The organism is Nonlabens sp. SCSIO 43208 (assembly GCF_050703575.1).
Taxonomy (GTDB): Bacteria; Bacteroidota; Bacteroidia; order Flavobacteriales; family Flavobacteriaceae; genus Nonlabens; species Nonlabens tegetincola.
Genome location: NZ_CP065365.1, coordinates 2,191,375 through 2,249,045, shown reverse-complemented (window position 1 = coordinate 2,249,045; position 57,671 = coordinate 2,191,375). Strand labels below are relative to the sequence as shown.

45 protein-coding genes (2 of these 45 only partly in view) are annotated in these 57,671 nt (G+C 35.4%); 28 read left to right on the top strand and 17 right to left on the bottom strand.

Annotated elements, in window-relative coordinates; translation table 11 throughout:
* Together I5168_RS10340 and clpB are read right to left on the bottom strand one after the other, a co-directional pair.
* Window positions 1-4,105 carry the 5' end (the start) of a hypothetical protein gene (locus I5168_RS10340; RefSeq protein WP_431471713.1) on the bottom strand. 5,582 nt of this gene lie to the left of the window's left edge, so 4,105 of the gene's 9,687 nt are visible here — the first part of the coding sequence; the start codon lies at window positions 4,103-4,105; the stop codon falls past the left edge of the window.
* A 244-nt stretch (window positions 4,106-4,349) separates the two neighbouring features.
* Window positions 4,350-6,956: an ATP-dependent chaperone ClpB gene (clpB, locus tag I5168_RS10335; protein WP_431472765.1), complete on the bottom strand. Its 2,607-nt coding sequence runs from the start codon at window positions 6,954-6,956 to the stop codon at window positions 4,350-4,352.
* Between the two features lie 168 nt (window positions 6,957-7,124).
* On the opposite strand from clpB, the gene ytxJ reads away from it, so the two are divergent.
* From ytxJ to I5168_RS10320, 3 genes are read left to right on the top strand one after another with little or no spacing between them, the layout of a single operon-like run.
* Complete coding sequence (gene ytxJ / locus I5168_RS10330) at window positions 7,125-7,532, top strand: bacillithiol system redox-active protein YtxJ (protein ID WP_105018969.1); 408 nt, start codon at window positions 7,125-7,127, stop codon at window positions 7,530-7,532.
* A gap of 8 nt (window positions 7,533-7,540) precedes the next feature.
* Window positions 7,541-8,365, top strand: coding sequence for a M48 family metallopeptidase (locus I5168_RS10325; protein ID WP_431471712.1), 825 nt, complete (start codon window positions 7,541-7,543; stop codon window positions 8,363-8,365).
* Between the two features lie 47 nt (window positions 8,366-8,412).
* Entirely contained in the window at window positions 8,413-9,741 is a 1,329-nt protein-coding gene (locus I5168_RS10320; protein WP_431471711.1) for an MFS transporter, read from the top strand.
* A 72-nt stretch (window positions 9,742-9,813) separates the two neighbouring features.
* On the opposite strand, the gene I5168_RS10315 is transcribed toward I5168_RS10320, so the two are convergent.
* The 4 genes from I5168_RS10315 to I5168_RS10300 are packed head-to-tail and all read right to left on the bottom strand — an operon-like array spanning window position 9,814 to window position 12,764.
* The gene (locus tag I5168_RS10315; RefSeq protein WP_431471710.1) at window positions 9,814-10,539 is read right to left on the bottom strand and encodes a head GIN domain-containing protein; all 726 of its coding nucleotides are present in this window, start codon (window positions 10,537-10,539) and stop codon (window positions 9,814-9,816) included.
* Between the two features lie 15 nt (window positions 10,540-10,554).
* Window positions 10,555-11,652 carry a hypothetical protein gene (locus I5168_RS10310; RefSeq protein WP_105018972.1) on the bottom strand — a complete coding sequence of 366 codons (1,098 nt, stop codon included), beginning with the start codon at window positions 11,650-11,652 and terminating at the stop codon, window positions 10,555-10,557.
* Window positions 11,636-12,217, bottom strand: a complete 582-nt coding sequence (locus I5168_RS10305; RefSeq protein ID WP_431471709.1) for a hypothetical protein — start codon at window positions 12,215-12,217, stop codon at window positions 11,636-11,638. The genes I5168_RS10310 and I5168_RS10305 overlap by 17 nt, the downstream gene beginning before the upstream one ends.
* Entirely contained in the window at window positions 12,207-12,764 is a 558-nt protein-coding gene (locus tag I5168_RS10300) for an RNA polymerase sigma factor (RefSeq protein ID WP_431471708.1), read from the bottom strand. Before I5168_RS10300 ends, I5168_RS10305 begins: the two co-directional genes overlap by 11 nt.
* Before the next feature lie 255 nt (window positions 12,765-13,019).
* On the opposite strand from I5168_RS10300, the gene lon reads away from it, so the two are divergent.
* The gene (gene lon / locus I5168_RS10295; protein WP_060522525.1) at window positions 13,020-15,473 is read left to right on the top strand and encodes an endopeptidase La; all 2,454 of its coding nucleotides are present in this window, start codon (window positions 13,020-13,022) and stop codon (window positions 15,471-15,473) included.
* 54 nt (window positions 15,474-15,527) lie between these two features.
* Here lon and I5168_RS10290 read toward each other — a convergent pair whose 3' ends face one another.
* Window positions 15,528-16,478 carry an isopenicillin N synthase family dioxygenase gene (locus tag I5168_RS10290; protein ID WP_431471707.1) on the bottom strand — a complete coding sequence of 317 codons (951 nt, stop codon included), beginning with the start codon at window positions 16,476-16,478 and terminating at the stop codon, window positions 15,528-15,530.
* A gap of 11 nt (window positions 16,479-16,489) precedes the next feature.
* A complete protein-coding gene (locus tag I5168_RS10285; RefSeq protein WP_431471706.1) occupies window positions 16,490-17,269 on the bottom strand; it encodes a phosphatase PAP2 family protein in 780 nt (259 codons plus the stop codon).
* A gap of 103 nt (window positions 17,270-17,372) precedes the next feature.
* Between I5168_RS10285 and I5168_RS10280 the strand changes: the two genes are divergently transcribed.
* The 7 genes from I5168_RS10280 to I5168_RS10250 all read left to right on the top strand — a co-directional run bounded on the left by I5168_RS10280 (window position 17,373) and on the right by I5168_RS10250 (window position 23,774).
* Window positions 17,373-19,379 (top strand): alpha-ketoacid dehydrogenase subunit alpha/beta, encoded by a 2,007-nt coding sequence (locus tag I5168_RS10280; protein WP_431471705.1) that lies wholly within the window; start codon window positions 17,373-17,375, stop codon window positions 19,377-19,379.
* A gap of 72 nt (window positions 19,380-19,451) precedes the next feature.
* Window positions 19,452-19,640, top strand: a complete 189-nt coding sequence (locus tag I5168_RS10275; RefSeq protein ID WP_146105004.1) for a hypothetical protein — start codon at window positions 19,452-19,454, stop codon at window positions 19,638-19,640.
* A gap of 62 nt (window positions 19,641-19,702) precedes the next feature.
* A complete protein-coding gene (locus I5168_RS10270) occupies window positions 19,703-20,824 on the top strand; it encodes an NAD(P)/FAD-dependent oxidoreductase (RefSeq protein WP_431471704.1) in 1,122 nt (373 codons plus the stop codon).
* On the top strand, window positions 20,796-21,518 hold the full coding sequence (locus tag I5168_RS10265; protein ID WP_105018978.1) for a methyltransferase domain-containing protein: 723 nt from the start codon (window positions 20,796-20,798) through the stop codon (window positions 21,516-21,518). The genes I5168_RS10270 and I5168_RS10265 overlap by 29 nt, the downstream gene beginning before the upstream one ends.
* Entirely contained in the window at window positions 21,515-22,567 is a 1,053-nt protein-coding gene (locus I5168_RS10260) for a type III polyketide synthase (protein ID WP_338350650.1), read from the top strand. Before I5168_RS10265 ends, I5168_RS10260 begins: the two co-directional genes overlap by 4 nt.
* Window positions 22,561-23,340, top strand: coding sequence for an SDR family oxidoreductase (locus I5168_RS10255; protein ID WP_431471703.1), 780 nt, complete (start codon window positions 22,561-22,563; stop codon window positions 23,338-23,340). The genes I5168_RS10260 and I5168_RS10255 overlap by 7 nt, the downstream gene beginning before the upstream one ends.
* Before the next feature lie 2 nt (window positions 23,341-23,342).
* On the top strand, window positions 23,343-23,774 hold the full coding sequence (locus I5168_RS10250) for a 3-hydroxyacyl-ACP dehydratase FabZ family protein (protein ID WP_431471702.1): 432 nt from the start codon (window positions 23,343-23,345) through the stop codon (window positions 23,772-23,774).
* On the opposite strand, the gene I5168_RS10245 is transcribed toward I5168_RS10250, so the two are convergent.
* Window positions 23,771-25,033, bottom strand: coding sequence for a POTRA domain-containing protein (locus tag I5168_RS10245; protein WP_431471701.1), 1,263 nt, complete (start codon window positions 25,031-25,033; stop codon window positions 23,771-23,773). The genes I5168_RS10250 and I5168_RS10245 overlap by 4 nt on opposite strands.
* Window positions 25,034-25,147: 114 nt before the next feature.
* Here I5168_RS10245 and I5168_RS10240 point away from each other — a divergent pair, with 114 nt between their 5' ends.
* The 8 genes from I5168_RS10240 to I5168_RS10205 all read left to right on the top strand — a co-directional run bounded on the left by I5168_RS10240 (window position 25,148) and on the right by I5168_RS10205 (window position 34,871).
* Complete coding sequence (locus I5168_RS10240) at window positions 25,148-26,425, top strand: beta-ketoacyl-[acyl-carrier-protein] synthase family protein (RefSeq protein WP_431471700.1); 1,278 nt, start codon at window positions 25,148-25,150, stop codon at window positions 26,423-26,425.
* A 9-nt stretch (window positions 26,426-26,434) separates the two neighbouring features.
* Window positions 26,435-26,680, top strand: coding sequence for an acyl carrier protein (locus I5168_RS10235; protein WP_105018984.1), 246 nt, complete (start codon window positions 26,435-26,437; stop codon window positions 26,678-26,680).
* Window positions 26,681-26,767: 87 nt separating this feature from the next.
* Complete coding sequence (locus I5168_RS10230; protein ID WP_105018985.1) at window positions 26,768-27,382, top strand: nitroreductase family protein; 615 nt, start codon at window positions 26,768-26,770, stop codon at window positions 27,380-27,382.
* Window positions 27,383-27,531: 149 nt separating this feature from the next.
* Window positions 27,532-30,978: a methylmalonyl-CoA mutase family protein gene (locus I5168_RS10225; RefSeq protein WP_431471699.1), complete on the top strand. Its 3,447-nt coding sequence runs from the start codon at window positions 27,532-27,534 to the stop codon at window positions 30,976-30,978.
* Window positions 30,979-31,244: 266 nt separating this feature from the next.
* Window positions 31,245-32,147, top strand: coding sequence for a DUF3078 domain-containing protein (locus tag I5168_RS10220; RefSeq protein WP_105019272.1), 903 nt, complete (start codon window positions 31,245-31,247; stop codon window positions 32,145-32,147).
* A 192-nt stretch (window positions 32,148-32,339) separates the two neighbouring features.
* Window positions 32,340-33,449, top strand: coding sequence for an endonuclease/exonuclease/phosphatase family protein (locus I5168_RS10215; protein ID WP_431471698.1), 1,110 nt, complete (start codon window positions 32,340-32,342; stop codon window positions 33,447-33,449).
* A gap of 65 nt (window positions 33,450-33,514) precedes the next feature.
* A complete protein-coding gene (locus tag I5168_RS10210) occupies window positions 33,515-34,057 on the top strand; it encodes a DUF805 domain-containing protein (protein WP_431471697.1) in 543 nt (180 codons plus the stop codon).
* 58 nt (window positions 34,058-34,115) lie between these two features.
* Entirely contained in the window at window positions 34,116-34,871 is a 756-nt protein-coding gene (locus tag I5168_RS10205) for a patatin-like phospholipase family protein (protein WP_431471696.1), read from the top strand.
* Here I5168_RS10205 and I5168_RS10200 read toward each other — a convergent pair.
* Window positions 34,868-35,650, bottom strand: a complete 783-nt coding sequence (locus tag I5168_RS10200; RefSeq protein ID WP_431471695.1) for a chorismate synthase — start codon at window positions 35,648-35,650, stop codon at window positions 34,868-34,870. The two genes, I5168_RS10205 and I5168_RS10200, sit on opposite strands and share 4 nt — an antisense overlap.
* A 1-nt stretch (window position 35,651) precedes the next feature.
* On the bottom strand, window positions 35,652-36,422 hold the full coding sequence (locus tag I5168_RS10195) for a tetratricopeptide repeat protein (protein ID WP_105018990.1): 771 nt from the start codon (window positions 36,420-36,422) through the stop codon (window positions 35,652-35,654).
* A gap of 91 nt (window positions 36,423-36,513) precedes the next feature.
* On the opposite strand from I5168_RS10195, the gene aroC reads away from it, so the two are divergent.
* From aroC to I5168_RS10160, 7 genes are all read left to right on the top strand, one after another.
* Window positions 36,514-37,578: a chorismate synthase gene (aroC, locus tag I5168_RS10190; protein WP_431471694.1), complete on the top strand. Its 1,065-nt coding sequence runs from the start codon at window positions 36,514-36,516 to the stop codon at window positions 37,576-37,578.
* 63 nt (window positions 37,579-37,641) lie between these two features.
* Window positions 37,642-38,970, top strand: a complete 1,329-nt coding sequence (locus I5168_RS10185; protein WP_431471693.1) for a dicarboxylate/amino acid:cation symporter — start codon at window positions 37,642-37,644, stop codon at window positions 38,968-38,970.
* Between the two features lie 103 nt (window positions 38,971-39,073).
* Window positions 39,074-40,606 carry a hypothetical protein gene (locus I5168_RS10180; protein WP_431471692.1) on the top strand — a complete coding sequence of 511 codons (1,533 nt, stop codon included), beginning with the start codon at window positions 39,074-39,076 and terminating at the stop codon, window positions 40,604-40,606.
* On the top strand, window positions 40,593-41,405 hold the full coding sequence (locus I5168_RS10175) for a lamin tail domain-containing protein (RefSeq protein ID WP_431471691.1): 813 nt from the start codon (window positions 40,593-40,595) through the stop codon (window positions 41,403-41,405). The genes I5168_RS10180 and I5168_RS10175 overlap by 14 nt, the downstream gene beginning before the upstream one ends.
* 101 nt (window positions 41,406-41,506) lie before the next feature.
* Window positions 41,507-42,538: a glutathione synthase gene (gshB, locus tag I5168_RS10170; RefSeq protein ID WP_082586866.1), complete on the top strand. Its 1,032-nt coding sequence runs from the start codon at window positions 41,507-41,509 to the stop codon at window positions 42,536-42,538.
* Window positions 42,531-43,364 (top strand): N-formylglutamate amidohydrolase, encoded by an 834-nt coding sequence (locus I5168_RS10165; RefSeq protein WP_431471690.1) that lies wholly within the window; start codon window positions 42,531-42,533, stop codon window positions 43,362-43,364. Before gshB ends, I5168_RS10165 begins: the two co-directional genes overlap by 8 nt.
* 6 nt (window positions 43,365-43,370) lie before the next feature.
* Complete coding sequence (locus tag I5168_RS10160) at window positions 43,371-44,522, top strand: flavohemoglobin expression-modulating QEGLA motif protein (RefSeq protein ID WP_167341976.1); 1,152 nt, start codon at window positions 43,371-43,373, stop codon at window positions 44,520-44,522.
* A gap of 33 nt (window positions 44,523-44,555) precedes the next feature.
* Here I5168_RS10160 and I5168_RS10155 read toward each other — a convergent pair whose 3' ends face one another.
* The 3 genes from I5168_RS10155 to I5168_RS10145 form a co-directional block, all read right to left on the bottom strand.
* On the bottom strand, window positions 44,556-45,029 hold the full coding sequence (locus I5168_RS10155; protein ID WP_431471689.1) for an ankyrin repeat domain-containing protein: 474 nt from the start codon (window positions 45,027-45,029) through the stop codon (window positions 44,556-44,558).
* A gap of 62 nt (window positions 45,030-45,091) precedes the next feature.
* Window positions 45,092-47,323 carry a catalase/peroxidase HPI gene (gene katG / locus I5168_RS10150; RefSeq protein WP_431471688.1) on the bottom strand — a complete coding sequence of 744 codons (2,232 nt, stop codon included), beginning with the start codon at window positions 47,321-47,323 and terminating at the stop codon, window positions 45,092-45,094.
* Window positions 47,324-47,549: 226 nt separating this feature from the next.
* The gene (locus I5168_RS10145) at window positions 47,550-51,305 is read right to left on the bottom strand and encodes a tetratricopeptide repeat protein (protein ID WP_431471687.1); all 3,756 of its coding nucleotides are present in this window, start codon (window positions 51,303-51,305) and stop codon (window positions 47,550-47,552) included.
* A gap of 143 nt (window positions 51,306-51,448) precedes the next feature.
* On the opposite strand from I5168_RS10145, the gene I5168_RS10140 reads away from it, so the two are divergent.
* Window positions 51,449-52,024 (top strand): PhnA domain-containing protein, encoded by a 576-nt coding sequence (locus I5168_RS10140; RefSeq protein ID WP_431471686.1) that lies wholly within the window; start codon window positions 51,449-51,451, stop codon window positions 52,022-52,024.
* Here I5168_RS10140 and I5168_RS10135 read toward each other — a convergent pair.
* The gene (locus I5168_RS10135; RefSeq protein WP_167341981.1) at window positions 52,017-52,556 is read right to left on the bottom strand and encodes a methylated-DNA--[protein]-cysteine S-methyltransferase; all 540 of its coding nucleotides are present in this window, start codon (window positions 52,554-52,556) and stop codon (window positions 52,017-52,019) included. The two genes, I5168_RS10140 and I5168_RS10135, sit on opposite strands and share 8 nt — an antisense overlap.
* Complete coding sequence (locus I5168_RS10130) at window positions 52,549-53,793, bottom strand: ABC transporter permease (protein ID WP_431471685.1); 1,245 nt, start codon at window positions 53,791-53,793, stop codon at window positions 52,549-52,551. Before I5168_RS10130 ends, I5168_RS10135 begins: the two co-directional genes overlap by 8 nt.
* 120 nt (window positions 53,794-53,913) lie before the next feature.
* On the opposite strand from I5168_RS10130, the gene hisS reads away from it, so the two are divergent.
* Window positions 53,914-55,284 (top strand): histidine--tRNA ligase, encoded by a 1,371-nt coding sequence (hisS, locus tag I5168_RS10125; RefSeq protein WP_431471684.1) that lies wholly within the window; start codon window positions 53,914-53,916, stop codon window positions 55,282-55,284.
* Window positions 55,285-55,357: 73 nt separating this feature from the next.
* On the opposite strand, the gene I5168_RS10120 is transcribed toward hisS, so the two are convergent.
* On the bottom strand, window positions 55,358-57,671 hold the 3' portion of the coding sequence (locus I5168_RS10120) for a LamG-like jellyroll fold domain-containing protein (protein ID WP_431471683.1). The gene runs 3,044 nt beyond the window's last position; only the last 2,314 of its 5,358 coding nucleotides appear in the window; its start codon lies off the right edge, out of view; it ends in the stop codon at window positions 55,358-55,360.

The window sequence follows — 57,671 nt, the reverse complement described above, 5'->3', positions numbered from 1 at the left end:
TAAGATCAAGCTGAGTAACCACACCATCCTCATCGGTGTAATCGATGTTGGTATTATCAGCATTTAACGCAATAGAGGTAAGCGTTTCCAGATTCGTTACATCAATAACGGTAGTACCACCATCTTCATCGGTGTAAGTAAAAGTACCGTCTGTGTTTTCAACGATAGTGGTTAAAGTTTCTAGGTTTTGTACTAAATCCGTAAGATCAAGCTGAGTAACCACACCATCCTCATCGGTGTAATCGATATTGGTATTATCAGCATTTAACGCAATAGAGGTAAGCGTTTCCAGATTCGTTACATCAATTACGGTAGTACCACCATCTTCATCGGTGTAAGTAAAAGTACCGTCTGTGTTTTCAACGATAGTGGTTAAAGTTTCTAGGTTTTGTACTAAAGCCGTAAGATCAAGCTGAGTAACCACACCATCCTCATCGGTGTAATCGATGTTGGTATTATCAGCATTTAACGCAATAGAGGTAAGTGTTTCCAGATTGGTAACATCGATAACGGTAGCGCCGCCATCTTCATCGGTATAGGTAAAAGTCCCATCAGTGTTTTCAACGATAGTGGTTAAAGTTTCTAAATTCTGTACTAAAGCTGTAAGATCAAGCTGTGTAACCACACCATCCTCATCGGTGTAATCGATGTTAGTATCATCAGCATTTAACGCAATAGAGGTAAGCGTTTCCAGATTAGTAACATCAATAACGGTAGTACCACCATCTTCATCGGTATACGTAAAAGTACCGTCTGCGTTTTCAACGATAGTGGTTAAAGTTTCTAGGTTTTGTACTAAAGCCGTAAGATCAAGCTGAGTAACCACACCATCCTCATCGGTGTAATCGATGTTGGTATCATCAGCATTTAACGCAATAGAGGTAAGCGTTTCCAGATTCGTTACATCAATAACGGTAGTACCACCATCTTCATCGGTGTAAGTAAAAGTACCGTCTGTGTTTTCAACGATAGTGGTTAAAGTTTCTAGGTTTTGTACTAAATCCGTAAGATCAAGCTGAGTAACCACACCATCCTCATCGGTGTAATCGATATTGGTATTATCAGCATTTAACGCAATAGAGGTAAGCGTTTCCAGATTCGTTACATCAATTACGGTAGTACCACCATCTTCATCGGTATAGGTAAAAGTACCGTCTGTGTTTTCAACGATAGTGGTTAAAGTTTCTAAGTTCTGTACTAAAGCTGTAAGATCAAGCTGAGTAACCACACCATCTTCATCGGTGTAGTCGATGTTAGTATCATCAGGATTCAGCGCGATAGAAGTCAGTGTTTCCAGATTCGTTACATCAATAACGGTAGTGCCACCATCTTCATCAGTATAGGTAAAGGTACCATCAGTGTTTTCAACGATAGTTGTTAAAGTTTCTAAGTTTTGTACTAAAGCCGTAAGATCAAGCTGAGTGACCACACCATCCTCATCGGTGTAATCGATGTTGGTATCATCAGCATTTAACGCGATAGAGGTAAGAGTTTCCAGATTGGTAACATCAATAACGGTAGTGCCACCATCTTCATCGGTATAGGTAAAAGTACCGTCTGTGTTTTCAACTAAAGTTGTTAAGGTCTCCAAGTTTTGTACTAAAGCTGTAAGATCAAGCTGAGTTACGACACCATCCTCATCGGTATAATCGATGTTAGTATCATCAGCATTCAACGCAATAGAGGTAAGCGTTTCCAGATTAGTAACATCAATAACAGTAGTACCACCATCTTCATCGGTGTAAGTAAAAGTACCATCGGTGTTTTCAACTAAAGTGGTTAAAGTCTCTAAGTTTTGTACTAAAGCTGTAAGATCAAGTTGAGTAACCACACCATCCTCATCGGTGTAATCGATGTTAGTATCATCAGCATTCAACGCGATAGAGGTAAGTGTTTCCAAATTGGTAACATCAATAACAGTAGTACCACCATCTTCATCGGTATAGGTAAAGGTGCCGTCTGTGTTTTCAACGATAGTGGTTAAAGTCTCTAAGTTTTGTACTAAAGCTGTAAGATCAAGTTGAGTAACCACACCATCCTCATCGGTGTAATCGATGTTAGTATCATCAGCATTCAACGCGATAGAAGTCAGTGTTTCCAGATTTGTGACATCAATAACAGTAGTACCACCATCTTCATCGGTGTAAGTAAAAGTACCATCAGTGTTTTCAACCAAAGTGGTTAAAGTCTCTAAGTTTTGTACTAAAGCTGTAAGATCAAGCTGAGTTACGACACCATCTTCATCGGTGTAATCGATGTTAGTATTATCAGCATTCAACGCGATAGAAGTCAGTGTTTCCAGATTGGTGACATCAATAACAGTAGTACCACCATCTTCATCGGTATAGGTAAACGTACCGTCTGTGTTTTCAACTAAAGTTGTTAAGGTCTCCAAGTTTTGTACTAAAGCTGTAAGATCAAGCTGAGTAACCACACCATCCTCATCGGTGTAGTCGATGTTAGTATCATCAGCATTCAACGCGATAGAAGTCAGTGTTTCCAGATTGGTGACATCAATAACAGTAGTACCACCATCTTCATCGGTATAGGTAAACGTACCGTCTGTGTTTTCAACTAAAGTTGTTAAGGTCTCCAAGTTTTGTACTAAAGCTGTAAGATCAAGCTGAGTAACCACTCCATCCTCATCGGTATAATCGATGTTAGTATCATCAGCATTCAACGCAATAGAGGTAAGAGTTTCCAGATTAGTAACATCAATAACAGTAGTACCACCATCTTCATCGGTGTAAGTAAAAGTACCATCGGTGTTTTCAACCAAAGTGGTTAAAGTCTCTAAGTTTTGTACTAAAGCTGTAAGATCAAGCTGAGTTACGACACCATCTTCATCGGTGTAATCGATGTTAGTATTATCAGCATTCAACGCGATAGAAGTCAGTGTTTCCAGATTGGTGACATCAATAACAGTAGTACCACCATCTTCATCGGTATAGGTAAACGTACCGTCTGTGTTTTCAACTAAAGTTGTTAAGGTCTCCAAGTTTTGTACTAAAGCTGTAAGATCAAGCTGAGTAACCACACCATCCTCATCCGTGAAGTCGATGTTAGTATCATCAGCATTCAACGCGATAGAAGTCAGTGTTTCCAGATTGGTGACATCAATAACAGTAGTACCACCATCTTCATCGGTATAGGTAAACGTACCGTCTGTGTTTTCAACTAAAGTGGTTAAGGTCTCTAAGTTTTGTACTAAAGCTGTAAGATCAAGCTGAGTAACCACACCATCCTCATCGGTATAATCGATGTTAGTATCATCAGCATTCAACGCAATAGAGGTAAGAGTTTCCAGATTGGTAACATCAATAACAGTAGTACCACCATCTTCATCAGTGTAGGTAAAAGTACCGTCTGTGTTTTCAACAATAGTGGTTAAAGTCTCTAAGTTTTGTACAACATTGGCTAAATTAATGGTAGTAATAACGCCGTCTTCATCACTATACTCCAAGGCTGTTTCACTTGCATTAAGGCCTAGCGAAGTGAGAGTTTCCAGGAAAGTAGTATCGATTATAGTTTGAGTGCCAGTTTCATCTGTATAGGTATAAGTGCCATTACCGTTGTCAGTAAGAGTAGAGATACTCGTATCTGCAATAGTGACAATATTTCCATTTGCATCACTGAAAGTGTAAGTACCATCTGCATTATCAATTAACCCAATACTTCTAGTTGCCGTATTCAATTCATCAATAGCATCTTGTACGTTCAATGCACTCAAACCTGATGTAACATTATTGTAAGGATCAGAGTTTGCACTGGTATCAATAACGACGGTTCCTCCGTTGATATTTGTAAAAGTATAACTACCGTCATTGTTATCTGTCAAAGTTCCTCCAATACAAAGACTTTCCCAGTTTCCAGACCTATATTGATACAAACAATTTTCGGTAGAATTGTATATGATAGCACCATTAAGCGGTGTAATCGCATTCATCTCGGCAGTTGTCACCCGTGTAACAACAAGTACATTGGATGTACTTTCCAATTCTAAAATCGAAAAAGGATCAATACTATTTGGATTGTCACCAATTTTTACTTGTGAAGTGGCGTAAAGTGAACCTAAAAAAATGAAAAAATAAACTAGGGATCTCATATCTTCTCTTTGAATTACATACGAAAATATCTAGCACAAAGTTTTTTCTAGAAATTAATTATCACAATTGTTTAACAATCGTTAAAAGGAAATTTTCTCTGGTTAAAAGTTCTTTTTGTAGAGTTTATTTTGTGAATTTGGTTGTTTGGGTTAACTGAAAGTTTTCCTATTTATGCTTTCGCGAAAGCGTAAAATCAAAAAACCCGAGTACAAACTCGGGTTAAATACTTTGTGATAATTTATATTAAACACTAATCTGATCTTCTTGATTACGGAAAATCAAGTAGTCATCAAATTGATCAATTAAAACAATACTTTCAGTACTAATTTCTCCAGAGAGTATTTTTTTAGACAATTCATTCATGATCTCTTTTTGAATTACTCTTTTTACTGGTCGTGCACCATATTGAGGATCAAATCCTTTAACAGCTAATAAGTTGATAGCTTGATCTGTGGCGTCAACTGTAATTCCTTGTTTTGCGAGCAATTTAGTTACACTCTTCAACTGTAATTTTACAATTTCTTTTATTTCAGCTTTTGTAAGTGGTGTAAACATGACGATATCATCAATCCTATTGATAAACTCAGGTCTTACTTGTTTTTTGAGAGCTTGAAGAACTTCATTTTTGGTTTGATCGATTAATTGTTCATCAATCACATTTGCGTTTTCAAATTTATCCTGTATAGCGTGGGCACCCATGTTTGATGTCATAATGATTATGGCGTTTTTAAAATCGGCTACTCTACCTTTATTATCAGTAAGTCTACCTTCATCTAGGACTTGCAATAGTATATTAAAAGTATCTGGATGAGCTTTTTCAATTTCATCTAAAAGAATTACTGAATAAGGTTTACGTCTTACTGCTTCAGTGAGCTGTCCTCCTTCATCATATCCCACATATCCAGGAGGAGCACCCACAAGTCTGCTTACGCTATGGCGTTCTTGATATTCACTCATATCGATTCGTGTCATGGCGTTTTCATCATTGAATAGAAACTCGGCCAAAGCTTTAGCAAGTTCAGTTTTTCCTACACCAGTTGTTCCTAAAAATAGAAAAGAACCTACTGGTTTACGTTGATCTTGTAAACCTGCTCGACTGCGACGCACTGCATCACTCACAGCTTCGACAGCTTCATTTTGTCCTACAACTCGTTTATTTAATTCAGTTTCTAGGTTGAGTAGTTTTTCTCTTTCACTTTGAAGCATCCTTGTCACCGGTATTCCTGTCCATCTAGCAACCACCTCTGCAATGTCATCATATGTTACTTCTTCTTGAATTAGGGCTTGAGAACTGTCTTGTAGCGCAGCTTGTTCTTGAAGTTTTACCAGTTGTTCTTGTGCTTCCTTGATTTTTCCATAACGTAATTCTGCTACTTTTCCATAGTTTCCTTCTCTTTCTGCACGTTCTGCTTCCAATTTATAATTCTCAATATCTGATTTAAGATTTTGTATAGCATCAATTACAGATTTTTCATTTTCCCATTGAGCATTGAGCTCATTTCTAGATTCTTTTAAAATGGACAATTCAGAGTTCAGTGACTTAAGTTTGACTTCATCATTTTCTCTTTTGATTGCCTCAATTTCTATTTCCAACTGCATAATTTTGCGATCGAGAACATCCAATTCTTCTGGTTTTGAATTGATTTCCATTCTTAATCTAGCTGCAGATTCATCTATCAGGTCTATAGCTTTATCTGGAAGAAACCTATTTGTAATATATCGTTGTGATAACTCTACAGCACCAATAATAGCATCATCTTTTATTTGTACTTTATGATGTGCTTCATACTTATCCTTGATACCTCTTAAGATCGAAATAGCACTTTCTGTGTCCGGTTCATCAACAGTAACTTTTTGAAAGCGACGTTCCAAAGCTTTATCCTTTTCAAAATATTTTTGATATTCATCAAGGGTTGTCGCTCCAATAGCTCTCAATTCTCCTCTGGCTAGTGCAGGTTTTAAAATATTGGCAGCATCCATTGCTCCATCGCCACCACCAGCACCTACCAGAGTATGTATTTCATCAATAAACAATACAATATCACCGCTACTTTGCGTAACCTCTTTCACAACTGCTTTTAAACGCTCTTCAAATTCACCTTTATACTTTGCACCAGCTATTAAGGCACCCATGTCTAAAGAAAATATTTGTTTTTCTTTGAGATTTTCAGGCACATCACCAGCCACTATACGATGAGCAAGTCCTTCTGCAATTGCAGTTTTACCTACTCCTGGTTCTCCGATTAACATCGGATTATTTTTGGTTCTTCTAGAAAGTATTTGAAGAATTCTTCTTATTTCTTCATCACGACCTATTACGGGATCTAATTTTCCTTTATCAGCGAGATCGTTCAAATTCTTGGCATATTTACTAAGACTTTGGTAGGTCTCCTCGGCACTGGATGAAGTCACTCGATTGCCGTTTCTTAACGACTCAATTGCAGCTTTTAAATCTTTTGCATTGATTCCTTGATCTTTCAGTATCCTTGATACCGTTCCTGAACCTTCAAATATGGCTAATAATAAATGTTCAATAGAAACATATTCATCATTCATTTTACCAGCGATAGATATAGCATTGTTTAGTGTACTTGCCGTATCTCTCGAAAATTGTAAGTTTCCTCCGGTTACCGTTGATAGAGATTCTAATTGCTTGTCTATTAATTGACTAATTATGGATAATTGAACACCTAATTTTTGAAAAATAAAAGGAAGGACATTCTCATCTACAAGTTGAATGCCCTTAAATAAATGTTCGTTTAATATACTTGGGTGTTGAGCCTCTTGCGCAATTTGTTGAGCTTGTTGTATTGCTTCTTGAGACTTTATAGTTAATTTATTTAAATTCATATTATTCATTTTTATTCCTACATTAGCAACTGCTGTACCTTGTTTAATTCTTGACAAAAAGACATTAATTACTGAGTTTAACAAGACATTTTGTCTGATTTAAGTTATTGATAATACGATCATTATTGAACAAGAACTATATTTGTAGCAGTTTAATAACCTATTTACATGGGAATTTTTGATAAATTTTTCAAATCACAAAGAGATATTGCCAAGGATGAAATTACTGGAATTCCTTGGGACTCTCTTGAATCAGTAGATCAATTAGATAATGTAATTCGCAATTCTAGATTAAAGCCTAAAGTTATTTTTAAACATAGTACGCGTTGTGGTATTTCAAGGATGGTTCTTAAGAATTTTGAAAATAATTATGTCAAAAATGATGTAGATGTAAGTTATTATTATCTTGATCTGCTCCAGTTTAGAGAAGTGAGTAATGCTATTGCTCAAAAACTTAATGTAGTACATCAAAGTCCTCAAGTAATCGTACTTTATCAAGAAGAGGTTTTACACAACGAATCTCATCATGGTATCGATATTAAAAAAGTACAAGAAATAGTTGCTAATAAAAAATAAACCTACCTATGAGTTGGAATAGAACAATAATACTGGCCGGTCTTTTTCTATTGTTATCTTGTAAAACAAATGTTTTTACAGGTAAAAAGACTTTAAATTTTATGTCAAACTCGCAATTGTTTCCAATGGCTTTTGCTCAATATGACGATTTTTTAAATCAAAATAATGTAGTTACAGGAACCTCTGAGGCAAAGATGATTGAAGATGTAGGTAATAAAATTAGAATTGCTGCACAACGATGGTTATCAGCTCTAGGAGAAGAAGCTTATTTAAAGGACTACAAATGGGAATATAATCTAGTTAAGGATGAAACCGTAAATGCCTGGTGTATGCCTGGTGGTAAAATTGTCTTTTATACTGGTATCTTACCAATCTGTCAAGGGGAAAGCGGTGTTGCAGTAGTAATGGGACATGAAGTAGCACATGCACTTGCAGATCACGGTGCGCAACGTATGAGTGCAGCTCAGGTACAAGCGCTTGGTGCAGTAGGTGTTGCTGTTGGGTCACAAGTTGCAGGAGCAAATCAACAAACTCAACAAATTTTGAATCAAGCCTATGGTTTAGGTTCTCAATTAGGAGGAATGTTACCGTTCTCAAGATCTCATGAAACTGAAGCTGATAAAATAGGTCTTTATCTTTCTTCTATAGCAGGATACGATCCATATGAGGCTCCAGAATTATGGAAACGCATGAAAGCGGCTAGTGGAGGACAAGCTCCACCAGAATTTCTAAGTACACATCCATCTAACGATAGTCGAATAGAATTTCTTAATCAACTTGCTCCTAAAGCAAAAGAAGAAGCAAAAAAATACGGAGTTACTTCATTCAAGTAATTTTGAATCTTTACTTTTAAGGCGCTCATAAAAGAGCGCCTTTTTTTATGAAACCAACTTTACCAAAGGGTCACAAAAAACTTATAAAGGCCTGGGCATTCTATGACTGGGCAAACTCAGTTTACTCACTTGTTATAGCGAGCGCTATTTTTCCAATTTTCTACAGCTATATAAGTACTAAAGCTTATGAACAAGGCAACGTTCCTGATTTATTAAAATCAGTAACCAATGAAAATATCATTATTATAACAACGGCAATTGCCTTTTTAATAGTTTCGATAATATCACCTATACTTTCAGGAATAGCCGATTATTCTGGAAAAAAGAAAAGGTTTTTACAGTTTTTCTGTTATTTAGGAGCTCTAAGTTGTTGTGGATTAGCATGGTTTAGTTTTGATTATCTATATGTAAGTTTACTTCTTTACTTGCTAGCACTGGTAGGTTTTTGGGGATCACTAGTATTTTACAATTCTTATCTACCAGATATTGCTCACCCAGACCAACAAGATGCTGCAAGCGCCAAAGGTTTTTCTTACGGCTATATAGGTAGTGTGATCTTACTATTACTGTGTTTAGCGCTCATACAAGGTGGCTTTTACCCAGAAGAAGGTATTCTAGGTCTAGATGCACCGCGACTTTCCTTTGTCCTCACTGGTCTTTGGTGGATAGGTTTTGCCCAATATACTTATGCATATCTGCCATTAGGAACAAAAAAGGATACCTCTCAAGTTAAAAACATTTTCACTAATGGATTTAAAGAGCTCAGGAAAATCTGGAATCAATTAGATCATCTAGGACAATTGAAAAGATTTTTAGGAGCTTTTTTTATTTACAGTATGGCTGTACAAACTGTAATGTTAATCGCAACTTATTTTGGAACCGAAGAAGTTCTGTGGCCTATAAATGAGGAGACAGGTGAACGTGATGGCACACTAGGATTAATTGTAAGTATTTTGTTAATACAACTTATTGCTATTCCCGGTGCGTGGTTGGCTAGTAAGCTTTCGCGAAAGCATGGAGATATAAAAACTTTAATGGTCATTAATATTTTATGGGTGTGTATATGTATTTACGGTTATTTTGTATACACACCTTTACAATTTTATATTACCGCAGGATTTGTAGGGTTAGTAATGGGATCAATTCAAAGTTTGTCGAGGAGTACCTACTCAAAAATGATTCCTGAAAATACCATTGATACAGCCTCCTTTTTTAGTTTTTATGATGTTTCAGAGAAAATCGGAATTGTGATTGGAATGGGTATTTTTGCATTGGTAAATCAGTACACTGGCAGCATGAGAGAAAGTATATTATTTCTAGTTGCTTTTTTTACCATTGGAGTAGTGCTGCTTTATCGAACAGGAAAAATTAAGTAAAACCATTTAGATTACAAATAAAAAGCCGTCTAGTAAAGTACTAGACGGCTTTTTATTTAATTATAAGGAATGCTATCTTTTTTCTACATCGCCACTTCCTATGATAGAAGTTTTGACCTTACTGGATTTTCCATCATACACAATATCACCACTACCAGCAATACTTGCATTAATGGTACCTCCATTGCAATAAATACTTATGTCACCACTTCCTGCGATACTAGCGTCAATATTATTGGCTCTTAGACCGAACCCTTTAATATCACCGCTACCAGCTACACTAGCATCTAGATTTTCAGTACGGCCTTTTAAAATTATATCACCACTACCAGCAACATTTACTTCTAGGTTTCTTGATTCTGTTTCAACTTCTATATTACCAGATCCAGCAACACTTATTTCCATATTAGATGATTTTAAAACAAGTTCTGAATGAATATCGCCACTACCTGCCAGTGATAAAGCTTCAATTTCTTGAACAGGTACTGTAACATAGATTCCCTTGCGAGTACTCACATTATATCCATCCTCAATACCAATTTTTAATCTACCGCCTTTCACCTCGATCTCTATATGTTCCATGATATTAGACTCGGCCTTTACTTCAATGGAGCCTTCTTTTCCAGCAACTAATGTTACATCAATGCTATTTCTTACATTGACCTTGTCATAATCACCTACTTCAAAGGTTTTTGAAATGACCTCACCGTTTCCTTTAATTTTATCTTTTCCCCACCATTGAGCCTGAGATAATTGAACGCTTAAAAGGGCTATAAAAAGTAATGTTATATGTTTCATGATTTTTGGATTTAATTAATTGATTTTAAGTGATACTCCACCAAAACTACTGTTGATATTGATGGTACTGCTAGCGCTAGAGCTACCGTAATGTCCTGCTTTTGATTTATCGGTCATATCTTTATTAGATCTGGTTGTTATGATATCATTGGACAGATTGATCCCAGCAAACTCGGTATCGATATCAAAGGTGAATGATGCATCTTTATTTACACCTACATCCACTTTGGTATATTCTGCTCTTAGGATTGCTTCTTTAAAATTTCTCCCTAATTCTCTAATTCTTGCACTTCCAAATTCTGTATTCAAATTGACATACTCTGACACATTATCAATTTTTACGGTAGAATAATCACCGCGACCTGTGACCGTTCTTACAGATTCTATTTGAACAGTTGTAAAGTCATTACGAAAATTCAATTGATCCACCTCACCAAACTTTCCTGTAGTGTAATCACCACTAAATTCAATTTTGTCCGCCTTTTCTAATTCAAATCCGCTGAAATCTGCTCTTATAGTAGCTGACTTGATATAATCAAAGTGACAGTTTTTAGAATAATCAAATTTGAGTAAGTTGTCCTCGTGATGAAGGTTTCCTATATCAATTCTCCCAAAATCACATTGAATTTTTGCATGTCCAAATAAGTCATCAATTTCAACGTTACCGTAGTCATTTGCGATGTCAATATCTGCGGTTTTGGGTAATTTTATGATATAATCAATTTTCATATTTGTCACTCTGTTACTATTACTACTAAACAAGGCATTCCAAATGCTCGAACTTTGATTTCGATTACTAAAATCGGCATCGGTCCTTGCGATTACTCTAGAGCTACTTGTATCAAAATCTACATTGATCTCTCTTAATTTCTCTACAACATCATCTTCGTCGTCGCCACTTACTTCAACTACGACTTTGATGTCTATTTGCGCTTTATCCCATGTTGTCATTGAAACGTTTCCAAAACTGTTCTCTACCTGGAGCATACAGGTTTTGTTAACCGGGAATGACTTATTAAGGGTTTTTGTCTTGGTGTACTTACCTTTATCAGGACCAGCTAAAGCTACTACTGGTACCATAAGTAAGAATACTATATTAAATAATGTTTTCATTTTCTTTTTCTAGTTTGAGTTCTTCGAGTTGTTTAATTTGCTCACGAGCTATTTCAAGTACTTGTATTCTATTTTGAAAGTTTTCTATCATCGCTGCGATGACAACTTTACTATCCTTATTTATTCTATAATCCTGCTTGATTTCTTCATACTGTAGTTCTAGCTTTTCAATAGCAGCTAGCGCCTCTTCAATAATTACCGCATTTTCTGCAGTACGTAACGTATTAAGTTGTTCTAGTTCATTTTTAATCGTACTAGAGAAAAACGTTTGAGTTTGCGCAATCTCTGGCGACACTTCTGTAACAGTTGTATCGGTAGACGTCATTTTCAAACCTGCTATTCCTAGTAAAACTGCTAGAGTAGCAGCAGCACTCCATTTTAGAATTTTTGATAAAGAAAAAGTGTTATCCTTATCACCATCCTTATCTATAGGTAATGGAATTACCTTTGTTTCCTCATCACATAACTCTTCTAGTTTTTCAAGAAAAGCTTTTCTATGACCATTAGGCAATGGTGTGGTGTCAAAATCTTGCTGTTGAAACCAGCTCTTCATATCATCCTTCATATTCCTCAATTTTGTTTCTTAAACTTTGTTTTGCACGAGATATCATCGTTCTACATTGTCCATTTGAAAGACCTAGAATCTCACATATCTCTTCATTATCCATTCCTTCAATCAAGCTTAGAGTAAGTACTTGTCTATAATTTTCTTTTAGTTCACTCATTATTTCCAGTACTTTCCTAGCGGTCATTCCGGCTTGTTCCATATCAATCCCTGTATCATCTGGTTGTTGTTCCATTTCATATGATACTTCTTCATAATCTACAGTAGGCATTTTTCCTGCTTTACGCAGGTGAGACAAACTGTTATTAATTACAATCCTTTTTAACCAGCTACCATAGGTACTTTCTCTATTCCATTGATTCATTTTTCTAAAAGCTGATATCATACTTTCTTGCATAATATCTTGCGCTAGATCAGTTTGTTGTACAATGCGCAGTGCAACATGATACATACCGTTTGCATACTGGTCGTACAACTTCATTTGTGCTCTACGATCACCTTGCTCGCACAAGTCATAAATGGATATTTCTGTTTCTGTTAAAGTCACTTGGTCAGTGTTACGTTATAAAGATGCTACTTTTTTAAGTGTGTTACAGTAAGTGGCAAGAAATTTGAAAATTATATCAGAAAAAAGACCCTTTTCCCTTCTTTCGATGTAAGGTTACACTTGATTAATTAGGTCAATATAGTTGTTTTACAGTTAGTTGTGGTTTGGGATTGCGCTTTTGCGAAAGCGGAGAAAAAAATATTTAAATTAAACGTACAGGCAGCCCTATGACAGGTTGTCTACCTAAATGTTATTATGTTTAAACCTAAAAAATTCAATATAGACAACTTGTCACTGCAAGAATTTGATCAAGATGCGGAATTTATCCCGTTATTGAGTCAGGAAGATGAAGAGGAGATGGATAGAGAATCTATTCCAGAAGTACTTCCAATTTTACCGTTGCGTAATATGGTATTATTTCCTGGGGTTGTAATTCCAATTACCGCTGGTCGTGACAAATCTATTCAGTTATTACAAGACGCAAATCGTAACAACAATCCTATAGGTGTTGTAGCTCAAAAAGACGAGGAAATTGAAGATCCTACTTTTGAAGATTTACACAAAACAGGTGTTGTAGCCCGTATACTTAAGGTGTTCAAAATGCCTGATGGTAATACAACGGTCATTATTCAAGGTAAAAAACGCTTTGAGATAGATACTCTCGTTAAAACCGAGCCTTATATGGAAGCTAGTACCAGACCTACAGGTGATACTAGACCAGAAAAAGGAGATAAGGAATTTGAAGCAATTATTGACAAGATTAAAGAATCTTCACTAGAGATAATTAAGGGAAGTCCTAATATTCCATCAGAGGCGACTTTTGCTATTAAAAATATCGAGTCTGATTCGTTTTTAGTGAATTTTGTGTCTTCTAATATGAATCTTAAGGTAGGAGAGAAGCAGCAGTTGCTAGAGATGGATGATCTTAAGGAACGAGCTCTTGAAACTTTAAGATATATGAATATTGAGCTTCAAAAACTGGAGCTTAAAAACGACATTCAATCTAAGGTTCAAAGTGATATAAATAAACAACAGCGAGAATATTTTCTTCATCAACAAATGAAGACCATTCAAGAAGAATTGGGTGGTGGAGTGAGCTCACATCAAGAAATTGATGATATGCGCCAGCGTGCTAAGAAGAAGAAATGGGATGATAAGGTAAAAGAGCACTTTGATAAGGAGTTGGCCAAAATGCAACGTATGAATCCTCAAGTTGCAGAATACTCTATTCAACGCAACTATCTAGACCTTTTCCTTGAGTTACCATGGAATGAATTTAGTAAAGATAATTTTGACCTAAAGAGAGCGATGAAAATTTTAGATCGCGATCATTATGGTCTAGATGACGTTAAAAAACGTATTATAGAATATCTAGCAGTACTTAAATTGCGTAATGACATGAAATCTCCAATTTTGTGTTTATACGGTCCTCCAGGTGTTGGTAAAACTTCACTAGGTAAATCTATTGCAGAAGCTTTAGGCCGTGAATACGTAAGAATGTCTCTGGGTGGTTTGCGTGATGAAGCGGAAATTAGAGGTCATAGAAAAACCTATATTGGTGCCATGCCTGGTAGAATTATTCAAAGTATCAAAAAGGCCAAAACCTCAAACCCAGTTTTTGTTCTTGATGAAATTGATAAGTTAAGTAGCAGTCATAATGGTGATCCATCAAGTGCTATGCTCGAGGTATTAGATCCAGAACAAAACAGTGAGTTCTACGATAACTTCCTGGAAATGGGTTATGACCTGAGTAAGGTTATGTTTATAGCTACTTGTAATAGTTTAAATACTATTCAACCAGCTTTACGTGATAGGATGGAGATAATCAATGTTACTGGTTATACCATTGAAGAAAAAGTAGAAATAGGAAAACAACACTTACTTCCTAAACAACTTAAAGAGCACGGACTTAATAAGGAGCATTTAAAATTAGGTAAACCACAGATTGAAAAAATCGTTGAAGGCTATACTCGAGAAAGTGGTGTACGTACTCTTGATAAGCAAATTGCAAAAATGGTACGCTATGCTGCAAAAAGTATTGCCATGGAAGACGATTACGACATCAAGGTTTCAAACGATACTATCATAGAGGTTTTGGGTTCTCCAAAACTTCTACGAGATAAGTATGAAAATAATGATGTTGCTGGTGTAGTGACTGGACTAGCATGGACAAGAGTAGGTGGTGATATTTTATTCATTGAATCCATATTAAGTAAGGGTAAAGGACAACTATCGATCACAGGTAACCTAGGAAAGGTTATGAAAGAAAGCGCCACTATTGCCATGGAATATATTAAATCAAATGCCGATCAATTAGGAATTAATCCAGAGGTATTTGAGAAGTATAATGTTCACATTCACGTACCAGAAGGTGCAACACCAAAAGATGGTCCTAGTGCTGGTATTACGATGTTAACCTCTCTAGTGTCTTTATTTACGCAGCGCAAAGTGAAGAAAAGCATTGCGATGACAGGTGAAATTACTTTGAGAGGAAAAGTGCTACCTGTCGGTGGAATTAAAGAGAAAATTCTAGCAGCTAAACGTGCTAAGATTAAAGAGATCTTACTTTGCGAGCAAAACCGCAGGGATATTGAAGAAATAAAGGAAGAGTACTTAAAGGGATTGACGTTCCATTATGTGTCTGATATGAGTCAAGTACTTGAATTAGCTATTACTAAACAGAAGGTTAAAAACGCTAAAAAGTTGTAACCAAGTTTATACTTAAAAAAAATAGCCGCTTTTAAAGCGGCTATTTTTTTGTAATTATTTTTTGATCAATCCGATTTCAACTAATCTTTGATGTAGAAATTCACCAGCAGTAATATCATCATACTGTTTTGGATTATTATCATCGATACATTCTTCAAGACAATCTAAAGGCATTTCACTTCTAGGATGCATAAAGAATGGTATGCTATAGCGGCTAGTATGCCATAACTCTCTTGGAGGATTAACTACTCTATGTATAGTAGATCGTAATTTGTTGTTAGTATGTCTTTCCAACATATCGCCTACATTGATAACGAGTTCATCCTCACCTGCGATCGCATCTATCCAACGACCGTCTTTATGTTTTACTTGCAAACCTGGTGCACTAGCACCCATAAGTAAGGTTATTAAATTAATATCGCCGTGTGCGCCAGCACGCACTGCGTTATCTGGCTCTTCGGTAATTGGTGGATAATGTATAGGTCTTAAAATTGAATTCCCATTACTAGCCCAGTGGTCAAAGTAGTTTTCTTGTTTACCAATATACAAGGCAAGTGCACGTAATACATAGATACCGGTTTTTTCTAGCATTCTGTACGCCTGCATTCCAACTTCATTAAAATGAGGAAGTTCTTTGACCTGAACGTTGTCAGGATATTTTTCCGTTAAATTGGCATCGGCAGCAGGTTCTTGTCCAAAGTGCCAGAACTCTTTTAAATCTCCTTCTTTCTTTCCTTTAGCATGTTCTTTTCCAAAAGAAACATAACCACGTTGTCCACCTAAGTCCTCGCGTTCATATCCTTTTTTTACATCCGTAGGAAGTTTAAAAAACTTCTCCACCTCATTATATAACTTCTCTGTAAGTTCATCATCTAAAAAATGATTTTTTAAGGAAACAAAACCTATTTCCTCATAAGCATTTCCTATTTCTGTGATAAACTTCTTTTTTCTTACGGGATCATCACTTAAAAAATCAGCTAGATCTACACTAGGAATATTTGTCATGTCTTAAATTATTAAAATTGTATATATGCTCCCAATTGTAACTCATTATTTTTTACAATCGGAGCAAATTGAATAGTATAGCTTTTCTTTGACTGGCTAGAGTATTCAACTTTATTTTTATCCTTAAATATAATATTCTTTATCATAGGATATAACCAATATCCTAATTTTGTTGAAAGAATTCCTATTCCAGCACCAGCAAGAACATCATTGAACCAGTGTTTGTCATTATAAATTCTCAAAAAACCAGTGAGAGTGGCTATTGAATAACCACCTATACTAAACCATATGCTGCGGTGACCGTATTCTTGATGTAAAAACTCTGCACCCATAAAAGTGAGCGCCGTATGGCCAGAAGGAAATGTACTTACTGATCTACCACTAGGTCTGCGAGCGCTTATATTATTTTTAGTTATCCTTACGCTAGAATACATGAATAATCCAGACACTAAAAGAACACCTGTTTTGTTTTTCCAATCGTATCGACCTTTATATCCTGTAAATTCCAAACCATAAGCACTAGCTATTCCTACGGCAGGCAGGTAATCGTCCACTGTTACTTTTGAACCATCTGGTTTAAGAGACTCTCTTATTTCAACACTTAAATCTCTAATAGGACCCTTTCTTATACCAAAAGCACCAGAGGCAATTAAAAAGGTAGGTAACAATAAGGACTCATGTTTAAATTCTAAAGGCTCATTTAAATTTAAACTGAAATCAGATTGTTGACCGTAAATTTTTGGAAAAATAAACAGTGCAACTACTACATATAAAAGAAGATGTTTCTTCATAAATCGAGGTCAAAAATAACACACCTATTTTATTCTATAAACAAAAGCTTTTTGAAATCGATTTCGTTACATTTGATTTAAGAAATATTGTAACCTTTCTCTCATGAACGGAGTTTTTAGCAGCCCAAAGACTTTAACCGATTTATTTAAAAACGAATTACCTGATTACAAGCAAATTGAATTATATAAAAGCATGTTGTTACCTCGAATGATTGAGGAGAAGATGCTTATTTTGCTCAGACAAGGTAAAATTTCAAAGTGGTTTTCAGGAATTGGGCAAGAAGCTATTTCATGTGGTATTACACTTGCTATGCAGCAGGATGAGTATATTTTACCTATGCATCGTAATTTAGGTGTATTTACAAATAGGAATATACCGCTTTGGAAATTATTTGCTCAATGGCAAGGTAAGGTAGAAGGTTTTACAAAAGGAAGAGATCGCAGCTTTCACTTTGGCACACAAGAATACCACATAGTAGGAATGATATCTCATTTAGGACCTCAATTAGGAGTTGCCGATGGTATTGCACTAGCACAGAAACTTAAAAATACTTCAAAAGCCACCGCTGTATTTACTGGTGAAGGAGGAACAAGTGAAGGCGATTTTCATGAGGCACTCAATGTTGCAAGCGTTTGGCAATTACCTGTTTTATTTTGTGTAGAAAATAATGGGTATGGTTTAAGCACACCTACTCAAGAACAATACGCTTGTGAACATATAGCAGATCGTGGTCTAGGTTACGGTATAGAATCCCACATTATCGATGGAAATAACATTATAGAAGTATATACTACCGTAAGTCGTATTCTTGATGATATTAGAGAAAATCCTAGACCTATTTTATTAGAATTCAAAACATTTAGACGTCGTGGGCATGAAGAGGCTAGTGGTACAAAATATGTTCCAGAGGACTTAATGGCTTATTGGGAACAGCAAGATCCTGTTACGCGTTTTGAAGAATTCTTATTAAATCAAGGTATAATTACAATTGATCAAATAGAGGAAATAAAGCAACAATTTAAAACTGATATAAATGAAGGTTTAGACACCGCTTTCGCGAAAGCGTACCCAACACCATCCACGTTACAAGAAATTGATGACGTCTATAAACCACATGTATACAAAGAGATAGGACCTGGAAAATCAACACAAAATATCAGACTAGTTGATGCTATTAAAGATGGTCTGTTTGAAGGCATGAAAAGATATGAAGACCTAGTAATCATGGGACAAGATATCGCAGATTACGGTGGAGTTTTCAAAATTACAGAAGGTTTTCTAGAAGAATTTGGTTCTGGTAGAGTGCGTAACACGCCTATTTGTGAAAGTGCAATAGTAGAGGCAGGAATGGGATTGAGCATTGCTGGCATGAAGGCAGTTGTAGAAATGCAATTTGCCGATTTTGTGAGTAGTGGTTTTAATCCGATAGTTAATTATCTAGCAAAATCTCATTACAGATGGCAGCAAAATGCCGATGTTGTGGTACGCATGCCCTGTGGAGCTGGAGTAGGAGCAGGACCTTTTCACTCGCAAACTAACGAAAGTTGGTTCTTCACAACACCAGGTTTAAAAATCGTGTATCCAGCCTTCCCAATAGATGCCAAAGGATTACTAATAAGTGCTATAGAAGATCCCAATCCAGTGATGTTTTTTGAACATAAGGCGCTTTATAGATCAGTTTATCAGGACGTTCCAGATGGTTACTATAACCTTCCTATTGGAAAAGCTGCGCATTTATCACAAGGACAAGACATAAGTATTATTACCTATGGATTGGGTGTACATTGGGCTCTTGACGCTAAAAAAGAATTGGATGTTGATATAGACATCATAGATTTACGCAGTCTTGCACCTATCGATTATAATGCTGTTGAAAATTCGGTAAAACGCACAGGAAAAGTAATTGTTTTAGGAGAAGATAGTGCTGTAGGAAGTGTTATGAAAGACATAGCAGCACACATCGCCGATGTTTGTTTTGAGTATCTGGATGCTCCTGTGAAAGTTGTAGGAAGTTTAAATACTCCAATACCATTTGAAAAAGGGTTAGAGAATCAGTATCTAGCTAATTACAAGTTAGATGAAGTTATAAAAAATCTTCTGGAATATTAGCTTGAGAATAATATTATCCCTAATATTGTAAGTATCTAGCTAACAAATTATGGGGAAATGAAAATGAAATTTATGGAAGAGGCTGACATGTTTCGGCCATCCTTACTAATCCTTACTATTCTTTTTGGTCTACTGGCATTTTTTGGTCCTACTGATGGTAGCCTTGGCATGATTAGCCAATTAATGTTTGGTATTTTTGCTTCACTGCTTGTTCTATACTTCGTTTTAAAATTTATTCAAAAACGTAAGAAACAAAAGTAGTTGTCCTAAATTATTAAGTTTATTTTTTCTTTTAATATATCCAAAGCACCTACTTTTACTAGGTGAAATCTTCTTATGACATAATCATTGCCGGTGGTGGATTGGCTGGTCTTACCGCTGCCATATTATTAGGTAAAGATTATGATGTGCTATTAATTGATCCAGATACTTATCCTAGACATAAATTATGTGGTGAGTATTTAAGCAATGAAGTACTTCCATTATTTGATCAATTAGGAATAAATATTCAGTCTCTTACTGATGTTTCCATTTCTAAACTTCACCTTACACTAAATTCTAACTTTTCTCAAAAAACTAGTTTGCCATTGGGAGCCGTTGGTATATCTAGATTTTGCCTAGACAAGGCACTGTATGATAAGGTTATTGTCAAAGGTTGTCACAAAAAGGATAAAGTAGTTAATGTCATAAAAGACTCGACAGGATTCAAAGTTATAACCAAACAAGATGAATTTACTGCAAACCAAGTTCTTATAGCAACAGGAAAAAGGTCGTTATTAGATAAAAGTCTAGATCGAGAATTTATCAAGTTCAAGACACCATGGCTGGCAATTAAACGACATTATAATTATGAAATGGATAAAAATGAAGTAGGATTACATCATTTTGATGGAGGATATGCTGGCATTTCCATGGTAGAGAATGATACGGTTAATCTGTGTTATTTGGCAAATAATAAGGAGTTCTCTGAATATAAAAATGTTCAAGATTTTGAACGAAAGGTGCTGTCAAAAAACAGTTACTTAGAATCATTTTTTGAGAAGGCATCTCCATTATGGGAAAATCCACTTTCAATTTCTCAAATCAGTTTTCAAAAAAAGTCTGCTGTTGTTAATGATTGTCTTGCTGTTGGTGATGCAGCTGGTTTAATACATCCGCTATGCGGCAATGGAATGGCAATGGCTATTCATAGTGCCTTTATAGCTTCTAAATTTTTAAAACGTAGATTTGAAAAACAACTTTCTCAAGAGGAGATGTTGCAAGGTTATACAAGAGAATGGGAAGGAACGTTTGGCTCAAGATTAAACGCTGGTAAAAAATTACAATCATTACTACTGCAACCTAGTATTAATAAATTTGCTTTTAAGATTATCAAACATGTTCCAAAGGTCCTACCAACCATCATAAAACATACCCATGGCCAATCTGTCACATATTCGTTATAACCGCGATCTACGTAATGATCTTCCAGAACTTATGGATGCGACCGATATCAATCCTGATACATTAAAGGCAGCGGTAGAGGATATTAATAAAGTAAATAATTTACTAGGTGGTTATAGGTTTACACTTAAAGCTATTAAAAACATCATTAATAAATCAACAAATAAAAATCTCAATATTGTTGATTTAGGTTGTAGTAATGGAAGTATGTTGCGCTATCTACACGATCATCTTGATAATAGCGAGATTGAATTTTTAGGTATAGATTTAAGTGCACAAAGCATTGATAATGCGCGCAATTTAAGTAAAGGTTATGATAGAGTACGCTTTCGCGAAAGCGATATCCTTGATTTAACCGCTCAAGACATTAAGTGTGATATACTCATAAGTACCTTAACTTTTCATCATTTCACAGATACTCAAATTATAGAGTTTTTAAAAAAAGCAAAGGAATTGGGAACTCAACATATTATTATCAACGATTTACATAGACATTATCTAGCTTTTGTTTTTTTTAAATATTTAAGCCCTATTTTTATCAAGAACTATATCTCCAGACATGATGGTTTAATCAGTATAGCTTCAGGTTTTAAAAAATCTGATTTCAGGAAATACGCACAAGAAGCTAAATTTACCTCTTACAGATTAAATTGGAAATGGTCCTTTAGATATGTATGGCTAATCTCTCTTGAATGAACGTAACAATAAATGCCGTAAGTACATCTACACCGCAGTACTACAAAGAAACTAAAGATATTTTACCCTTTGTTGACACCTGGTTGTCTGAGCAAGATTCTAGATTTAAACGTAAGGCTATTAAAATTTTTGAAGGTGCTGGAGTAGACAAGCGCTATTCCATTATGGAACCTACAGAGGTCTTTACCGCAAGTAGTTTTCAAGAACGTAATGATATATACAAAAGAGAGGTAGTTCCTCTTGCTAAGAAAACGATCACAAATGCATTAGAAAAGGCAAATTGGCAGGCACAGGATCTAGATTATATTATTACAGTAAGTTGTACTGGAATCATGATCCCTTCTATTGATGCTTATTTAATTAATGAGCTCGATATGAAACAAAATATTGTGCGATTACCTGTAACAGAAATGGGATGCGTGGCAGGTGTTTCGGCAATGATTTATGCTACTGAATTTTTAAAGGCAAATCCTAATAAGCGTGCTTGCATACTTGCTGTTGAAGCGCCTACAGCTACTTTTCAACTGCAAGATTATAGTATGGCAAATATTGTGAGTGCAGCCATATTTGGAGATGGATGTGCTTGTGTTCTCATGTCTTCCCATAAAAATGATAAAGGTCCAAAAGTAATAGGTAATGGCATGTATCATTTTCCTGATGCTACTCACATGATGGGATTTGAATTAGTTAACACAGGACTTCAAATGGTGCTGGATAAAACAGTTCCTGAAACAATTGCTTCACATTTCGAATCGATTATTCACCCTTTTTTAAAAGGCTATGATAAAACAATTGATGATTTGTCTCATTTGGTGTTTCATCCGGGTGGTAAAAAGATAGTACAAACGGTTCAAGATTTATTTGAACCATTGGGCAAAAATATTGATGATACCAAAGAAGTCTTACGACAATACGGTAACATGAGTAGTGCTACTGTGTTATTTGTGTTAGAGCGATTCATGAATAAGGAAATAACTGCTGGTGAATTGGGTCTTATGCTTAGCTTTGGTCCTGGTTTTACTGCACAAAGAGTATTACTAGAATGGTAAAAAAATATTCTAATAAATGGGCTCTTATATTAGGAGGTAGTTCAGGTTTAGGCTATGCTAGTGCTTTAGAATTAGCCCAACAAGGTATGAATTTAATAATCGTATATAGAGCTAGCAGAATGATGATGGAGAAAGTGAACAGCGATTTTGAACAATTAAAATCCTATGGAATAGAGCTTATTGCATTTAATAAAGATGCAACGCGATCCATAGTGGTGGACGAGATTTCACAGGCCTTGGTAACTAAAAACATTAAATTACATATTCTCTTGCATAGTATTGCAAAAGGGAACTTAAAACCCATTAGTAAAGAACAAGACTCTTTAACTAGTCAAGATTTTGAGCAAACAGTTAGTTCTATGGGTTTATCGTTATATACTTGGTCAATGCAATTATTGAAAAAGGACTTATTTGATAAACCAGCAAGAATTATCAGTTTTACAAGCGAAGGAAGTAGTCGCGTGCTTCCAGGATATGCTGCGGTAAGTGCCGCCAAGACTACATTGGAATCTATCACTCGCAGTCTGGCCGTTGAACTTGCCCCTTATCAAATATCAAGTATTTGTATTCAAGCTGGAGTAACCTTAACTCAAAGCTTGTCTCGCATTCCCGGCGTTGATCAAATTATTGATAAAACTAAAAAACGCAATCCATTTAATAGATTAACTCAACCACAAGATATCGCGAGAGTAGTAGAGCTTATGTGTGATCCTGCAAGTTTTTGGATTAATGGAGATGTTATAAAAGTCGATGGTGGCGAGCATTTACGATAATTATGAAGGAAGGCGATATACTTAAAAGGTTACCCTACGGTAAGGATTTCTGTTTTGTAGATGGCATCAATGAAATTCATGAAAATGGAGTAGTAGCATGGTACCGCTTTCGCGAAAGCGAATCATTCTACAGACATCATTTTAAGAATAATCCAGTGACTCCTGGCGTAATCTTGACAGAATGTATGGCTCAAATCGGGTTAGTATGTTTTGGAATTTACCTTAATCCATCATTAGAGCATGCTAGTATAGTGATGACAGAAAATCATGTGATATTCGAAAAAATAGTACTACCCAATGAAGTTGTAATAGTCTCTTCTACATTAGTTTATTATAGATTTCATAAACTAAAGGTTCAAGTAAATATGAGGAATGAGAATAACGAAATTATTGCTCGTGGAACATTGAGTGGTATGATTACTGACCACTTTTAAAAATATTGTCCTATACCGAAGGTGATTCCCGAGCTATTATAATCTCCTGCAATTCTTACACCATAGTCAATTCGTATCACCGCATTGAAAATACGTTTATGTATAAATCTAAATCCTATTCCTGAATAAACGTTTAATCCATAAGCGCTAAAAGCATTTTCTATAGTTGCAAGTGGTTTTCTCACCGCACTTGCATCTACAAACGTATTGCTTTGTAAAACAAACCAACCTTTTTCAAACAAGGTATGACGGTATTCAGTATTTACAGTAATGGCACCGGTATGACGATCAACTGTATTTCCCGAACCTCGTAGGTTAAGTTGATTATCTATGGTGAAAGGTGCAAATTCACTACCATTAAAACTAGAATAGGCTAGCCTGATTCTATTAGCCAAATTCCCTTTTTTTGCAATGCGATAAAATCTTTCAGAGTCCCATCTTACTAGAAGAGTATTGCTCAACTCATCAATCATCCCTGTTTTATATTCTAGGTTAATTTGATTCCTTGATCCCTCAATATATTGATAATCTATATTGATGTGATTATTCTCATATTCACTTAATATGCTAAATCTCTTCTCTTCAATGTGTTCTGGTAAATTAAGGATAGTAAGGTCTTCAATTCTTTCATAACGCTCGTCGCTATACTTTACTCCTAATTGAAAATTGTTGTGGAAATTATGTTCATAGAGCACATATAGGCTAGCGTTAGGATTATTGAATTTATATATTTGTTCTTCATCATTTTGATAAACGGGTTCTCTTGTAATATTGCTTATATAGTTTACACCAATTCCCCATTTATTGGAAATAGCGTAGGGTGCTTCCCAGTACAATCCATAACTGTTAAAAACGTTTTTGGCATAGAAACCACCTATGATTTGATTGCGGCCCAGTAAATTAAATTCAAATAAGGATAATCTATAAGAAAAACTATCATCACTAGCCTGGGATACTCGAACTCCAGGAATTATAGTGAAGTTTTCAACTATTGAAAATGCTATTGTAGTTCTATTTTCATCATTAGTTAATTGATAGGTAGCTTTTGCTATTCCAGCTAAACGATTAAGCCGCTCTAAATCAGAATTAAGTGTTTTAAAATTAACAACATCACCTTCCTTTGTTTTAATTAAATATCTTAGAAAGCTTTCCTTAGTTTTTTTCAAGCCTTCAAATTCGATTCGCTCAATGATCATATCATTCTGCGCAAAGGAACTAGTTATTACGAGATATATTACGAGTGCTACAGCTTTTTTCATAAAGCAAAACTAAGGGAGAACGGTTTACAAGATATCTTCAATTAATATGAATTCTATTACATTATTATCACAAACATGTCTGTTTTATGTAGTACATTTAAATAAATAATATTAATGAGTAAAGATAGAAGAGTAGTAATTACTGGACTAGGTGTAGTAGCACCAAATGCTATTACCATACATGACTTTCATAAAGCTTTACTTACTGGTACATCTGGCTTAAAACATCAAAAGAAATTAGAAGAATTACAATTTAAGTGTCAAGTAGCTGGGAAACCGCAACTCACCCAAGAAATAATTGACCAACATTTCACAGCGCTACAACAAAGAGGACTGCTTGCAACTGGTTTAATGTATGGTGTAATTAGTGCTAAACAAGCCTTTGAGAATTCTGGTATCGATTTTAAAAACAAGTCCTATCATGAAGACATAGGAGTTGTTTTTGGTACAGGACAAAGTGGTGGAGATAAGTTTAGAGAGGCAATACACCACATAGATGACAACAACGTAAGGCGTTTAGGTAGCACTAGTGTTATCCAAACTATGAGTAGTGGTGTAAGCGCTTGGATAAGTGGTGAATTAGGTTTAGGTAATTGGGTGACCACAAACAGCAGCGCTTGTTCTACCGGTACCGAAGCTCTTTTGATGGGATACGATCGAATAAAGTCAGGTAAGGCTCGTGGCATGTTAGTCGGTAGTTGTAGTGATTCTGGACCCTACATTTGGGGCGGCTTTGATGCTATGCGTATTTTACCTACTAAATACAATGACAAGCCTGAGATGGCTAGTAGACCATTTTCACATGATGCCTGCGGTTTTGTTCCTGGTAGTGGAGCAGGCTGTTTAGTATTAGAAACATTAGAAAGCGCCTTATCCAGAAAGGCAACAATCTATGCAGAGGTAAAAGGAGGACATTTAAATAGCGGTGGACAAACTAATGGTGGCTCAATGACTGCTCCCAATGGTCTTGCGGTACAAGCTTGTATTAAAACAGCATTAATCGAATCAAAAATTGACTCTTCTCAAATCGATGTTATTAATGGTCACATTACAGCTACTAGTAAAGATGGCTTTGAGGTGAAAAATTGGTCTGCAGCTTTAAATAGGTCAGGCAAGGATTTTCCATTCATAAATTCTTTCAAATCCACAATAGGTCATTGCCTGGCAGCTTCTGGCAGTATAGAACTTGTAGGTTCTACATTACAACTTCATCATCAAGTGGTATATCCTAATATCAATATTTCTCAATTACATCCGGAAATTGTTTCTGTAATTGATAAAGAAAAAGTTCCATTAAAACCTATTAAAACTAAAATTCATTCGTTGGCCAAAGCAAGTTTTGGATTTGGAGACGTAAATGCATGTGCAATTTTATCTACCTTTAAACCTTAAAAATTATCAATGACAACTCAGGAAATAAATCAAAAACTATTAGAAATTGTAAAGGTTTACTTGCCACAGGATGTGACAGAAAGTTCTATTAAACCAGAAAGCCACCTCATGCAAGATCTAGGAATCAATAGCGCTCACCTTGTTGATATTGTTTTGGATGTGGAAGATACTTTTGATATAATGCTTGATGAAAACGATATGCAGCAAATGCAACGCGTTGAAGATGCAACTACAGTCATACAGAACAAATTATAAAAAGCGTTAATTTTTCAATCGTTTGCAGTTAAACAATCTTAATAGCCTAGTGATTAAAAGGTGCTAGTTGTATTTTTAAAATAAAAAATGCAAGATAAAGCACCATTACTTAAGGAAACACCTACCGACCATCCAATTACCGAAATAATAGAAAATCGCTGGAGTCCACGAGTTTTTTCCGATGCTCCAGTAACTGCAACAGATTTATATAGTTTGTTTGAAGCTGGTCGTTGGGCTGCTAGCTGTAACAATTGGCAACCTTGGAATATTGTTTATGGAATCAAAGGAAGCGAGGCGTACGACAGAATTTTTGATTGCTTGGACGATTTTAACCAGCAATGGGCTCAAGACGCTCCAGCTCTCGCTTTAGCAGTAATGGATACAAAAAATCCAGATGGTAACAATAACTTTCATGCCCTTTATGATCTTGGACAATATGTAGCAACTATGGCTATTCAAGCTCAATCAATGGGAATAGCTATTCACCAGATGGCAGGATTTGATCACGAAAAAGCAAAATCTGAATTCCAATTCCCAGAACAGTATCATTTTACAACTGCAATTGCCATAGGACATTATGGTGGTGATCCTAGTAAGCTTCCTGATGATTTAGAAGAAATGGAGCATGGAAAACGCTCTCGAAAACCTCAAGAAGAATTTATTTTTAATGGGGATTATGTAAAAAGAGCTGATATCCAATAAATAAAGAAAACTCCCGAATTTAATACGGGAGTTTTTCTTTTTAAATCAAAGCCAGGCCTTGAGCTTTGGTTAAAATCAAATTCAAAAACTCATACGTATTACGCTAACGATTTCGTAATTTTGCACTACAAAAATTGAGAAATAGCGTCATGCAAGATCAAACACCATATACCCCAAAAAATAAAGTAAGAATTGTAACAGCTGCTAGTCTATTTGATGGACATGATGCCGCTATTAATATAATGCGCCGTATTATTCAATCAACCGGTTGTGAGGTAATTCATTTAGGTCATGATCGCAGTGTTGAAGAAGTGGTAAACACAGCAATTCAAGAGGATGCAAATGCCATCGCAATGACATCCTATCAAGGTGGTCACAATGAATACTTCAAATACATGTATGATCTACTCAAGGAAAAAGGAGCTGGTCATATTAAAATATTTGGTGGTGGCGGTGGAGTAATCTTGCCTAGCGAGATTCAGGAATTGATGGATTATGGAATTGAGCGCATTTACAGTCCAGACGATGGTCGTGAAATGGGACTACAAGGAATGATCAATGATCTAGTAAAACGATGCGATGTTCCTGTTCCCGCTTTCGCGAAAGCGAAATTAAACGGAGAATTATTGCAAAATGACGTGCCTACTATTGCGAGATTGATATCGCTGGCAGAAAATAGGCATGAAGATTTTGAAAAACACTTTGCAGAAGCAGATAAAACTGATAGTCAAGCACCTGTTTTAGGTATAACAGGAACAGGTGGAGCTGGTAAATCCTCATTAGTAGACGAGTTAATTCGTAGATTTTTAATCGATTTTCCAGAGAAAAATATAGGTATAATATCAGTTGACCCATCAAAGCGTAAAACTGGTGGAGCGCTGTTGGGTGATCGCATTCGCATGAATGCAATCAACAACGATCGTGTTTACATGCGTTCACTAGCAACGCGACAGTCTAATCTTGCACTGTCAAAACATGTGCAAGAAGCAGTAGATGTTCTTAAAGCTTCTAATTATGATTTAATCATTCTAGAAACTAGTGGAATCGGGCAAAGCGATACAGAAATATTAGAACACAGCGACGTGTCTTTATATGTGATGACTCCAGAATTTGGTGCGGCTACACAATTAGAGAAAATTGACATGTTAGACTTTGCCGATGTCGTTGCCATAAACAAATTTGACAAGCGAGGTGCTTTAGATGCTTTAAGAGATGTCAAAAAACAGTACCAGCGCAATCACAATTTATGGGAAACAGATCCTGAAACGCTACCAGTATTTGGTACTATTGCTAGTCAATTCAATGATCCTGGTATGAATGCCTTATATGAGGCATTAATGTTAGAAGTCACCAATAAAACAGGTGTAGATTTAAAACCACAAAGTGAATTAAACAAATCACAAAGCGAGAAGATATTTGTAATTCCACCAGCACGTACACGTTATTTAAGTGAAATCGCAGAAAATAATCGCTCGTACGACGCAACGGCCAAAGCTCAATCTGAAACTGCTCAAAAGCTATTTGGTGTTTTCAAAACTATTATTACAGTTCTCGATATAAAGAATGAGAATCAAACTGATTCTTTATTAGCCGAAAAGGGGTTAAACGAAGATGAGATTTTAAATCAAGCTAATTCTTCAGATAAAGAATTTATTGATTTATTAATCGCCCAATTCAATAAGACTCTTAAAGACCTGGATCCATACAACTGGGAAATTATTACGGGTTGGAGTGAAAAAGTTATCCGATATAAACAACCTGTTTATGAATTTCAGGTACGTGATAAGGTAATAAAAATTGATACGCACACAGAAAGTTTGTCGCACCAACAAATTCCAAAAGTTGCTTTACCTAAATACAGCGCTTGGGGTGATATTTTACTATGGTGTTTACAAGAAAACGTTCCTGGCGAATTTCCATATACCGCAGGATTGTATCCATTTAAAAGAACAGGAGAAGATCCTACACGTATGTTTGCTGGTGAAGGTGGACCAGAACGTACAAACCGTCGTTTCCACTATGTGAGTTTAGGCATGCCAGCCAAGCGATTGAGTACAGCTTTTGATAGTGTAACGCTTTATGGTAATGACCCAGGCCACAGACCAGATATTTACGGTAAAATTGGTAATGCAGGAGTAAGTATATGCTGTCTAGATGATGCTAAAAAACTGTATTCCGGATTCGATTTATCTCACGCAGCAACTTCGGTGTCGATGACTATTAATGGTCCAGCACCTATGTTATTAGGCTTTTTTATGAATGCTGCCATAGATCAAAATTGTGAGAAGTACATCAAAGAAAATGGTCTAGAAGATAGAGTAGAGGCTAAATTAAAAGAGCTTTATGATGATCTAGATCTAGAAAGACCACAGTACCATGGTGATTTACCGGAAGGTAACGATGGATTAGGTTTGATGCTTCTAGGAGTTACCGGTGATCAGATATTAGAACCAGAGGTGTATAACAAAATAAAAGTTGAAACACTGAATCAAGTACGTGGTACTGTACAAGCAGATATTCTAAAAGAAGATCAAGCTCAAAATACTTGTATTTTCTCTACCGAGTTTGCCCTTAGATTAATGGGTGATGTTCAAGAATATTTCATCGAAAAAGCAGTTCGTAATTTCTATAGTGTTTCTATTTCTGGTTATCACATTGCCGAGGCTGGTGCCAATCCAATTACACAGCTAGCATTTACACTAGCTAATGGATTTACATATGTTGAATACTACTTAAGCCGTGGTATGGACATTAATAAATTTGGGCCTAACCTAAGTTTCTTTTTTAGTAATGGTATCGATCCAGAATATTCCGTGATAGGTCGTGTAGCAAGGAAGATTTGGTCTAAGGCGTTAAAACACAAATACGGAGCAAATGCTCGTGCACAGATGTTGAAATACCACATCCAAACTAGTGGTCGCTCGTTACATGCACAAGAGATTGACTTCAACGATATAAGAACCACCTTACAAGCACTTTATGCAATTTACGATAACTGTAACTCGCTACACACAAATGCATATGACGAGGCGATAACCACTCCTACAGAAGAAAGTGTACGTCGTGCGATGGCAATCCAGTTAATCATTAATAAAGAGCTAGGTCTTGCTAAGAACGAGAACCCTATTCAAGGTTCATTTATCATTGAAGAATTGACCGATCTAGTAGAGCAAGCCGTTTTGACAGAATTTGATCGCATCACAGAGCGTGGTGGCGTGCTAGGCGCTATGGAAACCATGTACCAGCGTAGCAAGATTCAGGAAGAAAGTATGCACTATGAAATGTTAAAGCATACTGGTGAATTTCCAATAATCGGTGTAAACACTTTCTTGAGCAGTAAGGGAAGTCCTACGGTGTTGCCAGCAGAGGTTATCCGCGCGACAGAAGAGGAGAAACAAGCTCAAATTGCTACAAAGGATAATTTGCATACCGCTTTCGCGAAAGCGCAACAAGAACAGCTATCTGCCATACAAGAAGCTGCTGTTAAGAATGAAAACATCTTTAAACACTTAATGGAAGCTGCTAAAGTTTGTTCGCTTGGACAGATTACTGAAGCTCTATTTGAAGTAGGTGGACAGTATAGAAGGAATATGTAAGTGGTTACAAACTTGTATCTAATAAAAATGCGCCAGTTAAAAAGGCGCATTTTTTGTTTTTAGGGATTAACCAGATTAGGTAGTCGTAAAATATTGCTTTTGAGAAACCTACTAAAACTTAAAGAAAACTTAATGTTTTGATGTAGTTTTTTGCTTAAATACAGGTTTAATATATTTGAAAATAAGCCAGAATTACATTGAAAGTTTCCTTATTATTTTTAGTATTTATAAGTTCCTATTTATCGTTTGCTCAAAAACAAGTGCCAATGGACTCCACAGAAGTCACAAAACCTACCAATTGGGCATCATGGGGTAGAGCGAGTTTTATATTTAATCAAAGTGCCTTTAATGATGAATGGCAAGGTGGTGGAGTAACTAATATTTCAGGTGATGTAAGTCTTACATATGATATACAGTATAAAAAAGATAAACTGTCCTGGGATACGAGGGCGCTGTTAGAATTTGGACTTTCACAGGTTAAGGACCAACGTTTTTTACGCAAGACAACCGATAGATTTGAGGTTACAAGTATCGTGGGTAATCAAATAAATAAGAGTTTTTGGAATTATAGTACAATTTTCAATTTTAGAACACAACTTATCTCAGGGTATGAATTTTCAAATAAAGAAGAGGTCAATCCAGATGGCAGTGTGAGTACTATTCAAGATAGAACAGAAATTTCTGGTGGTTTTTCGCCATCGTATTTTCAACTAGGTCTAGGTATTTTGTGGAAAAAGTCCAAAACCCTTAATCTTAATGTAGCACCGGCTACAACAAGATTGATAACCGTATCATCCAGATTTACAGATGTTGACTTGAATGATCCTGCTGCGGTCGAAAGCTATGATCCTTTTTTTGGAGTTGAAGCCAATAAGACCGCGAGATGGGAAGTAGGTGCTTCTCTTCGTGGCTATTCAAAGCTCGAGGTAGCAAAAAATATTCATATGGAAAATGTTCTAAGCTTATACAGTGACTACTTGGACGAACCTGAGAATGTGGATATTGATTTTACTTTCAATCTTTTTCTGAAGGTTAACGATTATATAAGCGGTAATTTTGCCTTTCAAACGATTTACGACGATAACACCATTAAAGGTTTTCAAGTACGTCAGGTAATCGGATTAGGATTTAAATATGCTCTAGGTGAGAAACCTGAAAAACAAGCTTAGTTAGTTTTTTATTACTGTAAGCAAACTAGTACACTCTTTAGGTATTACGCTTTCGCGAAAGCGTAACTAAAACCAAACAACACGTATCAATTAGATTCATTTTTTCTTTAATAAAGTGTAAAGAAATTCAAATAATTATCTAATTAACAAAGTATTACCACCAATTTCTGTAAGCTTCGGTAACTTCAAAACATGAATTGGAGAAAATTATTTCAAGTACTCGGTATTGTTGCAGCTCTTTTATCATTAATGCCCTTAGTAGCGGCAGATTTTTGGTGGATAAGAATTTTTGATTTTCCTCATTTACTCCTTACCAGTTTTACCTTCATTGCCATAGTTCTATACTTTTTTGTTTTTAAGCCGAAATTCATAAACGACTATACCTATATCTTGATTTTATTAGCTTGTTTTGGTTTTCAATTGACCAAAATAATTCCCTATACATTTTTATATCCTACAGAATTATTAGAGACTCAGAAAGTATCCAATCAACAAGATGATATGTCGCTTTATGTTGTTAACGTACTACAGAAAAATAAGGATCAATCTGCAGTAATTAAGGATATTAAAAATGTAAATCCAGATATAGTGCTTGCACTTGAAACTGATCAAAAGTGGGCTAATAGTTTTAGAACTGAATTACAGAATAAATATCCTTTTGTGGTGGAACAACCACAAGATAATACCTATGGAATGTTACTTTATAGTAAATTACCGTTATCAGATACAAAGATTAATTTTTTAGTGGATAAAGAGATACCTTCAATTGAAACCAAGGCTACAACTTCACAAGGTGAAATCATCCAACTATATGCAGTGCACCCAACACCGCCCATGCCACAACACAATCCTATGTCTTCTGATAGGGACAAGGAACTCATGCTCGTGGCTTTAAAGGCTCATGAAAGTGAATTGCCAGTTGTGATTATGGGAGATTTTAATGATGTTATTTGGTCAGATGCTACACAGCTTACACAACGGATTGGTAAATTATTAGATCCTAAAAAGGGACGTGGTTTTTATAATTCATATCATGCAGAATATTTTCCATTAAGATGGCCACTGGACCATATTCTAGTAAGCAATGACTTTAGGTTTGTCGCTATGGAAACCAGACCTTATGTAGGAAGTGATCATTACCCATTATACTTAAAAGTCTCTCTAGAGTCTGAAATTAAAGAGGAACAGCCCGTTCAAATCATTGAGAAACAGGACTGGCAAAGATGCAAGGATCAAATGAGTAAAAATGGTATGAGCAGTTTTCTTGAGCTGCCTAATCAATTGAGAGATCTTATGAACTAGCTAACCACTATATTTTTATAGTAAAACGTTTCTATGATGTACATTTGTTGAACTAATCAAGACAAATGGAAACAATACCGTCACAACCAGAATACAGATCCAGGCGTAATCGTGAACCCTTTAAAAAGGAATCAGATGCCTATGGTATCAAAGATTCTTTAAAAGATGTTTTCAACAAATATGCAGTTTTTACAGGTAGATCTAGAAGATCGGAATATTGGTTTTTGGTATTGTTCAATGTACTCGTAGTATTTGGTTTGTATTTACTATTAATACCTTTTGCAGTCAATCAAAGTGAAGATGGTCTCATTTTAATTCTAATTTTGTGGTCATTATATATGTTGACCGTTTTTATTCCTTCGCTAGCTGTAACTGTAAGAAGATTACATGACACAGGCAGAAGTGGATGGAACTATTTTTTAAGTTTAATACCTTTTGTTGGTTCTATTATTTTGATTATTTACCTAGCGGAAGACTCTCAACCTGGTCACAACAATTGGGGCCCAAATCCTAAAGGTATAGGCAATAACATTTTTAATTTTAAATCTGAAAACAATCCATCTTATTCTCAACCTTCATATGAAGAAGATGCTTTTAAAGATTTTTAATGAACTTTAAGGATCTAGCTACTGAAGAAATCCTTTATATACAAACCAACAAATAATAATGAAAAAAGGTCTAGTACTATCTGGCGGTGGTCATAGAGGTGTCGCACACGCAGGAGCATTACAAGCAATGAAGGAATTTGAGCTGTTTCCAGATGAGGTTTCAGGTTCAAGTGCTGGTGCTATTGTAGGTGCAATGTATTGTGCAGGTTATGAACCAGAGGATATATTAAGTATGTTCAAAGAGATAAAACTATTTACGTTTTCAACATTTGCACGTAGCAAAGCTGGCTTTGTCAATAGCGATGTGTTTAGAAATTACCTAATTAAGTATTTTCCCGATAATTCTTTTGAAAAGCTAGAGCGTAAGTTGTTTGTAACAGCTACAAGCTTGATCACAGGACGTAAGAAAGTATTTAGTGACGGTGATTTAATTTCTTCTGTTCTAGCTAGTGCGGCGGTTCCAGGTGTTTTTACACCAGTTGAAATTGACAATGATCTATACACCGATGGAGGAATTATTGATAATTTTCCTTGTAAACCACTTGAGAATAGGGTAGATGAGATGTATGGAGTATATGTATGTCCCTTAAAGGAAATGAATAAAAACGATTTCAAAAGAACTATCGATGTGATTAATCGCGCCGTAAATTTAAAAATGCACGATAGGTCTTTAAAAAAGTTTAAATATTGCAAATGGGTGATAGCACCGCAAGAATTAGAGAGTTACCATTTATTTCAAGCCTCACAAGCCGATGCTATTTTTGAAATCGGATATCGTGAGGCTCTAAAAGTATTGAAGCTACAGTATTCTTAATTGATATTATAGGCTGTAAGTTCTTGATTTGATTCTATACGATCCGTACTAGGAATAGGTAGATTGACACCTAAACTACTAAAATCTTCAAGCTGGTATGTAAAAACAACATCCGATTTGATTAGACCAACATTTTCAACCCAATAGTTATCAATTACAATAACATCTTGTGCGTTCATTACTGGTACGGTAGTGGTAAATCCTGCTACTTGAACATCGCTAGTTATGGTAGCATTTACTATTAATTGACTGTATAATACATCGCTGTAGTTAGAACCATTTACTTGAAGACTAGTCACATCACTTTGCTGGACTGTTCTTGCTGTATAAACTATATTTAAATCATAACCTTGAACAGGTTGAGTTGTCATACCGGTTGTGGAGAAAAGCTCTTGATTTGCTCCTGCATTTTGATCATAAAGAGGCGCATTATTAATAGAAATATCAAAATCGTTCAATCCTTGAAAACTTAAATTTAAATTTCCAGATCCTAATAACCTACCTGATTCTTTGGTTAATGTACCACTAGTCAAAATAGTACTCATTAAACCATTAGCAGGATCTGGATTACTTTGTAATGAAAAGCTGGAACCCGTTTCATTTGAAATAGTTAATACATCTTGAGAAACTACTCCATCAGTAGTAACATCATAATTCCAAGAGCTATTCAAAGAGCTAGGGAAATAATCAAAATCGGTTCTAGGAGATTCATCATCGCTGGAACATGATGCAATAATGAATAATAAGGCTGTGGCTAGTAGATAGTTAAGTTTTGACATGTTATTGTGTTCTGTAAGTTATTGGTAAAGATACTTTTATTTTCATGGGTTCGTCATCCTGATTCATTGCTGGCTTTATGATATTTAGTAGAGCCACCATTCTTTCTGCTTCAAGAGTTAAATAAGGATTATAAGTGTTTCTTGTTATCGATTTAATACTGGAAACCTGTCCTTGATCGTTTATTTCATAATTAACGTAAATTCTGTTGAAATTACTTAGGGTAAATGTTTCACCGATACTAGTATCGTAATTGTTAACGACAATACCGTTTACTGTAGATTTAAAACAATCACGCAATAAATTATCAGTATTAGAAGTACCACATTCCTTCAATGTAGGAAATGATTTTATCATGAGGAAAGTTTCTAAAGAGTCCTTCTTTTCAGTTACCTGACTCATACTTTCTTTAATATCCATGAGTTTTCGTAAACTGGATGTTTTAGTTAGGTAAGAGTTGTCAGCGTCATATTCGTCTAGTTGGTTGTAGACATCAATTGCAGCGGTAAGGTCATCGTTAGCATGAAAATAAAATCCTTTTAAGTATAGAGCTTCTTCCACTTTATTAGAATCCTTACTTTTTGAAACGGTTTCATTTAAAATATTTAAGGCCTTTTGAGAATCACCTTCAGAAAATAAAGATCTTAAATCTTTTACTTCCTCTACTTGGTTAGATTCTTTTTTTTCTTCTTTAGTGGTTGTATTTTTTATTGATCCACAGGCAATTACAAAAAAAGCTACAACAGCCAAACTTATTATTGATTTGTTTTTCATACGGGCTAATCTACATATTTAAATAGTATATAAGCAAATAAAGTGCTTTTCAATCCAAATCTAATATTACAGACTCATTATATTTGCTTACATGGCAGGAAATACAATAGGTACCATATTTAAACTCACCACCTATGGAGAATCACACGGTGTGGCAATCGGTGGTGTTATTGACGGATGTCCTTCGGGAGTTGAAATCAATCTAGAAGCGATTCAATACGAATTAGACAGGCGTAAACCTGGTCAAAGTAAAATTGTTACTCAACGTAAAGAAAGTGACACTGTTCAATTTCACTCAGGTATTTTTGAAGGTAAAACTACAGGAACACCAATAGGCTTTCAAATTGTAAATGAAAATCAAAAGTCAAAAGATTATTCGCATATCAAAGACTCCTATAGACCTAGTCATGCCGACAAAGTTTATCAGGATAAATATGGTATAAGAGATTATCGCGGTGGTGGTCGCAGTAGCGCTCGTGAAACAGCTTGTAGAGTAGTTGCTGGAGCAATTGCAAAACAAGTACTAAGCGGTATTAAGGTAAATGCCTTCACTAGTAGTGTAGGAGATTTATTTATAAACAAAATGTATCAGGAGTTAGATTTTTCACAAATCGACTCAAATGATGTGCGTTGTCCAGATTCTTCTACTGCACAGGCCATGCAAGAAAAAATTATGCAAGTACGCAAATCTGGCGACACTATAGGCGGCACGATAACCTGTGTAATTCAAAATGTTCCAGCAGGATTGGGAGAACCCGTATTTGATAAGTTACATGCCGATTTGGGTAAGGCCATGCTTTCTATTAATGCTGTTAAAGGATTTGAATACGGTAGCGGTTTTTGTGGGGCCAAAATGAAAGGTAGTGAGCATAATGACCTTTACAATGAAGATGGCACAACCCAGACCAATTTGAGTGGTGGAATTCAAGGTGGAATTTCAAATGGAATGGACATTTATTTTAGAGTTGCCTTTAAACCAGTTGCCACCATTATGCAGGATCAAGAAACTATTGATCATGAAGGTAATAAAGTGATTATGAAAGGTAAAGGTAGACATGATCCTTGTGTAGTTCCTCGTGCAGTTCCCATTGTAGAATCTATGGCTGCAATAACTATTCTAGATCATCTACTTAGATCAAAAACAATAAAATTATAATAATTACGCTTTCGCGAAAGCGGTCCAACCTACCGAACTATTCGTGAGCAACAAACAATTTATATGAAGAAATTAGCTTTACACTGGCAGATATTAATTGGAATGGTAGTCGGAATCCTATTCGGTATAGGAATGGCTCAATGGAATGGAGGAAAAGATTTTGTAGGTGATTGGATAGCTCCATTTGGTAAAATATTTGTCAATTTATTAAAGTTAATTGCTGTACCCTTAATTCTAGCATCGCTTATTAAAGGTATATCCGATTTAAAGGATATCGCCAAATTTCGCAACATGGGATTGCGCACCATTCTTATTTATATAGGAACTACTGTAATTGCTATAACTATAGGATTGGGAATTGTTAATTTGGTAAAACCTGGATCAGGAGTTTCTGAAGAAACAATAGAAAAATTAAGTCGTACTTACGAGGGTAATGAGAATATTCAAGGAAAGCTAGCAACTGCTGCTGCTCAAAAAGATGCAGGTCCTTTACAAGCTCTTGTAGATATGGTACCAGATAATGCTGTGAGCGCAATGTCCAATAACAGTTTAATGTTACAAGTCATATTTTTCGCCATTTTTCTAGGCATAAGTATGTTATTAATAGGAGAGGAGAGATCGCAACCACTTAAGAACTTTTTTGACAGTTTAAACGATGTAGTATTGAAAATGGTTGATTTAATTATGCTCACTGCACCATTTGCAGTATTTGCTTTACTAGCAAATGTTGTTGTAAGTGCCGATGATCCTGAAATCTTATTGGCCTTATTATATTATGCACTTACTGTTATAGCAGGATTGTTCTTAATGATTGTAGTTTATTGTCTGATTTTTGCCCTTTATGTAAAAAAGTCACCGTTTTGGTTTCTTAATAAAATTGCACCAGCTCAATTACTTGCTTTTTCTACCAGTTCCAGTGCGGCAACTTTACCAGTTACCATGGAACGTGTTGAAGAACACATGGGTGTTGAAAAAGATGTTTCCAGTTTTGTATTACCGGTAGGAGCAACCATTAATATGGATGGGACAAGCTTATATCAAGCGGTGGCAGCGGTATTTGTTTGTCAAGCTCTCAATATTGAGATAGGTCTAGCTGGACAATTAACTATAATTTTAACTGCTTTATTAGCATCTATAGGAAGTGCAGCTGTTCCAGGAGCAGGAATGGTGATGCTTGTAATCGTATTAGAGTCTATTGACTTTCCATCAGAATTGTTACCAGTAGCACTAGCTTTAATATTTGCGGTAGATAGGCCACTTGATATGTTGCGAACCACAGTTAATGTTACTGGAGATGCTACAGTAGCATCGGTAGTGGCAAAGAGTCTGGGAAAATTTGGTGAGCCAGATGTTAAAAATTGGGATGATAACCTAGACGAAGTGACTTCTTAACATTGTGTTAATAAAAAGTTTAAGGTAGTTTATCGAAAAACTACAATGAATTAACATTAAAAACTTCAAAACCATGTAGCTTTATAATGCTAAAATATTGATTTTGAAGTTTTTCTATTTTATACTCATTTTGTGTTCTGTTCAACTCTCAGTTGGACAAGTAGGAATAGGAACTACCATACCTAATAGTGCTGCTGCGCTAGATATAAATGCAGAAATAAGTACAGGTGTATACGGTGGTTTAAAGTTACCTACTGTGACATTGGTCCAGCGTGCTGCTATAACCACACCGATTCCTGATGGAATGATGATTTATCTATCTGATGGATCTTTAAGGTGTTTACAAATTTATAGTCAACTGACCGGTTGGGACGATGTTTACTGTATGAATCAACCACCTGTAGCTGCTAACGTCGTGATATCATCTGAAAATCTTGTAGGTGAAACATTGTCAACCACCTACGATGAAACTAACAGCAGTTTCCAAACTGATAATGAAAATGATACACCAGGTTTACCGTTATATCAATGGTATACCAATACTACCAATTCTGGTGTAGGAACACCTATTGCAGGAGCAACTAATAATACTTATACCATCACAGCGGCAGATGCTGGTAACTATATCTATTTAGGAATTACGCCTACAACAACAACTGGAGCCAGTCCTGGAATCGAGGCAATTAGTTCATATAGTTCTCAAATTGAGTATGCGCCAACGATAGTTGAGTTTGATCCACAATTATCTACAATATCTGAAGGAGCCGTACCCGATGATATTAATTTAGTTTTTGAATATCCTTATACTTCAACTACAGCTGTTGATGTAACCATCTCAAGTGATGACTATTCTAGATTGCAAGAAACAGGACCTGTTACGATAACTATACCAGCCAATCAAACCTCGCCATACACGACAACCGTATTTAACGTTCAAGATAACTTGCTATTGGATGGAACCGCAAACCTAACTTTTACCATTACAAATGTTACTGGTGGATTAGGAACAAACTCAATAGGTACAGATGATACTGATCTTTGGGATGTTTACGATGATGATGGTGTACCCGTTTTATTGGGAATACAAGATTTTGAGACTACTCCAGCTTTACCTACATTAAATTACATCGATAATGCTACGGGTAGCTTACAAACGGGAGTAGGAACTGCGCCCAATACACCTACCTATATTGACTCTAGATCATATGGAGTTAATAATGATTATGCTGATATAGATTTTGGAAGTGTTGATGCTAGTGGTTTCTCCTCGGTAACAGCTACATTTAGATTGGCTAGCTTTAGTTTAATTTCGAACGGTAATGGTGCAGATGGAGGAGATTATATAGATGTATATGTTAGTACCGATGGTGGTTTAACTTACAGTTATGAATTAGAAATTTTAGGAAATAATAATCGACGGTATGATTTTTCGGCTACTGGATCTTACTCTCTAAATTATGATGGTGACAATATAAGCACCTCGGTAGTTACGCCAACTGGAGCTGGTGGTTATTCTACAGTTACGATTACAGGAATCCCAAATAGCGCTAATTTGGTTTTTTCAATCGTAATGTATAATGATAATGATAATGAGCTTTGGGTAATTGATAACGTAGAATTATATGGTAATCCGTAAATCTTTTTTATTCCTTATACTTACTTCCTTAGTATTAGGAAAAGTTTATTGTCAAGTCGGTATTAATACCAATTTACCTGATAGTGCGGTTGCTTTAGATATAAATGCTCAAACCAGTGTAAGTTTTGGCGGTATGCAAATACCTTTGGTCACACCTGCACAACAAGCTAGTATCAATACAACAGCTTCAAGCGATGGGACATTAGTTTACGTAAATTACACAACCCAACAGTGTTTAGAAATTTATGATGGAGTAACAAACTCATGGCAACAAATTCACTGTTCTACGGTTACTTCACAACTCATTATATCTGAATATATTGAAGGTGGTGGTAACAATAAATTTATTGAACTTTATAATGGTACTTCAAGTACTATTGATTTATCGACCATTAAATTAATTATTTTTAGGAACGGTGGTGATTTTCCCATTGGAGGTACCGATCGTGAAATCTTCATTACAGGAAGTATCGCTCCCGGAGACACTTTTGTAATTGCAAACATGCTGCAAACTGAAGTTTCAGCATCGGTGATAGATTATAATGTGCCTAATGCTGGTGACCCATTAGACTTTAATGGTGACGATCCTGTTTTGTTAACCGATTTATCAAATAATATTATCGACGTGGTGGGAATTCCAGGAACTGACCCTGGAAATGGTTATGCTGTAGATGGACAAGATACCTACCTAAACGGTATCAGGAGAATAGCATCAATTACAGATCCTAACGCCTCATGGAATACGTCAGAATGGACCGCACATCCTGAAAATGATTTTTCACATTTAGGCACACGATAATTTCTAGATTTCTATAAATAGAGTCTATTTTTCAGAAATCATTACAAGATTACTGTATATTTTAGTAGTTTGCACATGCAATCAAGCCACAATTATATCTTATGAATATTTGTTTTATTATGTATCCATGGGAAGAAATCGTTCCTGAGACCGATAGTTCCCTTACCCTAATTCATGAATGTGTTAAAAGAGGTCATAAAGTGGCCATTGCAACGCCATCTAACCTAACAATACGTGGTAGTATAGCTTATGCTTTTTCTAAGGTTATACGTAAAATGGATAAAGTTCCTGCTCAAATGAAATCGTTTTATAAAAAAGCTGAGTTTAAAGAAAAAATGCTTCCTCTAGCTGGCTTTGATATAATCATGATGAGAGCAAATCCACCTCTTGATCCCATAGCCTTAAATTTTCTAGATAGTGTAAAGGAAGATGTCTTTATAGTAAACGATATTGAGGGATTGCGCGAGGCAAACAACAAATTGTACACTGCTTGTTTTGATGATCCAAACAATGAAATCATTCCAGTTACTCATGTTTCCAAAAACAAGAAGTACCTTAAAAGCGTGATTAAGGAAAATCCAAAGGACAAAATGATTATGAAACCTCTTAATGGCTATGGCGGAAGTGGTGTGATCATGATTGAAAAAAATGCAATGCAAAATGTTAACTCTTTGCTAGACTTTTATATTGATAATAAGGATGGAACCACTAATTATGTAATACTTCAAGATTATATTGAGGGAGCAGATAATGGCGATGTTCGTATATTGTTACTCAACGGTAAACCTATAGGTGCAGTAAAAAGAGTACCTAGTGGAGATGACCACAGATCTAATATAAGCGCAGGTGGTTCATTTCAAAAACATGCTCTCACAAAAGCAGAAAAGAATCTTTGCAATAAAATTGGTCCAAAATTAGTTAAGGATGGTCTTTATTTTGTTGGAATTGATGTGATCAATGGTATGCTGGTAGAAGTTAATGTAATGTCACCAGGTGGAATTTCGTACATTAATAAAGTCAACAAAACAAAATTGCAGGAAAAGGTAATCAACTATTTTGAAGAAGTAGTTGAAACCGAAAAAAAGGCTCAAGAACGTCGTAACAAACTCAAGTTATCTCTACAAGATGATTAAACTGAGTATTGAAGAAATCATAGAAAAAATTAGAAAGGAAGAAACCTTTCATGCGGCAGCATTTGATTATTCTTTTGTTGTTAAGATAGAAGATTATGTTCCTTTCTTTGCAGCAGCCGTTCATGATGGACATCATTTTGATGCTTCCTTATGGTCGCAATGCTTACACTCAGAATATGAGCGTTGGTATGAGGAAGATCCCGCGACAGGTCAAATGATTTCTGATACACCAATTACTCTTATAGGTTTAGACAGTAGGTTTGAGTACGATCTTAATCGAGCTCCAGATACTGCGATCTATGATTCTGCTTGGGGTAAAAAATTGTGGAGCACTCCGCTTTCGCGAAAGCAGAAAGAACAACAACTTCAAAAACACAACAACTTCTATAGAGTAGTTAAAGCTCTTTCTCATAAACTTGAAGAAATGTATCCTGCGGTTGTCGTTTATGACATGCACAGTTATAATTACAAGAGATGGGATAGAGAAGTTCCAGTGTTTAATATAGGTACTTCAAATGTAGATGAAGATAGATACAGAGTTGCTATAACTGAATGGCAAGAAATGTTAGATGACTTACCCTTACCAATAGATCAAGAGGTCAGGTGTAATATTAATGATGTTTTTCAAGGTAACGGATATTTCTTAAAATTTATAACCGCAAATACTCAAAATACACTAGTTCTAGCAACAGAAATTTCTAAAATCTATTGCAACGAACTCACAGGGCAATTATTTCCTGATGTTATTAAATCGGTTCAAGATCTTTTAAGATATTATATCAAATCTCATGCGCATAATTTTCAAACAACATATGGATTGAAATAAGTAAGAATGAATAGTGCATCAAATTCCATAATTGAAATAGATCGCAGTCTAGATAGGTTGATAGGTAAACTAGAATTACTAGCTTATATCAATCCACAGAATATTGCAAAAGAGAAGAAAACGTTTTTTCAGAAAAGATACAATTACGAACCCAATTTTAAATATCGTAAGATAAAATTTAATCCCTATAAACTACACAGACTATTTTTTAGTCAACGGTTGGAGCGTATTGACAACGAGATTATTAGGGATTTTTACAAAGATATCATTTACTATTACAGTGGTATGGTTGAATGTATCGAGACCATAGGAGATACAGGTAACAAATTTTATTATAACAGTTTGAGGTATTACGGTACGCCAACTGAAAAAATGGTAGAAAATGCTCGTTTTATACTTCACTATACCGATAATATTGAAGAGAATCAAAAAGAAGATGAGTTTCTCACAACGGAGGAAGCTATAAGTTTTTTTGAAGACTATAAAGTCAATTACAATTTTGACTTTACTATTAAGACAAGTAGTGCTATGAGCGCAAGTGCCATGGTCTCCAATATTGACCAGGCTTTAATACTGAAACGTAATTCTAAATTTAGTAAACACCAGCTTAATGTATTGGCTCACCATGAGATAGGAGTACATTTGGTAACTACTTTTAATGCATTGGAACAGCCATTAAAGGTCTTTAAGAACGGTTTTCCTAATAATGTTGAAACTCAAGAAGGGCTCGCTGTAATGGCAGAGTATATGACAAATAATCTTACAATCGATCGATTAAGAGAACTAGCCTATCGAGTAATAGCTGTAGACTCCTTACTTAAAGGATACACATTCACTGACACTTTTGACCTGCTTCATACTAAATACAAGTTAGATAGGGATAAAGCATTTGCTATCACTTTAAGAGTTCATCGTGGTGGTGGTTTTACTAAAGATGCTCTTTACTTATCAGGTTTAAAAAAGATTTATGACCTTTTTAAAGAGGATCAATCAATAGAACTACAATTGAGAGGTAAATGTTCCCTTGAGTATAGTGGTATAGTTCAGGAGCTAGAGCGTGAAGGACTCTCTATTCCTATTTCTTACGATTCATTGTCTTTAAAAAACAATTTGAATACGAATGAAACTTTAGATTTTATTCTGAAACATTTAAAATAGAAAATTTTAAAAGTAAATTTTAACAAATGAGCATTATTCATTCCTAGATAGTATTGAAATAACTTCCGAGAATTTCTTTGCTCTTGCATATTCCAATGCAGTTTTTCCCTCGTTATCTTTAATATCCTTTAAGGCTTGATTATCAATTAAAAATTGAACCATTTCAATATTATTATACAAGCTGGCAAAAATTAATGGAGTGTATCCTAAATTATTTGTAGCATTTATGTTGGCTCCATTTTCGATTAACAGTTTTGCAAGTGTCATATTTCCTTTGAACGCAACTCCTATGAGAGCAGTATTTCCTGATCCATCTCTTTGATCAATGACTGCATTGTGATCGATTAATATTTTAGAAATATCAACTCTATCAAAATAGGTGGCAAAAATAAGAGGTGTAAAACCTCTTGCATCTGTAGTATTTACAATTTCAGGTTGTCTTTTTAGTATTTCTAAAACTTGTACTAATTGGTTTTGTTGTATGGCAGTAAATAGGGTAGTAGTCATAGGGAATGAGTAAAAACGGGACTGGTATTAAATCCAAGTCCCGTTTTAGAATTTTTAATAATTTATACGTCAAATCTATCTAGATCCATAACTTTTGCCCATGCTTTTACAAAATCGTTTACAAACCTTTCCTCACCATCATTGGCTCCATAAACTTCACATACTGCTCTTAATTCAGTATTGGAACCAAAAATTAAGTCGGCTCTTGTAGCTTTGAATTTTAATTCACCTGTAGCTCGATCTCTTCCCTCAAAATGAGTTTCTTCTTCTGACGTTTCTTTCCAAGTATATCTCATGTCTAATAGAGTCTTGAAAAAGTCGTTAGATAAACTTCCTACATTTTCAGTAAAAACACCATAATCAGATTGATCATAATTTGCTCCTAGAACTCGCATTCCACCTACTAAAACAGTCATTTCAGGGACAGTAAGTGTTAATAGATTTGCTTTATCTACGAGAAGATTTTCAGCTTTTGCATCAACATTAGCATTTTTATAATTTCTAAAACCATCACCTGCTGGTTTTAAATAATTAAACTGTTCAATATCTGTCTGCTCTTGTAGTGCATCACCTCTTCCTTGAGTAAATGGTACTTCTACACTGTATCCTGCTTGGTGTGCGGCTTTTTCTATAGCTACATTTCCTGCAAGCACTATTAAATCTGCCAGAGACACTTCTCCATTAAAGGTTTCTTTTATTTTTTGATATACATCTAGAACCTTATTCAATTCACTAGGATTGTTCACTTTCCAGCTGCGTTGCGGCTGTAATGCAATTCTAGCACCATTTGCTCCACCTCGTTTATCAGAGTCTCTATATGTAGAGGCAGAAGCCCATGCTACTCTAACCATTTCTGAAATGGTTAATTCGCTGGATTCAATCATAGATTTTAGCGTATGAATATCGGTATCACTTAACTTGTAATCTACTTTAGGAATTGGATCTTGCCATAATAAATCTTCTTTCGGAATTTCTGGACCTATATAACGGTCTTTTGGTCCCATATCCCTGTGTGTAAGTTTAAACCACGCTTTCGCGAAAGCTTCTTCAAAGGCTTTATGATCTTCATAAAATCTTTTTGAAATCTTCAAGTATTCAGGGTCCTCTTTCAAAGCAATATCTGCCGTAGTCATCATGAGCGCTTGTTTCCCTTTACCGCCAGCAGTAGGTGCCATTCTTGCTTGGGATTCTTTTGTAGGAGTCCATTGATGCGCTCCTGCTGGACTTTTTGTAAGTTCCCAATCGTAGTTAAGTAAGACATCAAAATAGTCGGCATCCCATTGAGTTGGATTAGGTGTCCAGGCTCCTTCGATACCAGAAGTAATTACATCATCAAGTACACCAGATTGAAAAGTATTTTTCCATCCTGTGCTCATTTCGGCCATTGAAGCCCCATGAGGTTCCACACCTACGTATTGTCCTGGATCTGCAGCACCGTGAGCTTTACCAAATGTATGTCCACCAGCAACTAGAGCAACTGTTTCCTCATCGTTCATCGCCATACGGCCAAAAGTTTCTCTTACATCTTTTGCCGATCCTATAGGGTCTGGATTACCGTCTGGTCCTTCAGGATCTACATAGATCCAACCCATCATAACTGCGGCAAGTGGATCTTCTAGATCTCGTTTTAACGGATCTTTTTCTCCATCATATCGTGCTGCGTTTTCACCCCATTCTGTCTCGCTTCCCCAGTAAACATCCTGTTCTGGTTCGTAAATATCTTCTCTACCACCTGCATAACCAAAGGTTGGGAATCCCATTGATTCTAAAGCGACATTTCCTGCTAGAATCATAAGATCTGCCCATGAAAGTTTACTACCGTACTTTTGCTTTATAGGCCATAATAATAAACGCGCTTTATCTAGGTTTCCATTATCTGGCCAGCTATTAATTGGGGCAAAACGTTGATTACCTGTTGATGCGCCACCACGACCATCACCTACACGATAGGTACCAGCACTATGCCATGCCATTCTTATCATTAATCCGCCGTAGTGTCCATAATCTGCTGGCCACCAATCTTGAGAGTCTGTCATTAATTGTGTAAGGTCCTTTTTTAACTCGTCGTAATCAATGCTAGCAAATGCTTCGGCATAGTTAAAGTCTTCTCCTAATGGATTATGTTTAGGATCGTGTTGTCGTAATATATTTAATTTAAGTTCATTAGGCCACCAATCACGATTTTTTGTTCCATGACCAGCCGTTTGACTTTGATTCCCGCTTAAAAAGGGGCATTTTGAAGCATCGGAATCATTGATGTCAAAGGCTTCTCCATGTGGTTTGTTAGAGCTCATAGTTGTTTATTTTAGGTTATTAGTCGAAATTAAACTTGTTAAGTATGTTCTCAAAATTAGCTGTTATTACGCTACTTAGGATTAGATACAAATATTAATATCGTATTTAAAAATAAGAAAAAACTATTAAAGATTAAAATCACATAGCTTTAAGTAATTATTAAGAGATAGAATAAAGAAAGGGTGTACCTATTAGATACACCCTTTAAAATGATTATTCCAGTTCTTATTTGTAAGCAAAATATTGCTCTCTAGTTTCCATTATATTGTTTACATAAGATTTAAATGCAGCATATTCTTCCTTAGAAATATCGGCTGTGTCGGTTTCAGATATAATTTTGACCTCTACTTTATTTGCTGAAATCTTATTGAAAGTCATTGAATAACTATGATTTTTATAATTAAAAGACTTGTTTTCAGGTATTTCTATGAATTGCTTACCTGATGGAATTTCAATTAAAGTAGTTTCAATGTACTTATTAGCGTTCTCATAGTATTTATAAACTATGTCATGCTGTCTTTCATCTTTTTCTACAATTCCTTTGGTATACGGTTGAGAAAATAGAGGAATTTTAAATGTTTTTAAAGATCCTATTTTGGCCGGTTTAGCTTTTACTTCAACCTGTGCTTTTAAAATTGCTTTATTAGATTCATGCTCATAGTTTGCCGTAATTAATTCATTGAGTTTTATCTCTTCGTTTGATCTATTTTTAATGAAGCTTTCTAAATTCTCTTTTTTAAGTTTTTCACTTTCTTCATCTAATAAACTACGTAGATAAGAACTAGCACTACTTGAAACATCAGTTGTTATGGTTGCTTGATAATTATCATCTGTAACGGTAACTATGGCATCCGTAGTAACGATACTTGGTTCAAAATTTACTTCTTTAAGATTGAAAATGTCGTTAGTAGATCCAGTTGCGTTAAATGGAATTTCTAGTGCAATGGCCCCATCTAACGTCTCAGGAAAAGATTTAAATGGTAAGAACTTATCCGTTAATTCAATAAAATATTCTTCACCATCAATTTTTGACTTTACTATACAGTGATTGAAATCTCTTGAAGGTAATCTCAATGAATTCTCGCCGTAATCAGATGTCAAGATAAGAACTAAGTTGGCATCTAAATCAACTTGACTCGCAAGAGCCACAAATAGGGTAGAGAAGTCCTTACAATCACCCAGCTTTGAAGTAATTGTTTTTGAAGGCTTTTGAGGAACATAACCACTTTGCTTAAAACTTACATAACTGTAAGTAAACTCATCAGTAATAAAGTCGTATATAGTTTTTGCTTTTTGCTCATCAGTCAATCCTGCATGACCATTCGGGAAAATTTTTGCAATAACGTTTTTCACTTCGTCTTCTACTTCAATTTGACTTCTCACAAGATCAGAATACCAGTCTGATATTTCATTCCAATTTTTAATAGTACTTATATGAATTCTAGTCCCTATATCGGACATTGGCTTCATGTAGTCTTCTGAAGTTCCTATTCCAGGTACATTATTTGCTGTCCATTCATATCCTTTCATACCGTCAACCTCTATGTTTTTAAAGGTCATATTCCCATTAAGAACCTCATAGTTTAAAGGCTGATTATTTTCAGTTATGATTCTTAACGAATATTCCTTGATAGGGTGGTAACCTTGAGCAGAGAATACGTTATCATAATCTTTATAAAAGCGTCCATAGCTACCATATTCTGATTCATAGGATATATAAATAACATCTCCAATTTCAAGATTATTAAAAACCATGTTTGATCCACTGCGCTCTGCTTGTTCTACAGAACCATTAGGTTTCACAATCTCTGATTTATCGATATAATAATTACCATACAAGCCTAGATCGTATTCTTTCATTATTTCAATACCATTATCTGAGGTGATTTCATAAATGTAGTTAGCGTAAAAACGAGATCCGCCTCGTTCATAAAGCATGATTAAATTTTCATCAGAAAGAATAGTAAGGCCGTATTCATTTTCAGTGTTTTGTCCACGATTTGCCTCGATGAATTCATACCTATCTTTTTCCTTTACTATTTCAAATGGATCTTTCTTGTCTTTAAGATCAAAAATTTTGCGTCTTAAACTCAAGTTTGACGCACTGCGAGCCAATTTTTCTTCATACCATTTAAGGGCATTCTTTTTGTCATTCTTTTTTAGGTATATATCACCTTTCATTTCTCTTACTCGTAAAGCATAAGGGTAGTTTTCTAAAGCTTTATCAAGTATTTCCAATGATTCATCAAATTTTCCAAGATCATATTTAATTCGAGCTAATCGTTGAACATTAGCATTCATAAAGTCATAACGGCCTAAGTGCTTTGTCATGAATTTCTCATACTCTCTTTTACGACCAGATTGGTAGTAATGTGAACCTAGCTTATTCATTATTTGCCAGGTAAAGTAATCATCCTCAAGATTTTCTAATTGCTTTTCAAAAAGATTTTCATTTTTAAAAAGGGTTTTATAGAAATTGATAAAAGTAACCTTAGTGCTCAAACTAACTCTATCGCTACTTACGATTTGATCAATAACTGCTTTAGCTTTTAATGGTTCTTCTTTTCTTATCGCAAGAAAGAAGTCAGTTCCTAATCTAGTTTGTTCAAGTGTAGTAGCTTTCTTTACCTTTTTAATAAAAGTCTCGAAAGATTTCACGTCTTTCTTAAACAGCTTCTCTGTATCTAAAAACTCTAGAACTAAGGATTGATAATAATCTGAATCCTCTCTTTTAAGATCTTCAAGATATTGAAGCATTTTTTCATCTTTCTCATCATCGCCAAAAGCGTATGCTTCAATTAAATATACCTTGATAATAGTACTATTAGGATATTTCTCAATGTATGGCTCTAGAAAAGCTCTGGCTTTTTTAACTCGACCATTTCTTAAATAAGTACTGTATAAACTGAAGATATTGATAACATTATCCGGATTCTCTTGAATCTTATTTTCAAAAAAGCTTTCAAAAGGATGTGTAATTACCTCTGGATTTATATCTGATATGGTTTGTTTGGTATAAGATTTATTAGAAAGATCGCCATTAAGTGGAAGGATGTTATTCTCATCATCCATAAATCTTAACATGAAATAATTCGTATCACTAGAAGCCATTTTGATAAGAATTCTATTAACACCTTTCTTAAGTGATACTTTAAATCTGTTTGCATCCATTTCGGTTTGCACATCTTCATCACTTTCAAAAGCAAGTGCGTCATTCACAAAAACTTTGATCAAACCACCGCGTCCTAAAGACATAGTAACTCTTTGATCCTTATCAGAGTTTATGAAAGTTTGAGCATAGCTTACTTTATCACCATATTCATCATGATTTACAAAGAAGAAATAAGGTCGATCTTTAATTAAGTTAGGTTTATACCAATTAACTATTCCGTTACCTTTAGTATCAAAACCATTTGCTGAAACAGCTTGCAGTTCTGGCTCATACTGGATGTCCATACCACTTTCATTTAGGTTTTCAAAAGGTCCTACAAATTCCCAATTTTCTACTGTAGGAATAGATTGCTTAATATCTTGTCGATCATCAAATTCCTTTAAATTGTTTAAAACTAATGATTGGACATATTTGTAACCATCTCGTATGGTTACATCATTGGTATTAAGAGCTTTAATTTTTTTAAGTACTTTAAGTTTGGCTGGTGAAAATCCTTCATCTCTATAATCACCTAAAAATATATTTGAATCCCATCCAGCATATAGATAAGGTTCAAAACCTGGTAACTTTATAAAGCTTTCTAGAAACTCATATTCATTGTCGATTTGACCATTTTCTGTCTCGGTTAGTTTTCTTAGAAAAGCTTCCTCAATATTGTTCTTTTTAAGTTTTTTTGAGGTAGTGAGCGCTTTTGCTCGGTTGTTGTTTAAAAGTGATTTACTGGTTGATGTAATCGTTGGATTTTGAGCTAATGCTCCTTGGGCGACCATCAAGAATATGATGAGCGCAATTTGGAATGGTTTCCTCATGATTGGTTAAAATTTATTACTGAGGACAAAATAGAACAGAAATCTGTTTCTACCGTAATTTCTTACCTTCTAATTCAATGTAATAAGAGTTATTTAACAATTTTTTAAATCTTACATTTGCCGCGCCTTAAATCCAGATTACAATGTCTAAACTTGACGCCAAATTACTAAACAGAGCCAATCATAAATGCGAACTATGTTCCAGTGAACAGAATTTGGTTCAATTTAAAGTTGAAAATACTGGATTTGATCAGTTTGAAAATGAGGTGATAATCTGTTCAAATTGTGAAGAACAAATCAATGAGGTTATTCCTGTTGATGAAAATCATTGGAGATTATTAAATGATAGCATTTGGCATCCAGTAATTGCGATCCAAGTGTTGTCCTATCGTCTATTACATCAGTTTAATCAGTTTTCATGGACTCGCGATTTGATAGAAATGATGTATATGGAAGAAGAAGTAAAAAATTGGGCAGATTCTGGATTAATTAAAACACCGCAAATAGTACATAAAGACTGTAATGGTAACGTTTTAAAAAAAGGTGATAGCGTTGTTTTAATAAAGGATCTAGATGTAAAAGGAACTAGTTTTGTTGCAAAGCGAGGAACCGCAGTTCATAATATTAATTTGGATCATGAAAACGAAAGTCACATTGAAGGTAGAGTGAATAGTCAATACATTGTTATTCTCACTCAATATGTGAAAAAGACTAAATAAACAGTTTCATTTGACCTGTATCACTATTTTTCCTTTCTAGGTCTATCAAATACCTCTTAGCTTTTAAGCCACCAGCATATCCCGTAAGACTGCCGTCTGCGCCAACTACTCGATGACAAGGTACAATTATGGAAAGCGCGTTAGCACCATTTGCAGCGGCTACGGCTCTTATTGCTTTTTGTTGATTACGCTTTCGCGAAAGCGCACCATAAGAAATAACCTCGCCATATTCTAGGTCCAGTAATGTATTCCAAATGTCTTTTTGAAAATTGGTTCCTGCTAATAATATAGGAATTGTGAACTTTTTTAATCCTTTATTAAAATAATCCTCGAGTTGCTGGAAAATGGTTTGATGGAATCTCGTTTTCTTATACTCAAGGCTTGCATTAAAATATTGAGTCAATCGATGATCGATTTGATCTCGTTGCTTTCTATACTTCCAATCGCACAACACTAGATGATCGTCAAAAGTTCCAATTAAAAGAATTCCTACTGGACTGGAATAGGGTGCAACGAGTATGTGATTACTCATATCGCAGTGATTCAATAGGATCTAACCTTGCTGCTTTTATTGCAGGAAAAAGTCCAGAAAGAATAGCGATTAAAATAGAAACGATGGTTGCATAAATGATCGGGTAAACCGGAATTTCAAATGGAATCTTAAAGGCAAAGGTAGACATGGAGTAACCTATGAGCATACCTAATAAGATTCCTGTTATACTACCATATTGACTGATAAGAAAGGTCTCAATAAAAAACTGCCAAGAAATTGTACTGCGTCTAGCTCCTAGTGCTTTACGCACACCTATTTCTCTAGTTCTCTCTGTTACAGAAACTAGCATGATGTTCATTAAAGCAATACTTGAACCAAAAATCGTAATAATCGAAATAAAGAAGGCTGCAAATCCTAGTGCTCCTGATATCTCATTGAAGGAAGCTAGAAAACTATCACTGCGTACTATCCCAAAATTATTTTCTTGAACGGGTGTTAGGTTTCTTATACTGCGCATGAGTATGGTAGCTTTATCTTGAGCTTTATCCATATAATTTGCATCAAACACCTTTACACTCACGTTATAATTGATATTAGGCGACGTATAAATTGATCTCGCCATACCTATTGGAATTAAGACTCTAAGATCCTGATTGTTTCCAAAAGTGGCTCCTTTTTCCTTGAGCATTCCAATAACCGTAAACTTATTGCCACGTATGGATAACTGTTGACCTATAGGATTTAATCCTTGAAAGAGAGCATCTTCCATATCACTACCTATCAAACAAACCCTTGCATTTTTTTGAATATCGATAGAAGTAAAGGGTCTACCTTGCCCTAATTCTATACCTGCATTTTCTACATAATGTTCATTTACTCCAGCTACAATTACTTTAGGTTTTGTTTTACGATCCTCGCTTTTTATTTCGGCTTGGCTCGTAGCCTGAAAGGAAACACCTACTTGAGTCAATGGATCCACATAACGCTCTTCAAATTCTTTAACTTGGGAATAGGAGATTATAGGATTAACCTGTGTGCGTTTTCCACCACCTCGACTTCTGAATCCTAATTCATATTGCTGGATATTAAACGTATTGGCACCGATTCCTTCAAAGCCATTAGTAATAGTAGTTTTAAGAGCGTTAACAGAGCTTAGAATACCCACAAGAGCAGTTATTCCTATGGCGATTATTAATACGGTGAGCACGGTACGCAGCAACTGCCCTTTAATACTCTGCTGTGCAATACTGATATTCTGTCGGAATAATTTGAACATGTCAATAGGACTACATAAAGAGTGAAAAGTTACGAGATTCGGTTAAAAAAGTTGCAAAGACTTAAGATGACTTTATGAACACGGTATATACACAGTATATTTGCACTCAGAAAAAAAATTATGGCACAGAAACCTTCTACTCCTAAAGGAACCAGAGATTTTAATCCGTTGCAAGTACAACGTAGAAATTATATTATTCAAACCATAAAAAGACATTTTGAATTGTATGGTTTTATGCCTATTGAAACTCCTAGCTTTGAGAACTTATCCACATTAATGGGTAAATATGGAGAAGAAGGAGATCGATTGATTTTTAAGATCCTTAATAACGGAGATTATTTGGATAAGGTAGATGAAGACTTATTGAATAATAAGGATTCAAATGCTATGATTTCACAGTTAAGTGATCGTGCGCTCAAGTATGATCTTACCGTACCATTTGCTAGGTATGTAGTGCAACATCAAAACGATATTACATTTCCCTTTAAAAGGTACCAAATTCAAAACGTATGGCGTGCAGACAGACCTCAAAAAGGTAGGTATCGTGAATTCACGCAGTGTGATGCCGATGTTGTAGGTAGTAATTCTTTATTACAGGAAGTTGATTTTATTAAGTTATACGACGATGTTTTTACTAGCCTACAAGTTAATGGTGTTACCATTAAAATAAACAATCGAAAAATCTTAGCCGGCCTTGCAGAAATCATAGGTGCGGCAGATCAATTGATTCCCTTTACTGTTGCACTCGATAAGTTGGATAAAATAGGAGAGGAGCGTGTTAAACAAGAAATGCAAGAACGAGGAATTTCATCTACAGCCCTAGAAAAACTTCAACCAGTATTTACACTTACAGGAAGTTATGAGGAAAAACTAGAAGCGATGAAAGGGTTATTATCAAGTTCTGAAATAGGAATGAAAGGAATTGAAGAACTTGAATTTATAAATCAATCCTTAAAGTCAAATCAGTTAAAAACCGCAACTCTAGATTTAGATATCACATTGGCTCGTGGTTTAAATTACTATACGGGTTGCATTTTTGAAGTTGCTGCTCCAGACAGTGTTAAGATAGGAAGCATCGGTGGTGGTGGTAGATATGATGATTTGACCAGTATTTTTGGATTAAAGGATGTAAGTGGTGTAGGAATAAGTTTTGGATTAGATCGAATTTACTTGGTTTTAGAAGAACTTAATTTGTTCCCAGACTCTGTTAGGGCTGGTGTAGATGTTTTATTTATCAATTTTGGAGAGATGGAAGCTGCACATTGTTCTGGGTGGTTGTCTCGCTTTCGCGAAAGCGGAATTAAAACAGAATTATATCCAGACGCTGCAAAAATGAAAAAGCAAATGAGTTATGCAGATAAAAATAACATTCCCTATGTGATTTTGGCAGGGGAAAATGAAATCGCTACTGGTAAACTTACCCTTAAAAATATGATAGAAGGTAGTCAAGAATCACTAACTATTGATGAGATCATTGCTAGATTAAGTTAGTCTTACGAAACATATAAAACGAAAAAGCGGCTTAATTACTAAGCCGCTTTTTTCTTTATTGATGGTTGTACAATTATTTGATAATCACTTTTTCAGTATGATTACCTCTGTTAGTATTCATATTTAGTATATAAGTACCTGCTGCATATGAATCCGTGTTTAGAGTAGTTAACTCATTGTTTTCATCATTCTGTACCGATACAACTACCTGACCAAGCATATTTACTAAAGAAAGTTGTTCTACCAATAGACCATTACTTGTTTGAATATTTAAAGTTTGGTTTTCTTGTGGTTGATATACAACCATATCGTTTGAAACTGCTGCCGTATCGTTAGATAGGGTAGAAGGGTCATTGAATACTATGGAAAATCTTCCATTTTGATTACCTGCATTAAGAACTGGACTTGTATAATCTCCATTCATAAGATTGGTATAGGTTCCTAATACAGCGTCCTTCACATAAATAACTTGACTAGTAGGAACATTTTCTATCGCATCTAAACCTATAACAAAACTGTCAGTACTTGATAATTTAATATTTAAAGGTAGTTCAACACCGTTGTCAATTGATGGAATTCCTTGTATACTTAATTTGTCTCCATTAAGATCAAATGACATATCTTCAAATTGAGTGTCTTGTTGTATACCATCAAAAGCTCTGTCAAAACCAGAAGTACTAGCAGGATCGATAGCAAGAAGTATTTGTCTGTGAATTCCACCTGCACCATCAAAACCAATTCTGAACTTCATTCGAGTATCGCTATCTGTGTTGTACTCATTATTTCCTTGTGCAACAGCACCACTACCTGGAGCAGCTACAAAAATACTGTTCCCAGAATTTTCTTTTACAAATTGTCTTTGATCATTTTCAAAGCGTATTGTCCCGTTAGAAACACCTCTTACAAAGAATCCTTGTGCTACAGGTACGAAACGTTCTGGTCTTTTGGTAGGTGTTCCTCCTGAATTTACTAAAGGATTTGATGTACCCAGTGTTGCATTTGGCACTCCACCTGAATAATTATACATGGCATAACCACCTTGGTATTGTTGGAGTACGTGACTATTACCACCCCAATGTTCCCAAAAGTATAATGTACCGTCTAAATTAGGATTGTCCTCAATAAATTCATGAGCATCTAGGGCACTAGGATATGGATTACCTACTAGGTAATCATTACCTGCATTGATAGGTAATGTAATATCACCATTATTAGGCTTTCCAACAAAAACATAATTTTGATCACTAGTTGATGCACCAGTTCCTTTCATTGTAAAACCTTCACCTGCTTGCATGCTACCATTAGGACCTACATATTGCCAAGCACTATATGTATTTTGGGCTAGATTATTATACTTGTATAACCAACGACCTGATATGGTAGCAGCAGTTGTTGCATCACCAGGAGCACCATCGCGAACAGATCTAGCAGTAAAGTTTAAATCTCTAGGATTTTCTACGATAGTTCCATCTTTAAGCTCTCCTGCAATCGTGTAACCATGGTTTATGGTAGTATTATTTATTGAACTTACTGGAGATGACCAATAATTGTAGTCAAATTGAACATTAGTACCTTGTTGGTCACGCTCTAGATTTCCAGTACTGGTAGGTTCTAAATCACTGTCAACAGTCTGTATAAGTTGTGATTCTCCTTTCAAATCTATAGTACCATCTATTTCTAAATGATGGGTAACAGTAAGTCCATGATCATTCTCAACATCTAATTGATTATTAAGTACAAACAAACCTAAAAGTGTAGCATCTGTATTCAGAATTTCAACATCATGTGTGGTTTCAACTATATTCCAGTCAACCTTGTGTACTATGCCATTTACAACTCGAGTACTTCCTGGAGTAAATAATAAGGAACCATTTTCCCATGTAGAATTATTTTCCCATTCTCCATTTGTATTTGATTTGTATGGTAGAGGTGCAGTTTGAACCCTAAGGTCGTAATAGTTTTCATTGGCCATTCTACCATAACCTCTATTTGTTGATTGATCATTTAATGCTGTACCTATAAAGCTATTCATGCTGTAGTACGCTTTAAGTTCTGACCAATCCACCGTGTTTATTTCATTCTTTGTAACGGTAAAAGGAATTACAGTACCAGCCACAAGGTCAGTGTTGTTTTCCAACTCTTGATTCATAATATATCTGATCTGATTTTGAGAAAGCGCAATATCCCACATTCTAATTTCATCAACTTCACCTGCCCAGTGATCATAAGTAGAACCATCTTCATGTACGCGAGCTCCTATTGCCAGTACATTACTATCCGCCACTGGAGTAGTTACCGCAGCTGTATTATCAAGAATACCATCTATATAAATACTTACGTCAGAACCGTCATAGGTTACAGCGATATGTTGCCATGCATTGTCATTA

Coding starts and splice junctions, on each gene's coding strand:
- clpB (WP_431472765.1), bottom strand. CDS start 6,956: ATGAATTTAAATAAATTAACTATAAAGTCTCAAGAAGCAATACAACAA.
- ytxJ (WP_105018969.1), top strand. CDS start 7,125: ATGGGAATTTTTGATAAATTTTTCAAATCACAAAGAGATATTGCCAAG.
- I5168_RS10325 (WP_431471712.1), top strand. CDS start 7,541: ATGAGTTGGAATAGAACAATAATACTGGCCGGTCTTTTTCTATTGTTA.
- I5168_RS10320 (WP_431471711.1), top strand. CDS start 8,413: ATGAAACCAACTTTACCAAAGGGTCACAAAAAACTTATAAAGGCCTGG.
- I5168_RS10315 (WP_431471710.1), bottom strand. CDS start 10,539: ATGAAACATATAACATTACTTTTTATAGCCCTTTTAAGCGTTCAATTA.
- I5168_RS10310 (WP_105018972.1), bottom strand. CDS start 11,652: ATGAAAACATTATTTAATATAGTATTCTTACTTATGGTACCAGTAGTA.
- I5168_RS10305 (WP_431471709.1), bottom strand. CDS start 12,217: ATGAAGGATGATATGAAGAGCTGGTTTCAACAGCAAGATTTTGACACC.
- lon (WP_060522525.1), top strand. CDS start 13,020: ATGTTTAAACCTAAAAAATTCAATATAGACAACTTGTCACTGCAAGAA.
- I5168_RS10290 (WP_431471707.1), bottom strand. CDS start 16,478: ATGACAAATATTCCTAGTGTAGATCTAGCTGATTTTTTAAGTGATGAT.
- I5168_RS10285 (WP_431471706.1), bottom strand. CDS start 17,269: ATGAAGAAACATCTTCTTTTATATGTAGTAGTTGCACTGTTTATTTTT.
- I5168_RS10280 (WP_431471705.1), top strand. CDS start 17,373: ATGAACGGAGTTTTTAGCAGCCCAAAGACTTTAACCGATTTATTTAAA.
- I5168_RS10275 (WP_146105004.1), top strand. CDS start 19,452: ATGGAAGAGGCTGACATGTTTCGGCCATCCTTACTAATCCTTACTATT.
- I5168_RS10265 (WP_105018978.1), top strand. CDS start 20,796: ATGGCCAATCTGTCACATATTCGTTATAACCGCGATCTACGTAATGAT.
- I5168_RS10260 (WP_338350650.1), top strand. CDS start 21,515: ATGAACGTAACAATAAATGCCGTAAGTACATCTACACCGCAGTACTAC.
- I5168_RS10255 (WP_431471703.1), top strand. CDS start 22,561: ATGGTAAAAAAATATTCTAATAAATGGGCTCTTATATTAGGAGGTAGT.
- I5168_RS10250 (WP_431471702.1), top strand. CDS start 23,343: ATGAAGGAAGGCGATATACTTAAAAGGTTACCCTACGGTAAGGATTTC.
- I5168_RS10245 (WP_431471701.1), bottom strand. CDS start 25,033: ATGAAAAAAGCTGTAGCACTCGTAATATATCTCGTAATAACTAGTTCC.
- I5168_RS10240 (WP_431471700.1), top strand. CDS start 25,148: ATGAGTAAAGATAGAAGAGTAGTAATTACTGGACTAGGTGTAGTAGCA.
- I5168_RS10235 (WP_105018984.1), top strand. CDS start 26,435: ATGACAACTCAGGAAATAAATCAAAAACTATTAGAAATTGTAAAGGTT.
- I5168_RS10230 (WP_105018985.1), top strand. CDS start 26,768: ATGCAAGATAAAGCACCATTACTTAAGGAAACACCTACCGACCATCCA.
- I5168_RS10225 (WP_431471699.1), top strand. CDS start 27,532: ATGCAAGATCAAACACCATATACCCCAAAAAATAAAGTAAGAATTGTA.
- I5168_RS10220 (WP_105019272.1), top strand. CDS start 31,245: ATGGACTCCACAGAAGTCACAAAACCTACCAATTGGGCATCATGGGGT.
- I5168_RS10215 (WP_431471698.1), top strand. CDS start 32,340: ATGAATTGGAGAAAATTATTTCAAGTACTCGGTATTGTTGCAGCTCTT.
- I5168_RS10210 (WP_431471697.1), top strand. CDS start 33,515: ATGGAAACAATACCGTCACAACCAGAATACAGATCCAGGCGTAATCGT.
- I5168_RS10205 (WP_431471696.1), top strand. CDS start 34,116: ATGAAAAAAGGTCTAGTACTATCTGGCGGTGGTCATAGAGGTGTCGCA.
- I5168_RS10200 (WP_431471695.1), bottom strand. CDS start 35,650: ATGTCAAAACTTAACTATCTACTAGCCACAGCCTTATTATTCATTATT.
- I5168_RS10195 (WP_105018990.1), bottom strand. CDS start 36,422: ATGAAAAACAAATCAATAATAAGTTTGGCTGTTGTAGCTTTTTTTGTA.
- aroC (WP_431471694.1), top strand. CDS start 36,514: ATGGCAGGAAATACAATAGGTACCATATTTAAACTCACCACCTATGGA.
- I5168_RS10185 (WP_431471693.1), top strand. CDS start 37,642: ATGAAGAAATTAGCTTTACACTGGCAGATATTAATTGGAATGGTAGTC.
- I5168_RS10175 (WP_431471691.1), top strand. CDS start 40,593: ATGGTAATCCGTAAATCTTTTTTATTCCTTATACTTACTTCCTTAGTA.
- gshB (WP_082586866.1), top strand. CDS start 41,507: ATGAATATTTGTTTTATTATGTATCCATGGGAAGAAATCGTTCCTGAG.
- I5168_RS10165 (WP_431471690.1), top strand. CDS start 42,531: ATGATTAAACTGAGTATTGAAGAAATCATAGAAAAAATTAGAAAGGAA.
- I5168_RS10160 (WP_167341976.1), top strand. CDS start 43,371: ATGAATAGTGCATCAAATTCCATAATTGAAATAGATCGCAGTCTAGAT.
- I5168_RS10155 (WP_431471689.1), bottom strand. CDS start 45,029: ATGACTACTACCCTATTTACTGCCATACAACAAAACCAATTAGTACAA.
- katG (WP_431471688.1), bottom strand. CDS start 47,323: ATGAGCTCTAACAAACCACATGGAGAAGCCTTTGACATCAATGATTCC.
- I5168_RS10145 (WP_431471687.1), bottom strand. CDS start 51,305: ATGAGGAAACCATTCCAAATTGCGCTCATCATATTCTTGATGGTCGCC.
- I5168_RS10140 (WP_431471686.1), top strand. CDS start 51,449: ATGTCTAAACTTGACGCCAAATTACTAAACAGAGCCAATCATAAATGC.
- I5168_RS10135 (WP_167341981.1), bottom strand. CDS start 52,556: ATGAGTAATCACATACTCGTTGCACCCTATTCCAGTCCAGTAGGAATT.
- I5168_RS10130 (WP_431471685.1), bottom strand. CDS start 53,793: ATGTTCAAATTATTCCGACAGAATATCAGTATTGCACAGCAGAGTATT.
- hisS (WP_431471684.1), top strand. CDS start 53,914: ATGGCACAGAAACCTTCTACTCCTAAAGGAACCAGAGATTTTAATCCG.